This window comes from Lactiplantibacillus xiangfangensis, assembly GCF_001438845.1.
GTDB lineage: Bacteria > Bacillota > Bacilli > Lactobacillales > Lactobacillaceae > Lactiplantibacillus > Lactiplantibacillus xiangfangensis.
Map to the genome: position 1 here is coordinate 1 of NZ_JQCL01000006.1, position 57154 is coordinate 57154.

Annotated in this window: 48 protein-coding genes, 1 tRNA gene and 1 pseudogene; 14 read left to right on the forward strand and 36 right to left on the reverse strand. The window is 46.0% G+C overall.

The genetic code is table 11. From position 1 onward, the window contains the following. Positions 1-400 precede the first annotated feature (400 nt). The 3 genes from IV64_RS13990 to IV64_RS00275 all read right to left on the reverse strand — a co-directional run bounded on the left by IV64_RS13990 (position 401) and on the right by IV64_RS00275 (position 3510). Positions 401-1375 (reverse strand): beta-1,6-N-acetylglucosaminyltransferase, encoded by a 975-nt coding sequence (locus IV64_RS13990; protein ID WP_338033729.1) that lies wholly within the window; start codon positions 1373-1375, stop codon positions 401-403. A 306-nt stretch (positions 1376-1681) separates the two neighbouring features. Continuing rightward, entirely contained in the window at positions 1682-2395 is a 714-nt protein-coding gene (gene larD, locus IV64_RS00270) for a D/L-lactic acid transporter LarD (protein ID WP_057705161.1), read from the reverse strand. Positions 2396-2595: 200 nt separating this feature from the next. Next, the gene (locus tag IV64_RS00275) at positions 2596-3510 is read right to left on the reverse strand and encodes a YihY/virulence factor BrkB family protein (RefSeq protein ID WP_057705162.1); all 915 of its coding nucleotides are present in this window, start codon (positions 3508-3510) and stop codon (positions 2596-2598) included. 152 nt (positions 3511-3662) lie between these two features. Between IV64_RS00275 and IV64_RS00280 the strand changes: the two genes are divergently transcribed. Continuing rightward, entirely contained in the window at positions 3663-4604 is a 942-nt protein-coding gene (locus tag IV64_RS00280) for a glycosyltransferase family 2 protein (protein ID WP_057705163.1), read from the forward strand. A gap of 128 nt (positions 4605-4732) precedes the next feature. On the opposite strand, the gene wecB is transcribed toward IV64_RS00280, so the two are convergent. From wecB to IV64_RS00295, 3 genes are all read right to left on the reverse strand, one after another. Continuing rightward, positions 4733-5854 carry a non-hydrolyzing UDP-N-acetylglucosamine 2-epimerase gene (gene wecB, locus IV64_RS00285; RefSeq protein ID WP_057705164.1) on the reverse strand — a complete coding sequence of 374 codons (1122 nt, stop codon included), beginning with the start codon at positions 5852-5854 and terminating at the stop codon, positions 4733-4735. Between the two features lie 214 nt (positions 5855-6068). Next, the gene (locus IV64_RS00290) at positions 6069-7889 is read right to left on the reverse strand and encodes a glycoside hydrolase family 53 protein (protein ID WP_057705165.1); all 1821 of its coding nucleotides are present in this window, start codon (positions 7887-7889) and stop codon (positions 6069-6071) included. A gap of 135 nt (positions 7890-8024) precedes the next feature. After that, positions 8025-9200 carry a serine hydrolase domain-containing protein gene (locus IV64_RS00295; RefSeq protein WP_057705166.1) on the reverse strand — a complete coding sequence of 392 codons (1176 nt, stop codon included), beginning with the start codon at positions 9198-9200 and terminating at the stop codon, positions 8025-8027. Positions 9201-9419: 219 nt separating this feature from the next. Between IV64_RS00295 and gdhA the strand changes: the two genes are divergently transcribed. Continuing rightward, positions 9420-10766, forward strand: coding sequence for an NADP-specific glutamate dehydrogenase (gdhA, locus tag IV64_RS00300; protein WP_057705167.1), 1347 nt, complete (start codon positions 9420-9422; stop codon positions 10764-10766). Positions 10767-10825: 59 nt separating this feature from the next. Here the strand turns inward: gdhA and IV64_RS00305 are convergent, their stop codons facing one another. Together IV64_RS00305 and IV64_RS00310 are read right to left on the reverse strand one after the other, a co-directional pair. Beyond that, on the reverse strand, positions 10826-11389 hold the full coding sequence (locus tag IV64_RS00305; RefSeq protein WP_057705168.1) for a hypothetical protein: 564 nt from the start codon (positions 11387-11389) through the stop codon (positions 10826-10828). A gap of 408 nt (positions 11390-11797) precedes the next feature. Then, complete coding sequence (locus IV64_RS00310; RefSeq protein WP_057705169.1) at positions 11798-12250, reverse strand: hypothetical protein; 453 nt, start codon at positions 12248-12250, stop codon at positions 11798-11800. 194 nt (positions 12251-12444) lie between these two features. Between IV64_RS00310 and IV64_RS00315 the strand changes: the two genes are divergently transcribed. Further along, a complete protein-coding gene (locus IV64_RS00315; RefSeq protein ID WP_057705170.1) occupies positions 12445-12645 on the forward strand; it encodes a hypothetical protein in 201 nt (66 codons plus the stop codon). Between the two features lie 159 nt (positions 12646-12804). Here IV64_RS00315 and IV64_RS00320 read toward each other — a convergent pair whose 3' ends face one another. After that, positions 12805-13668, reverse strand: a complete 864-nt coding sequence (locus tag IV64_RS00320; protein ID WP_057705171.1) for an alpha/beta hydrolase — start codon at positions 13666-13668, stop codon at positions 12805-12807. Further along, a pseudogene (locus IV64_RS00325) lies at positions 13658-14971 on the reverse strand (PTS transporter subunit EIIC). The gene IV64_RS00320 and the pseudogene IV64_RS00325 overlap by 11 nt, the downstream one beginning before the upstream one ends. Before the next feature lie 137 nt (positions 14972-15108). Here IV64_RS00325 and IV64_RS00330 point away from each other — a divergent pair. Next, positions 15109-15549: a universal stress protein gene (locus IV64_RS00330; protein WP_057705172.1), complete on the forward strand. Its 441-nt coding sequence runs from the start codon at positions 15109-15111 to the stop codon at positions 15547-15549. A 202-nt stretch (positions 15550-15751) separates the two neighbouring features. Further along, positions 15752-16279: a hypothetical protein gene (locus tag IV64_RS00335; protein ID WP_057705173.1), complete on the forward strand. Its 528-nt coding sequence runs from the start codon at positions 15752-15754 to the stop codon at positions 16277-16279. 130 nt (positions 16280-16409) lie between these two features. Here IV64_RS00335 and IV64_RS00340 read toward each other — a convergent pair. From IV64_RS00340 to IV64_RS00355, 4 genes are all read right to left on the reverse strand, one after another. Further along, positions 16410-16482, reverse strand: a tRNA-Arg gene (locus tag IV64_RS00340). 51 nt (positions 16483-16533) lie between these two features. Then, positions 16534-17883 (reverse strand): DEAD/DEAH box helicase, encoded by a 1350-nt coding sequence (locus tag IV64_RS00345; RefSeq protein ID WP_057705174.1) that lies wholly within the window; start codon positions 17881-17883, stop codon positions 16534-16536. Between the two features lie 12 nt (positions 17884-17895). Further along, positions 17896-18906, reverse strand: coding sequence for a Gfo/Idh/MocA family protein (locus IV64_RS00350; protein WP_057705175.1), 1011 nt, complete (start codon positions 18904-18906; stop codon positions 17896-17898). Between the two features lie 164 nt (positions 18907-19070). Beyond that, a complete protein-coding gene (locus tag IV64_RS00355) occupies positions 19071-19274 on the reverse strand; it encodes a cold-shock protein (protein WP_057705176.1) in 204 nt (67 codons plus the stop codon). A gap of 341 nt (positions 19275-19615) precedes the next feature. Here IV64_RS00355 and IV64_RS00360 point away from each other — a divergent pair, with 341 nt between their 5' ends. Then, the gene (locus tag IV64_RS00360; protein ID WP_057705177.1) at positions 19616-19999 is read left to right on the forward strand and encodes a DUF4828 domain-containing protein; all 384 of its coding nucleotides are present in this window, start codon (positions 19616-19618) and stop codon (positions 19997-19999) included. Between the two features lie 203 nt (positions 20000-20202). On the opposite strand, the gene IV64_RS00365 is transcribed toward IV64_RS00360, so the two are convergent. Beyond that, positions 20203-20979 carry a GH25 family lysozyme gene (locus IV64_RS00365; RefSeq protein ID WP_057705178.1) on the reverse strand — a complete coding sequence of 259 codons (777 nt, stop codon included), beginning with the start codon at positions 20977-20979 and terminating at the stop codon, positions 20203-20205. A gap of 22 nt (positions 20980-21001) precedes the next feature. Next, positions 21002-21880, reverse strand: a complete 879-nt coding sequence (locus tag IV64_RS00370; protein WP_057705179.1) for a MurR/RpiR family transcriptional regulator — start codon at positions 21878-21880, stop codon at positions 21002-21004. A gap of 119 nt (positions 21881-21999) precedes the next feature. Here IV64_RS00370 and IV64_RS00375 point away from each other — a divergent pair, with 119 nt between their 5' ends. Further along, positions 22000-23490 carry a gluconokinase gene (locus IV64_RS00375; RefSeq protein WP_057705180.1) on the forward strand — a complete coding sequence of 497 codons (1491 nt, stop codon included), beginning with the start codon at positions 22000-22002 and terminating at the stop codon, positions 23488-23490. 90 nt (positions 23491-23580) lie between these two features. On the opposite strand, the gene IV64_RS00380 is transcribed toward IV64_RS00375, so the two are convergent. From IV64_RS00380 to IV64_RS00405, 6 genes are all read right to left on the reverse strand, one after another. Beyond that, positions 23581-24471, reverse strand: a complete 891-nt coding sequence (locus IV64_RS00380; RefSeq protein WP_057705181.1) for an alpha/beta hydrolase — start codon at positions 24469-24471, stop codon at positions 23581-23583. After that, complete coding sequence (locus IV64_RS00385; RefSeq protein WP_057705182.1) at positions 24455-25786, reverse strand: PTS transporter subunit EIIC; 1332 nt, start codon at positions 25784-25786, stop codon at positions 24455-24457. The genes IV64_RS00380 and IV64_RS00385 overlap by 17 nt, the downstream gene beginning before the upstream one ends. 680 nt (positions 25787-26466) lie before the next feature. Beyond that, complete coding sequence (locus IV64_RS00390) at positions 26467-27834, reverse strand: DUF4097 family beta strand repeat-containing protein (RefSeq protein WP_057705183.1); 1368 nt, start codon at positions 27832-27834, stop codon at positions 26467-26469. After that, a complete protein-coding gene (locus tag IV64_RS00395; RefSeq protein WP_057705184.1) occupies positions 27818-28177 on the reverse strand; it encodes a PadR family transcriptional regulator in 360 nt (119 codons plus the stop codon). The genes IV64_RS00390 and IV64_RS00395 overlap by 17 nt, the downstream gene beginning before the upstream one ends. Positions 28178-28345: 168 nt before the next feature. After that, the gene (locus tag IV64_RS00400) at positions 28346-30685 is read right to left on the reverse strand and encodes a cation-translocating P-type ATPase (protein ID WP_057705185.1); all 2340 of its coding nucleotides are present in this window, start codon (positions 30683-30685) and stop codon (positions 28346-28348) included. Between the two features lie 290 nt (positions 30686-30975). Continuing rightward, entirely contained in the window at positions 30976-31542 is a 567-nt protein-coding gene (locus IV64_RS00405) for a TetR/AcrR family transcriptional regulator (RefSeq protein ID WP_057705186.1), read from the reverse strand. Between the two features lie 169 nt (positions 31543-31711). On the opposite strand from IV64_RS00405, the gene IV64_RS00410 reads away from it, so the two are divergent. The 3 genes from IV64_RS00410 (at position 31712) to IV64_RS00420 (ending at position 34714) form a co-directional block, all read left to right on the forward strand. Beyond that, positions 31712-33157 carry a DHA2 family efflux MFS transporter permease subunit gene (locus IV64_RS00410; RefSeq protein ID WP_057705187.1) on the forward strand — a complete coding sequence of 482 codons (1446 nt, stop codon included), beginning with the start codon at positions 31712-31714 and terminating at the stop codon, positions 33155-33157. Then, positions 33154-33906: a DUF4811 domain-containing protein gene (locus tag IV64_RS00415; RefSeq protein ID WP_057705188.1), complete on the forward strand. Its 753-nt coding sequence runs from the start codon at positions 33154-33156 to the stop codon at positions 33904-33906. The genes IV64_RS00410 and IV64_RS00415 overlap by 4 nt, the downstream gene beginning before the upstream one ends. Positions 33907-34051: 145 nt before the next feature. Further along, positions 34052-34714, forward strand: coding sequence for an MmcQ/YjbR family DNA-binding protein (locus IV64_RS00420; RefSeq protein ID WP_057705189.1), 663 nt, complete (start codon positions 34052-34054; stop codon positions 34712-34714). 77 nt (positions 34715-34791) lie between these two features. Here the strand turns inward: IV64_RS00420 and IV64_RS00425 are convergent, their stop codons facing one another. Further along, on the reverse strand, positions 34792-35604 hold the full coding sequence (locus IV64_RS00425; protein WP_057705190.1) for a MerR family transcriptional regulator: 813 nt from the start codon (positions 35602-35604) through the stop codon (positions 34792-34794). 92 nt (positions 35605-35696) lie between these two features. Here IV64_RS00425 and IV64_RS00430 point away from each other — a divergent pair, with 92 nt between their 5' ends. Both IV64_RS00430 and IV64_RS00435 read left to right on the forward strand, forming a co-directional pair. Continuing rightward, the gene (locus IV64_RS00430) at positions 35697-36641 is read left to right on the forward strand and encodes a zinc-binding dehydrogenase (RefSeq protein ID WP_057705191.1); all 945 of its coding nucleotides are present in this window, start codon (positions 35697-35699) and stop codon (positions 36639-36641) included. Then, the gene (locus tag IV64_RS00435; RefSeq protein ID WP_057705192.1) at positions 36634-36975 is read left to right on the forward strand and encodes an MmcQ/YjbR family DNA-binding protein; all 342 of its coding nucleotides are present in this window, start codon (positions 36634-36636) and stop codon (positions 36973-36975) included. The genes IV64_RS00430 and IV64_RS00435 overlap by 8 nt, the downstream gene beginning before the upstream one ends. Positions 36976-37623: 648 nt before the next feature. Here the strand turns inward: IV64_RS00435 and rlmD are convergent. From rlmD to IV64_RS00495, 12 genes are all read right to left on the reverse strand, one after another. Beyond that, a complete protein-coding gene (gene rlmD, locus IV64_RS00440) occupies positions 37624-38994 on the reverse strand; it encodes a 23S rRNA (uracil(1939)-C(5))-methyltransferase RlmD (RefSeq protein ID WP_057705193.1) in 1371 nt (456 codons plus the stop codon). 141 nt (positions 38995-39135) lie between these two features. Continuing rightward, the gene (locus IV64_RS00445; RefSeq protein WP_057705194.1) at positions 39136-40152 is read right to left on the reverse strand and encodes a diacylglycerol kinase; all 1017 of its coding nucleotides are present in this window, start codon (positions 40150-40152) and stop codon (positions 39136-39138) included. A 160-nt stretch (positions 40153-40312) separates the two neighbouring features. After that, positions 40313-41737, reverse strand: coding sequence for an Asp-tRNA(Asn)/Glu-tRNA(Gln) amidotransferase subunit GatB (gatB, locus tag IV64_RS00450; protein WP_057705195.1), 1425 nt, complete (start codon positions 41735-41737; stop codon positions 40313-40315). Continuing rightward, a complete protein-coding gene (gene gatA / locus IV64_RS00455; protein WP_057705196.1) occupies positions 41737-43200 on the reverse strand; it encodes an Asp-tRNA(Asn)/Glu-tRNA(Gln) amidotransferase subunit GatA in 1464 nt (487 codons plus the stop codon). Before gatA ends, gatB begins: the two co-directional genes overlap by 1 nt. After that, the gene (gene gatC, locus IV64_RS00460) at positions 43200-43529 is read right to left on the reverse strand and encodes an Asp-tRNA(Asn)/Glu-tRNA(Gln) amidotransferase subunit GatC (RefSeq protein ID WP_057705197.1); all 330 of its coding nucleotides are present in this window, start codon (positions 43527-43529) and stop codon (positions 43200-43202) included. Before gatC ends, gatA begins: the two co-directional genes overlap by 1 nt. A 31-nt stretch (positions 43530-43560) precedes the next feature. Then, positions 43561-44736 (reverse strand): CamS family sex pheromone protein, encoded by a 1176-nt coding sequence (locus tag IV64_RS00465; protein ID WP_057705198.1) that lies wholly within the window; start codon positions 44734-44736, stop codon positions 43561-43563. After that, entirely contained in the window at positions 44733-46775 is a 2043-nt protein-coding gene (gene ligA / locus IV64_RS00470; RefSeq protein WP_057705199.1) for an NAD-dependent DNA ligase LigA, read from the reverse strand. The genes IV64_RS00465 and ligA overlap by 4 nt, the downstream gene beginning before the upstream one ends. A 20-nt stretch (positions 46776-46795) precedes the next feature. Then, complete coding sequence (gene pcrA, locus IV64_RS00475; RefSeq protein WP_057705200.1) at positions 46796-49063, reverse strand: DNA helicase PcrA; 2268 nt, start codon at positions 49061-49063, stop codon at positions 46796-46798. Between the two features lie 635 nt (positions 49064-49698). Beyond that, positions 49699-50871: a 5-(carboxyamino)imidazole ribonucleotide synthase gene (locus IV64_RS00480; RefSeq protein WP_057705207.1), complete on the reverse strand. Its 1173-nt coding sequence runs from the start codon at positions 50869-50871 to the stop codon at positions 49699-49701. A 257-nt stretch (positions 50872-51128) separates the two neighbouring features. Then, positions 51129-51674: a DUF2179 domain-containing protein gene (locus tag IV64_RS00485; RefSeq protein WP_057705201.1), complete on the reverse strand. Its 546-nt coding sequence runs from the start codon at positions 51672-51674 to the stop codon at positions 51129-51131. 21 nt (positions 51675-51695) lie between these two features. Continuing rightward, on the reverse strand, positions 51696-52280 hold the full coding sequence (locus tag IV64_RS00490) for a xanthine phosphoribosyltransferase (protein WP_057705202.1): 585 nt from the start codon (positions 52278-52280) through the stop codon (positions 51696-51698). Between the two features lie 44 nt (positions 52281-52324). Further along, a complete protein-coding gene (locus IV64_RS00495) occupies positions 52325-52972 on the reverse strand; it encodes a glycoside hydrolase family 73 protein (protein ID WP_057705203.1) in 648 nt (215 codons plus the stop codon). A gap of 152 nt (positions 52973-53124) precedes the next feature. Between IV64_RS00495 and IV64_RS00500 the strand changes: the two genes are divergently transcribed. After that, positions 53125-54102, forward strand: coding sequence for a Gfo/Idh/MocA family protein (locus IV64_RS00500; RefSeq protein WP_057705204.1), 978 nt, complete (start codon positions 53125-53127; stop codon positions 54100-54102). A 516-nt stretch (positions 54103-54618) separates the two neighbouring features. On the opposite strand, the gene IV64_RS00505 is transcribed toward IV64_RS00500, so the two are convergent. Then, positions 54619-55533: a prenyltransferase gene (locus IV64_RS00505; RefSeq protein ID WP_057705205.1), complete on the reverse strand. Its 915-nt coding sequence runs from the start codon at positions 55531-55533 to the stop codon at positions 54619-54621. Between the two features lie 142 nt (positions 55534-55675). On the opposite strand from IV64_RS00505, the gene IV64_RS00510 reads away from it, so the two are divergent. Beyond that, positions 55676-56653 (forward strand): polyprenyl synthetase family protein, encoded by a 978-nt coding sequence (locus tag IV64_RS00510; RefSeq protein WP_057705206.1) that lies wholly within the window; start codon positions 55676-55678, stop codon positions 56651-56653. Positions 56654-57154: the final 501 nt, after the last annotated feature.

Below are 57154 nucleotides of genomic sequence, written 5' to 3' on the forward strand. Positions count from 1 at the left end.
AGAGACAGATTTAACTTTATAATATTTCATCTGTCAACTTGACAGGGACTAGTGCAAAAAGACATTTTTAATATATACAATTTTAATGTTAACATAGATTTCATTAATAAAATTGCTAAAAAAATGCCCGCCCATATTCAAAAGAATTTGGTTCTCTTCATAAAGTGTTCAAATAATATTCGTTTCATATTTCAATTTTTAATTCATCTATAAGAAAAACAATAACCCGGCAAGAATCAAACAAATTTGGATTGCAGTTACAATCCAGAAAAAGAAGAGTCTGGGACAGACAGCACATGACTGTCTGTCCCAGACTCTCGTAAAATCTTTAATCAACTGCCATTTGACAAAAAACCATTATTTTTCTGTTTGCTTTTTATATGCGATAACCGAACCCTAATCAGAAGTTTGCAGTTTGCTTTAGTTTGATATTTGATTTCATAGTATTTTCGTTAATTAACTCTTTAATCACCAAATCTATTATTGTTGCATCTACCGTTTCATCAAATTTTCGTGAAAAAAAATGTCCTGCCTGTTTAGCTTTTTCTAGTTCATGAAAATTTTTCGAAGTCCAAATTAACGGACTTCCATCCCACCAGTTGATATATCTTAGATTTCCCTGAAATTCGTCTTCGATATCATGGACTGGATCTTGATGATATACTGTGTTTTGCATTTTAAATTTTTTTAACTCATAGGGTATGAATAATTCGTCCACTAAATAACCATGAGAAAACTGATGATAAACATCCACTATATTTTCCTTTTTAACTATTTTTTGGACAAATTCATCACTAAGTGTAACCCAATTTGAACCAAATCTAATGTCATCCAGTTGATGCGTAGTTTTTTCTAAATACTTTGTTTCAATTTTTCTAATACCTTTAAAAAGCAGATATAACGGATTCTTACGAGAAATTCTAAATGATTTTTGAAATATATGTTTCCGTTTACGCATTGATAATGAAAGCTTATCTGACATACACGAATAAGATACAAATTGACAATTTGAATGTTTGTCAAAGAAGTGATGAATATTGTTTTGAGACGTTAGGGGTAAATCGAGCCCCGATAATAGGTGATAATAAGTGTACTGTTTTAAAGCAGCATTGCTGAATAGTAATAATTCGGCTTTAATCTGCGAATAGCTTCCCCAATATATTGGAATCTCTTTTAAAATAAAGAGACCTGATTTTTTACTAGTTAAATGCGTACGAGCTTCCTTCGATGTCTTATCAATAAGAATATAGATGTCATTTCGAGAATCATCAAGTAGAGAAATTAATCTTTGTAATTGATGGAAGTTTCTATTGGCTATAATTAAATATGCGTGTTTTTTATTCGTTGTTATCAGACTCCTGAATACGTTTTTGATTGTTTACCGCTTTAACTGTTCATTGTATGTTGAATATTTCTACTCTTTGGTTATTAATCAACTGTTTATAGTAGAATAAAGAAGAGGTCTGTTGTACCTCTTAATTTCAGAGAAAGAAAATAAGGAAAACTAACAAACCACTACGAATAAAGTAACGTAAAACTGAATTTAAATCAAGTTATTAATTACTATAAATAAGAAAATTTATATCACTGGATTAAAAAAAGGAAAACAATTTAAACATGAATTGTTTTCCTTTTTAAATTTTTCATCAATAACCGTTTGTCAACCAGCTACTCAACTTAGTTAGATTCCGAAAAATCCACGCATAAACAATGCCGCACAAGCTGCCCCAACAAATGGTGCAATCCCAGGAACAATCACACCGTATTGCCAGTCACTATCAGCCTTGTTCTTAATTGGTAAAATAGCATGTGCAATTCGTGGTCCCATGTCCCGTGCAAGGTTCATGGCGAATCCGGTTGGACCACCAAGCCCCATACCAATGGCCCAAACTAACAAACCAACACCAATCGGAACAATCCCCGGCGTCTTCACTTGAGAAATAGCTAAAATGCCAGAAATAAAAATGAACGTATCAAAAAATTCGACGAAGAAATTCCGTGGTAAGTTCCGAACTGCTGGTGCGGTAGAGAAAATGTTACGAATCGTAATTGGAGAAATTTCATCAGCAGAAGCAGCAAAGTGATCAGCATACATGATCCAAACAATCACGGCACCAACAACCCCACCTAAAACTTCTGCAACTGAATACGGAATAAAGTAAGCCCATTTAATATTACCTAAAATACATTGAGCCAAAACCATGGCCGGGTTAATTGATACGTTACCAAAGATAAATAGCGCAATGGTAATCCCAAAACCCCAAGTTGTAATTGCAAAAATGTGACCTGAACCGCGGTACTTAGTTCCCTTTAAAACCTCACTACAATGTACACCAACACCAAAAATAATCATCAAAGCGGTTCCCATGAACTCTGCCAGAAGCTGATGAATCAAAATATTTCTCCTCCTGTGGCGCTCGTGACGCCGTTTTATTTTTAAGTAGGTTCGTTAAACTAACTTTTCAGAAAGTAACAACCTTTTTTTCACGAAGACCATTATACACAAAAAAAGAACCGCATAGGGTTCTAATTATAAAATTATTCAGTTTTACGCCAATTACCAGTCTTTTCAAATCAATTGCCCACCTAAAAGCGTTACTTGCGGAAATACTTGATTCGCCTTCGTAACCGCCGCATAACCCGGGGTGATTTCGGCTCAATATTCTTTTCAAACCATTCTTGAACCGTCGCATTGACTACCCCACCAAACATCAACAAGATGCCTGAAAAGTTCAACCAAAACATTAATACGATCAAGCTTCCAATTGTTTGATACGAGGTCACTCGCCGTGCAAATAACTCGACGTAGATTCGGAATCCTTGGGAAATAACAATCCACCCAATCGTCGTTACTAGCGCACCTGGCCAAACATATCTCAACTTAACTTTTGCATTAGGTACAAAATAATACAGTAGCATGGCCACCGTAAACATCCCGACAAATGTGATTAAGTTTTTATTAGCCAATAATTGGCTCCACCAACTCGGAATAAATGCTTCCGAAGTATGGGTCATCTGTAAAATGGCGTCCATAATCACTTGACTCAGGGTAAAGAACACCGATAGCCCAACGATTAGGACCAACAAACCTAATGTGAGGACAAACGCCATCAAACGGGTCACAATCGCACCCTGAGCATTTTTTACCCCGTAAGCTTCATTCAAGCTTCGACGAATGGCTGCAATAATCTGAGAAGCTGACCAAATTGTCACAACGATCCCGATTGAAAGACTTCCACTACCTCCACTCGACAGAAAGGAAACCAAGATGGGTTTAAACGTTTGATAAATGTTACTGGGAATAAACTCCTGAGCGTACGCTAAAATCTGGCCCGTTTTCAAATTAAAACGGGCCACAATGTTACCAGCAATTAATATGATGGGTGCAATCGACATCAGAGCATAGTAAGCCAGAATAATTGCATTGTTCGTTACATTAGCCTGTTTAAAACGTCTGATGATGATTTCCAACCACCTCATTGTTTTCGGAAAACGCGTTTTTAAGTTCATTTATTAATCTCCAGAGACTACCTTAATGCTTAACATTATACCTTTAATTTAAAATCTAAACATCTTTACATTCGTACCTTAAATAGCAGCTATAATCAAAACTAGTGTGGTAAGCTAACAGTATAAACCGGATACTAGGAGATTATTAATTAATGAAAATGATGAGTCTAATTGTTCCCTGCTATAATGAGGAACCTACTGTACCGATTTTTTTTGATGCCGTCGAGAAAGTCTTTGCCAATAACCCGGATACCTTCAAAGATGTTCGCCATGAATATCTTTTTATTAACGATGGCTCAAGCGATGCAACCTTGACAGAGTTTCGCAAATTACATACTGCTCATCCCGAGCTAGTTCATTACCTGTCATTTTCACGTAATTTTGGAAAAGAGGCCGGCTTAGCTGCTGGACTACAACATGCTAACGGCGATTATGTCGCCGTCATGGACGTCGATCTTCAAGACCCCCCCGAGTTATTACCCCAAATGCTTTCACTACTTGAGAGTGGTAATTACGATTGTGTCGGTACCATGCGAGAAGATCGTAAAAGTGAACCAGCTATCCGTTCATTCCTCTCAAGATCATTTTATACGGTCATTAATAAGGTCTCGAAAGTCCAAATCATCCCTAATGCACGTGACTATCGTCTGATGACCCGCCAAATGGTTGATGCTATCTTAGAGTTGCCAGAGTACAATCGCTTTTCAAAAGGAATCTTCAACTGGGTTGGTTTTCGAACGACTTACTTGAAGTTTAAAAATGCCCCCCGGGCTGCCGGAGAAACTCACTGGTCATTCTGGCAATTATTTAACTACTCGATTGAAGCCATCGTTGATTTCTCTGACGTTCCTTTAAAAATCGCCACATTTACCGGTGGATTATTCGCTTTTCTCTCAATCATTGGCATGATTATCGTAATTGCCAGAAAGCTACTACTTGGTAACAGTGTTAGTGGTTGGGCTTCAGTTGTCACGATTATGTTATTCATAGGTGGAATTCAACTGTTTTGCCTAGGAATTATCGGTAACTACATTGGTAAAATCTACTTAGAAACAAAGCATCGTCCTCAGTATATTATTCAAGAAAAAAAGTAAAAGCAACACCTGATAGCCAGCCGTTATTGGCTATCAGGTGTTGCTTTTATCATTTCGCATTAGTTACAAAACAATTATCACTATGCCGTACACAATGATACATCCGTTTAACATTAATGTAAATTGATTTAATTGTTTCCATTAATCTTATTATAAATATCTTCAAGAATATATTCCGCCGCATGCCCATCCCCATACGGATTCTTCGCATCAGCCATCCGTTGATACTCTTTTTTGTCATCCAGTAACTGATTCATGGCATCTGTAACCTTTTGACCATCCGTCCCCACTAGCTTCAGCGTACCCACAGCGACGCCCTCAGGCCGCTCCGTCGTCTCACGTAAGACTAGTACCGGCTTATTCAGTGATGGTGCCTCTTCTTGAACCCCACCAGAATCCGTCATAATGAAGTAGCTCCGCGCCGCCATGTTATGGAAGTCCACAACATCCAACGGGTCAATTAAGTGGATTCGCTCTGTATTGCCTAGGACCCGCTTAGCCACCGTCTGAACTGCCGGACTTAAATGTACCGGATAAACCACTTCAACATCAAGGTGCTGCTTAACAACCGCTTTAACAGCATTAAAAACCGTCTCCATCGGTGCGCCTTGATTTTCCCGCCGATGCATCGTCAATAAAATCATCCGATGGCCCGGCTGAATCAGCTTCAACGCATCATGCTGATAGTCCTTTGAGACCGTCTGATTGAGCGCATCGATTGCTGTATTCCCCGTTACACTGATATTTTTGTCAGCATGGTGTTCTTTAAGCAGATTCTGACGGCTTAGTTCCGTCGGTGCAAAGTACATATCGGCTAAGACATCGGTCAACTGGCGGTTCATTTCTTCCGGATACGGTGAATACTTATCCCATGTCCGTAGCCCCGCTTCAACGTGTCCCACCGGAATCTGGTGATAAAAAGCACTGACACTGGCTGCAAACGTGGTCGTCGTGTCCCCATGTACCAAAACAATATCAGGCTTGACCTCATCCATAATAGCATCTAGCTTAGTCAGCACCCGACTGGTAATTCCTGCCAACGTCTGATTTGGCTTCATAATATTCAAATCGTAATCCGGTGCGATGTGAAAAATATCAAGCACTTGATCCAACATTTCGCGATGTTGGGCTGTAACCACCGTTACCGGAATGAACCGTTCCTGTTGTTGCAACTGTAAGACAATCGGGGCCATCTTAATGGCTTCGGGACGGGTCCCAAAAATTGTCATCACCTTAATTCGTTTTGACATTATTATTCACCTGATTTTCACTAGTCTTTATCCTTTATAATAACGTTTAACAAGCTAATCGGCTACCCACACTGCTTAATTGCTAATCTTCCTTTATTAATTAATATTATAAGGAGGTATAGATTGCAGTAAAAAAATTACTAACGCTAGCTATTTTTGAGCCAAAAAAAGTGTTCGAAAACCGTCCAGTTTTCAAACACTTTTGATTAATTACTTATTTTAAATACTTGTGCCAAACATAACCTTTAACTTTATTGTTTGATGAATGAACGTAGTAGTAAAGGTACTTCTTACCGTTGTACTTGGTAATATGAGCTTTCTTCGTTGCAATCAAACGTGTCTTAGCATAGTTTTTCAAGTTATGTTTCTTAACGAACTGGAAGTTCTTAGAAGAACCTTTGAGCTGGTAAACGGCACCCTTAGACTTTTTCCCGTTAACAACCCTGTAATTTTTAGCCTTCATCGTCGTTTTCTTGGTGATCTTGTTATCCAAACGTGTCACATACTTGTGCCATACCCAGCCTTCGTTTTTACCTGATTTAATGTGGTAGTACAAGTATGTTTTACCATTGGTCCGAGCAACATAAGCACGTTTATCAACCTTGAGATACTTAGACTTAACATCTTTCAGATTAAACGCAGTCTTAAAGGTAAAGTTACTCTTGGAACCATTGAGATCATAAGCTTTGGCGCTTACACTTGCCTTTTTGACCTTATAATAGTTCGCTACTTTACCTTTTTCTTTGGTAATGCTCTTACCCATCATTTGCTTGAAAGTCAACAAGGATTGTAATGGGTTCCCATTAGGATCAAAGAGCGCTTGGTTATCATAGGAAGAAGCACCCCAGTAAGCATCAACATTAGCTTTTTGACCAGCATAACCGGCATCACCGTAATAATCAGCAGCGTACTTAGTTGCCCAGCCAGTCCCATACTTTTCATCCATATCGCGGTTGTATTGGTAGTTATTCCAACCAGCTTTGACTGGAATCCAAGCAGGTTCCCAGTAGAACGCACCAAGGGCCTTGCCATTCCCATTTTGCATCACTGTCTTCCAAACATCACTGATACTATCAGATTGTCCTTGGACAGAAATCTTGAATGGCGGGTTTTTAATATCTCCAACAATGTTCGGCTGACCATCCATATCATCAGTGGTGTATGGGTAACTCATTTCCATTACGGCAAACTTCTTACCATACTTTTTAGTGATGACATTTTCCGCACCAATTAGCTTATTATCAGGACCATTCCAATGTGGATAGAAGGTTGCACCCATCACATCATAATCAACTTTATTAGCTTTTAACTCACCGGCAATCTTGTCAAAAGAAGCGGCGGTTGGTGATTCATAGTGCACTGCGGCCAATGCATTAGGGGCGTACTTATGAACTGCGTTAACCCCTTCAGCTAAATATTGCATATACTTAGCCGGGTCAGACTCCTGCATCATGCCCTTAGTCGTTTCGTTGCCGACCTGAACCATGCCAACGTTCACATCAGCATCCGCCATTGCAAGCATGACTTTCTTAGTATAATCATGCACAGCCTGCTTCTTTTGTTCGAAGGTGTAGTTCTTCCAAGCTTTTGGCAAGGCTTGCTTACCAGGATCAGCCCAAAAATCAGAATATTGTAAATCAATCAAAACTTTCATATGATGCTTAGTCGCATCTTTCCCAGTCTTAATTGCGTTAGCTAGTGTTGAATCACCCGCACCATAAGAATGACCATCCTTATCGTAAGGATCGTTGAGAATTCTTAACCGTACGTAGTTAACACCAGCATCCTCCAACGTCTGCATGATATCTTGTTGCTCACCTTTGTAGTTGTAATACTTTACACCAGCATTCAACTCAGCTTGCAAACTAGAAATATCGACCCCACGAATCGTATTTTTCGTGACCCCTTTGACGGGCGCAACCTTAACCTTGTCATTCTTGACATTGGTTGTCCCATCGGCATTGGCCTGCGCATTGAGTCCAACTGAACTCAAGCCCAATAAAACGGCCGCAACCAGTAATCCTTTGTGTTTCATAACTAATTTTCCCCGCTTTCTACAAACTACACTAATCATACGTCATTTATAATCTCACAAATATAGTTATATTAAAATACATTTCACCAAAAAAACGCAGTTATTTAGTCAACAACTGCGTTTTCTCCTGATTACTTAAAACTTCACCGTTTGCATTAAGATATCCTGAATTTCGTAGGCCACCTGGTTATCCGTCGAAAAAACGCCTTGATTTTCGAACAACACGAGGGCAACTTTACCATCCCGGGTTCCCATATAATACGTGTGGAATTCATTATCGTTTCCCCCAACCCGAATGTGCCCATTAGGCTGATAATAGACGCCTCCCGAATACTGGAACGCAAAATTATTCGTTAACTCCGCCAACCCGGCTTGACCAAGCAACTCGCCACTCTGCAGTTGATACATGAACTTATAGTAGTCACCCACACTCATATACAAACTCCCACAACCTAACTCACTAGACTGCAGTGGCTTGGATAAGATGGTTCCCTGTGAAAGTCCATTCGTTAAGCGGTAGGCCAACGGATTAACAATATTACCAGGAATCTCGTCATAACCAAACGTATGCTTCAGTCCCAGTGGCCGAATGACCACGTTCTGCAACATCGTCATGTAAGATTTATGTGACACCTTCCGAATCACACCCGCTAATATCGTGAAGTTCGCGTTCGTATAAAAATACGCGTGATTGCCCGTTGAGAGCACGTGTTTCAACGTAAAATCAATCTGCGCCTTTTCAGTTGGTAAAATCGATTTGGGTGTCGTTTCTTTCATCCGGATTCCCGAACGGTGGTCTAACAATTCACGAATCGTGATCTGATTTGCGTACGGTACCTGCGGATAAAATTTACTCAACGGTGTCGTCATACTGAGTTGCCCTTTATTGATTAAATGCTGCACAACGGTTGCTGTGACTGCTTTTTGTAACGACGCTAACGGATAAACTTCCGTCGCCGTATTCCGCGTATTTTTAGACAGGTCAGCGTACCCGTACGTTTTCGTTTTTACCCCGGCCGGACCGTTCGTCGTCACCAGTAACGTGCCCATAATGTTATGACTTTTAATTAAAGCATCAATCTTGCTCATCGCCTGTGCTTCGGTCAGTTGCCCTGGAAGGGGCTTTTGTACTGGTTGCTTTTTAGGCGCAGGCTTCTTTTTCTTCGGAACTACCCGGGTACTATTAATGCGCGCCATTTTAGGGGCACGTTGGGTTTGGCGATTAAATTGCTGACTCCCCCACAGGCCCAATCCAATTATCAGTAACAATCCTGGTATTCCAAGCACAACTAACCACGACTTTTTCTTCATCCCAAAGCCCCCCAATCTTGTATCCATAGCGTACGACGCACCCGAAAAAAAAGCACGCAGAACAACGTTAATGTTAGTCGACCAAACCAAGATTCAGGGTAAAGTTGAATATAATAACTAAAAAAAGACTAAATTTTAGTGATTTTAACTCGTGCAATTACCGAACAAAACCATTAAACTTAGTTCCATAGTTAACTTATAACATGGAAGGATGATTATATGAGTCAAGCAACTAACTACCTACAACACGTTTATGAGGTCATCGAACACCGTGATCCCAATCAAGCTGAATTTTTAGAAGCCGTCCACGACTTCTTACAGACCATGACGCCCGTTTTTGAACAACATCCCGAATATATCGAATCTAATATTTTGGAACGTTTAACGGAACCCGAACGCGTCATTCAATTCCGCGTTCCATGGTTAGACGATGCTGGTCATGCTCAGGTCAGCCGGGGCTTCCGAGTTCAATTCAACTCAGCCATTGGTCCGTATAAAGGTGGGTTGCGTTTACACCCTTCCGTGAATTTAAGTATCGTTAAATTTCTCGGCTTTGAACAAATTTTCAAAAACGCTTTAACCGGACTCCCTATCGGTGGCGGTAAGGGTGGTTCTGACTTTGATCCTAAGGGAAAGTCAGATAACGAAATCATGCGTTTCTGCCAAAGCTTCATGACTGAACTCAGCAAGTACATCGGTCTTGATACCGACGTTCCCGCTGGTGATATTGGTGTCGGTGGCCGTGAAATCGGCTACTTATACGGTCAGTACAAACGTCTACGCGGCGCAGACCGGGGCGTTTTGACTGGTAAGGGCCTCAGCTACGGTGGTTCCCTCGCACGTCCCGAAGCGACCGGGTACGGTTTGGCTTACTACACTAACGAAATGCTAAAAGCCAACGACTCGTCATTTACGGGCAAACGCGTTGCCATTTCAGGCGCGGGTAACGTCGCCATCTACGCCATTCAAAAGGTTGAAGCGCTTGGTGGCAAAGTGATCACCTGTTCAGACTCTGACGGCTACGTTATCGACGAAAATGGCATCGACTTCAAATTAGTTAAACAAATTAAAGAAGTTGAACGTGGACGGATCAAGGCATACGCCGACCGCATCACAACCGCAACGTACGTAAAAGGCAGTGTTTGGAACGCCGACTTAGCCTACGACATCGCCTTGCCATGTGCCACTCAAAACGAAATTGACGGCGCTAAGGCCCAAACGATTATTGCTAACGGTGCCAAGGCCGTTGCTGAAGGGGCCAACATGCCAAGTAGCCCCGAAGCCATTGCCGCCTACCAAAAAGCTGGCGTGCTATACGGCCCAGCTAAGGCCGCCAATGCGGGTGGCGTTGCCGTCTCAGCCCTTGAAATGAGTCAGAACAGCATGCGGCTCAGCTGGTCATTCGAAGAAGTTGACGGTCGCTTACAGACCATCATGCAAACCATCTTTGCAAACTCGGTAGCAGCTGCCGACAAGTACGGTGTTAGCGGCGACTACCTTAGTGGGGCCAACATCGCTGGCTTCACCAAGGTTGCCGACGCAATGCTCGCACAAGGCTTAGTCTAAGCTTGCAACTTAAAAAAACGCAGTTCAGAAATCTAAAATTTCTGAACTGCGTTTTTTTGTTAAACTTTATCATCTGGATAACCCGTGTGGGCCACTAGCTGTGAATACGTCTCGTGTAAAGTCAGTGCTGCGACCTTCCAACCAAGCTTTAATAGTGGAATCAATCGCAACGGATCTTCAACCGGAATACCGTGTTCGTGTGCAAATTTAAAAATAGCAGGTAAAACTTCCATATCAGAATTAGCAAAATAATAATTACCGGTATCCGTTAGAACAAAGATCGTGGCCCGAAAAGCGTGCCGGGGATCAAGCCCCTGACTAACGTGCCAACGAATCGCCCCGATTTGGATCCGTTGCACCGCACTCAACGGCATCTCGCCAAGGTTGCGTCCCTCTGGCGACCACAAAACGACTTGCCGTGGTGTCAGCTCCACAATGGCATATTTTTCACTCCGGGTGCCGGATAACCGCCGAAGCCAGTTACGTTCAGGCTCTGGTTTGGGGTACTCCTGCCCCTGAATTTCAAAGTGAAACGGGACAATACACTTCTGAGCACGGTCAATCGCCCGGTAATGGCCAGCAATCTGATGATTAGCAAAAACAGACGTCATTGGTTTAAACATAACGGTCACTCCCCTCACCGTCAGTATACGCTTTCATCACTAAAATAACAGCCTTTAAATAGGTCAAAAACGGGATCAAATTACGATTGTAATTCGACCCCGTTTTAGCTTGCCACTTAGTTCTCATTTATGTGCTTGAATAATATCTTATGACAAATATGTGCGCTGACAATTTAAATTAATTAACTTGCCATCCCCGATTCAGATAGCTAAGCGCAAGCTTCACTCACGAAATCAGCGATCCGCTGACTTCAACTACACCCTTTGACACCATATTCACAACTTTTAAGTTGTTTGACCTAATCAGGTCAATGCTTATTATAGCATCATTGTGAGCGCTTACACAATTATGGCCGATAAATTTAGGGATAATAAAAAAAGCTTACCAACTAGGCAAGCTTCTCTTTATTAGTCGTTAGTTTGACCGTCTTGGTTCGCTTCACTATCGTCAAAGTCAGCGGGCATAATCGCAAAATTGCTTGCTTCAGTTGAAAGTAATGCGGCGTAAGCACGAACTTTAGCAGATAAAGCAGGAATAATTGCACCGTTAAGGTTATTCAACATGTCCTGTTCATCATCTTCAACACCCTTGTCGTCTGCTTGACGTTCAATGATACCGACCATTTCACCACTCAACCGTACGATTGCAAAAACCGTTGCGGATAAGTCATACATGTCTTCTTTATAAGTGACGTTTAATTGTGCTTGGACCACGTCGTCACCAAAAGTCTTCTTAACGTCGGGATTAGCTGGTGTGTAGCTGAATTGGCCTTGGCCAGGTTCGTCTTTGGATTCATCACGATCATAAACGATTTGGAAATGTAAATCTTGGATAGCTGAGTTTAAAATTTCAATATTCATAGATGGAAACTCCCTTTTATATAATACCTTCACCATAAAGGAAATAGGTCAAAAATACAATCAAATTTCCGTGCTTTTCGTGAATAATTCATCAAGATTTGATTAACTTGCCGTAAAGATCATTAATCTGAGATTGATTGACGAACTTCGTTATAACCCTTAAACTAATCAATGAGTTTGATTAGGGAGGAATTATGATTAAGAAGAGCAAACTGATGACCGCCATTATTATTTTGAGTTTGGGCACTGGCTTACTTGCAACCCCCGGTGTCACCGCACAGGCGATGCGTGTCCGCGCACCCCGAACCTTCTTACGCTGGCGCTTTAAACGAAATATTTCAAAGCGTCACCACGTTAAACAGAATCACCATAAGAGATATTCGCACCGACGTTAAACAAAATTAAATTACGCGATGCCTAAAGCTAGCGGTTCAGAAACGTGCGCTAAAAGGCAATTTGCTCCGCTTAACCCGGTATCAGGGCCCATTCCAAACCCGGGAATAATCCCTGATACCACGTTAATGCTCACAAATTAGTCGCCTTTTATCTCACTCTTACTGCCGGGGTTGTTGCTGATTCTGACGCCGAATCCGATCAGGAACCTTTTCAACCAAGAGGTATTGCCGAATCAATGCTACAATCTGCTTATTTTGCGGTAAATCCGAATGGGCCGTATTCGCCCCGGTCACCGTTATTTCAGTAAAGTGCTTGACCTGGTGCTGATAGATGTACTTGCCGTAATTCACACTATTGGCTGGTACCGTCCCATCACTAGAATAGTTCTCGGTTCCCGCAATCGAGTACACGGTGAGCGATTCTGGCAACCCACTGCGGTACTTGTATAGTTCTTTAAACATACTCGTCTTAGCCGTCGTACTCGTGGACTCCATGTTATACGGCGAGGCAATCGTCATTAACCGATCAACGTGGACTTTCGGACTTTGTTTTAAATACCGCTCTAAAAACAATGTCCAAATCAAGCCACCATTAGAGTGTCCTAATGCCGAGAAGTGATTAAATTTATAAGTCTTAATTAATTCCTTTAGCGCGGTATTCAACCAAACGGCTTGCTTATCGATGTTGGCCTTACCGTCCTTATTATTGGCAAAGCCAATCACAATAAACGGTTCCTTATCCCGATTATCAATGCTTCCACTATACTTAATCGAACCATCCGTTTGAACCGTTAGCTTTAAAACGCTGTGCTTCTTCGGCGTTTCCTTCCCTAACTCAGTAATCAAACTATCGAAACGGTTCTGAGTCGCACTCGACCCGGGAATCATAATAACTGGGGCCATCTGACTTCGGCCCGCATTTTTTAACGTTTTAATGTTAGCCTGCGACCACGTATAAGCTGGCCAACAAACGCCAACTAAGATAACCAAGCCAAGAACCCATTTCCACCAATTACGCTTCATCTTTGACCACCGTCCCCTCAGTTTGGTTAGCGAGTAGGACAAATGGCAAATAAATGGCCGTCGCTACTAAAAGGTTAATTAGACTGACAACTAACGCACGCCAGTCGCCACCGGTCCCTAACCAACCAATTAGGACTCCCGGCGTCGTGCGGTCGACCGGATAAACGACTGGGGGCATCAGTTGCAGTTTTAGCGCCGCCCAACTGATCACCATGTTAACCACCGGTGCCAAGACAAACGGGATCGCTAAAATCGGACTGTACGCAATCGGTAAGCCGACTAATAAAGGTTGATTAAAGTTAAAAATCGCTGGTAACCAACTCGCTTTAGTCACGGCGCGGTAGCTTTGATTATGGGAACGCCACAAAATGGCAATAACTAACGCTAACGTCATCCCGGGACCCCCAACGTTCGCAAAACTGTCAAAAACGGTGTGCAGTGTGATTGGGTTCGGCGCTCCCCAAGCCGAGCCGTGCTGTAAAGCGTACTGTAAGTTTTGAACCGTGCTGATGGCACTATTGCCGCTGTAATCAACGGGGCCAATAATCCCAATCAACCAAAATAAATTGCTTAAGACCGTCGTCCCCAGCATCGTGCTCAACATGGCACCGGGATTAATAAACGGCAACGTAAAAACTTTGTAAAATAGGCCGTTTAAGCCGTACTTGCTAACGAAGCTAACCCCGTAACCCACGCCGCTAAATAAAATCACACCCACGACGAGGGGTAACCAGTTACACCGTGCCCGTAACAACAAATGTTACTGCGTCTCAATGGCCTGGTGGGTATGTGGTCGACGGACTAGGTGCGTAAATAGCCATCCCGTCACCAGCCCTACTAGTAAGGCTAAAAAGATGCCTTGCGTCCCCAAGTTATCTTCTAAAACCCGAGGAACGTTTGCATCACGCCGGTTAAAGACGGCGTAGTTAAAGTTCAGCATCATAAAACTAATGGCCGCGCTAATCCCAGCCAATAAGTTGTCACGTTGGGCGGAACGCGCCACAAAATTGGCGGCCGCAAACGCCACGATAACTGCAATAATTCCGTTAATACTTTGGCTTAGCATCGTCGTATAAGTCGTTAACTGCGAAAAACCAGGCACCCAGTGACTCAGTCCGTAAATATGATTTAAAAAGCCGTTTTTTTGAAAGATTGCTTGGTTAACTAAACTAATATAAGTGCCGATCAGCACAAATGGAAAAAGCAACGTCAAGGAATCTCGCAACGCGCGCCAATACCGTTTGCGCTCAACGACCCGTTCAAAATTTAACAATCCGCGTTGTAGCTTTTTAATGGTACCCATCCCCCAAAACTTAATTGTCTTAAATATACGCTTATCCGCTAGCTCTGCCTACCGCAGCCACTTATAAAGTGCGTTTGATTTCGTCTTCGTCTTGATATCATTTATAATTATAATAAATATAAATGGAGGTGGTTTCTATGCCTAGTCGTTACACGCACATCTTAGTTCCTGTCGACAGTTCCGAAGCTGCACAAGCGGCCTTTACCGAAGCAGTCAACATCGCCCAGCGGCATGCGGCCCAACTGACCGCACTGTACGTTGTCGACGATAGTGCCTACCATGCGCCAGCGCTTGATCCGGTCCTTTCCGAATTACTCGACGCCGAAGCCGCGCACGCTCAAGACGCGATGCAGCAGCGACAGCAATTCGTAACCACTACCACGATTTCTGATTTCAAAACCGAAGTCACGTACGGGATTCCTAAACGGGCCATCGAGGACTACGCTAAGCAACACCCTGAAATTGATTTGATTGTACTCGGTGCCACTGGTAAAGATTCGCCCCACCGGGTGGCTGTGGGTTCAACAACTAGTTACGTGGTCGACCACGCCCCTTGCAACGTGATGGTCATTCGCTAAAAATGAAGCGCATAAAAATGAGGATTCAGAAAAGTTGGCTATTTTCTGAATCCTCATTTTTGTTTTATCGACATTCAAATGACCGCCAAATTCTCACCGAAGTTTTAAGTTCAACAATGCGCAGCCGTAGTATCATTAAGTAGCCAACTGATTCCTGTGTCAAACAATTATTACAGTGCTTAAATCTTTGGGGGAAATTAGCATGCGACATAAACAACCACGTTATTTGGGGAGCCTGATTGCAATCATCGGTCTAGCAATTCTAGGCCTATCTTTTTTATTCATTGGTTATGATAACTCCGACGCCAGTGTCGGGGATCAGCGCCTATTTCAAACTCGGCTAACACGGATCACGGCCACTGACAACGGTGAATGGCGCGTCACGGGGACGACTAACGCACCGTCTGGGGCTAAGATTATCGCCCTAGGCACGACGGACGTTTCCTCAGTCGCCAGCTCACTAGCCAGCACCACTGCCTGGTCTCGCGTTAATCACGGTCAATTCACAGCGACCATCAATGCTTATAACGCCGCAACTAGCCATCAATACCGTACTGGGCAACTTGTCCCGGTCACGGTAGTTGCGGTGACCGATTATCAGCAGCGTCAGTATAACTTACTGCCCGCCGCCCTGCGTGACCAGTTACAACAGTTTGCACCGCACCAACTTAAACTGACTGAGCAACTCGCACACTTTTGTCAGGAATCGTACCATCAATATAATCTATAAAACACTAGGCGACTGGAATTGGCATAATCAATTTCAGTCGCCTAATGTTTTATTACTGTTTTTTTCAAAATAAAAACCGCTTCATATCAACCGTAATCGCTGATATGAAGCAGTTTAAAACTGAATTTATTGATCCCACCCGGACTCGAACCGGGATCAACCGCTTAGGAGGCGGGTGCCCTATCCAGTTGTGCTATGAGACCATAACCAATCCGTAAAATATCATCTCACGGATTGCGTCATTTGGCAATTACCTATTTACCGAAGCGGTCGCGGTTCTTTTTCCGCATCCCCTTCTTCTTGGAATGCTTATTGTGCCCCTTATGCTTCTTTGGCATGGCTTTTTCTGCCTTGGCCGGCTTCACTAATTGATCATTAGTCTCAGCGACACGCTTAACCTTGTCAGGATGCCCAGCATCACCGACCCGGTGGCGACCATTCGCCGCCTCCCCAGCCTTTTCTGGATGGTCAAACGTCAACGGCGGTACTACCCGATCAGGCTTGTTATCCACGATTTGATAACCAACTAAGTAACCGGGCTTAATTTCGTAATTCGTCTCCGCCATCAGCTTCTTGAAGTCACGAATATCGTGATCATCGCCCATAGTCAAGACTAACCCTTCGGCGCCCATCCGGCCGGTCCGACCACTACGGTGAATATAAGTCGTCACGTCTTTTGGCAACTGGTAATTAATAACCGCTGGTAATTCGGGAACGTCTAATCCCCGGGCAGCCAAATCAGTCGTCAATAACAGTTCAACCTTACCCTGGCGAAACAGCCGCAACGCCTTTTCACGTTCAACCTGACGCTGATTACTCGTTAACGCCACGTAATTAACGTGTTGGTGCCGCAATTCAACGGCCACGTGTTGTAACTCCTGCATCTTGTTAAAGAACACTAGCGCCCGTAGACGGTCCACGCGGCTAATCCGTTTTAGCAAGTTGACCCGTTGCCGGTTGCCGACTTCCATCGTACGGTGGCGCACGACACCCTGCGTCTGGTCGATGGCCCGTACGTCAATTTTTTCAACCGTTTGGCCAAACCAACGAGGAAGTTCATCCAAAATCTTCGTTTCGGTTGCTGAAAAGAAGCCCAATTGTAACGTTTCGGCAAAGGTTGCGTCTAAAATCTCTCGAATCTGATCAAGCGTTTCATCCGTCAGCAATTCGTCCGCTTCGTCAACGATCATGAGCTTTAAATGCCCAAGCTTCAACTTACCATCCGCAATCAGGTTAGTGACCCGTCCCGGCGTCCCAACGACGACTTCTGGATGTTTCTTAAGCTTTTCAGTCTGGCGCTTCACGTTGGCCCCACCAGTAATGGCTAAGACCTTTGCGTCGACTAACTGTGCCCAATCACGGACAACGTTGGTCGTTTGCATCGCTAACTCTTGTGATGGTGCTAAAATCAAGGCTTGTACCCCTTCACCAGGGCGCACCATTTCTAACATTGGCCAAGTAAAGGCCAGGGTCTTCCCCGAACCAGTCGGGGCCAGTCCTAAGACTGATTTGCCCGCAGCCATGGGTTCCGCTACCGCCGTTTGAATGGGTGACGGTTCCGTAAAGCCCTGCGCTGCAAACTTTGTTTTAAATACGTCTAACATAGTGCCTCATTTCTATTTATCGGCTAAATCACGTTCGTCATCGGAAAAGTAGATGTGTCCGGACTGCCGTAAATTAAATAATAGTTTATTAACATTGCGACTTAACTGCCGCCATGCTTGATATTCTTTTTGATGACCGGCTGGATCATTGATTACCATTGCAAAGTCGCGGGCTTCCGCGAGCATTGGGTTAGCGTCCGGCTGAACACCGATGTTATGGGCCTTGCCGTCCACGTCGTGATAAGTGACTTTGCCCAGCTCAGCCGCGTTATCCATCACAATGGCATCTTGCAAGCCGTTAATTTCAGATGGCAAAAACGAATTACTGGTTTTACCCACGTTCAGTGTCACCGTAAAGGCTGGGTAACGCAAAACTGCCAAGCCCTTCCCGTCGACCTTCGTTGACAACAAGGTTGGGTAATAGGCCACCTCATCCGGCATACCGAACCAACCAACCGCATCATAGGCCAAGTAAACACCGAGGTCTTGCAAAGCCCCACCGGCGAACTTCAGTGAGAAAATGTTAGGTTCTTCGCCTGCCCGCACGGCGTCAAACCGTGAGGAGTACTTCATGTACGTTAAAGTAGCGCCTTGGACCTGTTCAAGCTGGTCGATTTGATCCTTGACCCGTTTAAAGTTAACTTCATGGATCTGACGTGCGGCTTCAAATAGCAATACGTCTGGATGAGTAGCTAAGCATTCGTCTAACTGTTCAAATTCAGCCTGATTAGCCACAGCGGGTTTTTCAACAATGACGTGCTTGCCGTGTTTGATAGCGAGCTTCGCTTGGGCAAAATGCAAACTATTTGGCGATGCAATGTAGACGGCATCAAAGTCACCTTGACTGAAAAAGCGCTCTAAATCCGTAAAGATTGCCCCGGCGTGATTTTTGTCCGCAAATGCTTGGGCCGTCTCACTGTGCCGTGAATAAACCGTCGTCAGCTGCCATTCACCCGACTCATTCGCCGCGTCAATAAATTGTTGCGTGATCCAGTTGGTTCCAATGATTCCTAATTTTAACATGCTAATACCCCTCTCGTTAACGGCAACCGCTGTGACTGGTTGCGCTTACTGATACTTTCATTCTACCAGTTTTACGAACGAAATAGGGCCTTGGAACTTTGAAATTTATGGCCTGTTTAATGGCAAAAAAAAAGTTGCCCGCGGGCAACTTTTTAAAAGTTTGATTATTGTTGAGGAACAACGTTAGTAGCTTGTGGGCCACGATCGCTTTGTTCTTCGTCAAAAGTAACTTTTTGGCCTTCTTCTAAGGTCTTGAAACCGTCAACTTGGATAGCTGAGAAGTGAACGAATACATCGTTGCCATCTTCACCAGTAATAAAACCAAAACCTTTATCAGCATTAAACCATTTTACAGTACCATTTTTCATAAATACAAATCCTCCTAGGATTATCAAATCTAAAGTAACGAAACTATGTTATCAACACCTAAAAGAATTTGCAAGGTAGCAAACTAATGATACTTCTGAACTCCTGTTAAATGCCAATTACATATTATAGATTAACACACTCACCCACCCGATGACAAGTGATGCCGATTTTTATTCTGATTTTTCGTGGAATATCTCATTAAAATTAACAAACGGTTACGTACATTACCTGCGGGTAACAACCATCTAAAAGCTTTACTAAGAACGGGTTATTTCGTGACGGGTCGGTCCCGTTAGTGGTATATTCTAAGTATAAATGTTAACGAAAGAAGGTTGATCCGGTGAAGCGACGTGGCGCCATTTTATTTGGCCTATCATTACTAGCAGGACTTTCAAGTACATTGGTACGTAAGCAGCACCCCAGCAAACTTGCCAGCGGCGATTTAGCCGTCTTTTATGCGGGCACTTGGACCTATCGTGACGAAGAACATCACCGGGATCACAAACTTGAGATCAACCCCAGTATGCTTATTCGCATTGATGGCCATTCCATGCCAGCAACCGTGGAATCAATTTCTCCAAGCAAACTCGTTTTACTGGACAAATACGGCTTTCACTTAGAAATCAAAGCCAATGAGCAACGGCCCGTTGCTTTGTTTGACGAAGCGGATAATCACAGTTACGTGATCTTATCCCCACAGCAGTTAGACCAAGCGACCAATTAACATGGAATTGAGGGACCACGACACTCGCCGTGATCCCTCCTGCTATTTTTTAGCCATTATAATTATTTTAATATTAAAGTCTAGGACAGCACTCAAAAATCCTTCAGAAGTATCAAATATTTCTGAAGGATTTTTTCTATTACTATGGTCGAAACGTGGGCCAAAAGGCAATTTGTTCCGCCTTTTGGCCCACTCTTTGTCCCTTACTCGAGGTCAAACGCAATCAAATTATCGAACTGTTTGACGCTTCCGTTATAAATGAGGCCGGTAAATTCTTGGCGCGTGCCGTTTTGCCGGTAAACTGCACGGTCAGAGTAATGCATGAAGAGGACCCGTTTTGAGCGGTGGTGCGTTGAAGTTGTGTCGTACCACAAGGGCGTCTTTTTAATCACTGGTTTAACTAAACTCGTGGCCACTCCCGGCGTTGACCACACCACGCACTGGCGGTCGTAATGCGCCGTTAACTTTAAAACTAACGCCCGTAACTTAGCCTGGGCCTGCTTGACCTTGACCGTTTTAGCCGAATAATTGCCGTAATATTGAACTTGAATCGCAATTGGTAAGTTACCGATATTACTGCCGACCGTTTTTTCAAAGTACGCCGCCTGGGCACTGGCAGAACTGGAGAAACTAAAAACGTGCACGACCCCAACGCCCAGGTCAGTCCCCACGATCCGCTGGTAGTTACTGGAAAAGTTGTCATCCGAGTAACTTGCCCCCTGCGTTGCGTGTAGGTAGATAAATTTTAGTCCATTATTTTTTAGCGCGGCAAAATCCAGGTACCCATCATTTTGGGAGACCGCTACCCCGCGGACATTAAACCCATCCACGACTTCAGCACGTTGCCATTGAATCAATGCCAAGACGCCCCAGACGCTACTAATCACGATCAGCAAGACCAACAGCCACGTCAGTCGACGCCGCCACCGCGCGCCCCTGGTTTGCGCATATACTGGTCTTAAGCGCTGCTGTTTTGCCATTCCTCATCCATCCTTACCAACTTTATAATTCCGTCCGCGTCTCACTAATCGCTTCACGTACTCGGCCCAAACTGGCCGCCATCTTAATGTTACCGTGAACCGCCGTCATCAAGAACAAACTATCAATAATGCTCATCTGAGCAATTAACGACGTCAGGCCCTCCGAACGGTAATTAATTTCCTCGGCCACCGAAATAAACGCCACCGTACTGGCCTTAGCCAGTGGTGAATTGCCAAAACTCGTTAAGGCAATGACCGGTACTTTTTGCCCGGTCAAGGTTTTTAAAATTTGTAAAGTCTGCTGATTACGTCCCGTGTGCGAAATCACCACGGCGACGTCATTTGATGTCATTTGAGCCGCTTGCATCAGTTGCATATCATAGTCGCTATTATGCGCGCAGGGAATCCCCGTCCGCACAAACTTATGGTAACCATCCAGTGAAGCAACAGCTGACCCACCAAGGCCGTAAAAGCCAATCGTTTTAGCGTGTAGTAATAAGTGGACCGCCCGTTTCAAATCAGCTTCAGTCATTACCTGACTCGTCTGGTCCAAGGAACTGCGAATACTATTAAACGTGGACGTCGCGATGCCCTTGAAGGTCGTTTGTTTTTCAACGTCTTGAAAGGCCTCGGCCGTTGTCCGTTCAACTGGTTCTGCCGCGGTCAATTCACGTGAAAAGTCCCGAAAACTATTAAAACTAATCCGTTTGACGAAGCGTGAAACCGTGGCCGTCGAAACACCGACCGCTGCCGCCAAATCCGAAATTGATTGGGCCGCCGTTTTTACGGGGTCCTTTATAATATAATCCGCAATCTTGCGGTCCGTTACGCTTAAATTCGGGTAATACGACCGAATAAGTGTCAAAACCCGATTACGATGTTTGGGTGCTTGTGTGGACACATCGGCCACCTCCATGACCAAATTTTACCACAGTTTACAAAAACGCCCTAGGTTTGTCATTGCAACCGTTATCAAAGATGTTTACACTATTACTATTGAATTCGAGAAAGGACACCGCTATGACACAAATTCTTACCGTCGACATTGGCACCACTAGTACCAAAGTTGTTTTATACGATCAAACTGGACAAGTGGTTGCTAGCGCCAACCATGGTTACCCCCTGTACCAAGACCAACCGGGTATGGCTGAAGAAGACCCCGCCGATATTTATCAGGCCGTTATCGCCGGCATTCAAGAAGTCGCACAATTCCAAGACTCGATTGCCGGCATCAGCTTTTCAGCTGCCATGCACAGCTTAATTTTACTGGATGATCAGTATCACCCCCTCAGCCGGATGTACACTTGGGCCGATAATCGGGCGAGTCGCGCCGCTGATGACTTACGGGCCCGCCCTGATGCGCACGCTTTATACTCGCGGACCGGGACCCCACTACATCCCATGACCCCCTTGTCAAAACTACGCTGGCTCGCACACGACCAACCGGCTTTACACCACGCCGCACGGTGGTTTGTCGACATTAAAGCCTACATTTTATACCGGTTAACCGGTCAACTAGTGACCGACTATTCCATTGCCAACGCTTCGGGCCTCTTTAACCTACACACGTTTAAGTGGGACGACCAAGCCTTAAAATTAGCCCACGTCAAAACAAACCAGTTGCCCCAATTAGTCGACACGACTACTCAAATCAGTGGGATGACGGCTGCGACCGCTACGATGCTTGGTTTGACAGCCAGCGTCCCACTAATTGTCGGTGCCAGCGATGGTTGCCTTTCTAACCTCGGGCTAAACGCCATTCGTCCCGGGCAAGCCGCCCTGACCATCGGCACATCCGGTGCGATCCGCGTCGTCAATGACCAACCACAGCTCGACCCTCAAGGCCGGCTCTTTTGTTACTACTTAGCGCCTAACGCCTGGGTCATCGGCGGCCCCGCCAATAACGGGGGCAACGTTTTGGCCTGGGTTCACGATACCCTGTTCAAAAACGTCCAACCACCAGTCACCTTAGCACAACTCAGCGCCGCGGTTGCTCAAGTCCCCGCTGGGAGCCATGGTCTGCTGATGCACCCTTACCTCAACGGCGAACGCGCACCGCTCTGGGATGCCAATGCTCGCGGCGCTTTCTTCGGGCTCACCGCACAACATACCCGCGTAGATATGACCCGCGCAGCGCTTGAAGGAATCACCTTCAACCTCGCCCACATCGCCCAAATGGTACAGGCTTTGACCGGTCAGTTCACCAGCTTACAAGCCGCCGGTGGCTTTGCTAAATCACCCGTTTGGCAACAAATTGTGGCCGATATCTTTAACACACCCGTCACAATTCCCAAAAACGTGGAAAGTTCCTGTTTCGGTGCCGCCATCCTTGGCATGGTCAGCTTGGGCTTGTTACCAAACTTAGAAGCTGTCAGTGACCTTGTTAATAACGACGCGCCTCGGCTGCCAGTCGCCGCCAACGTGACCGTCTACCAACGGCTTTACCCGCTATATGAACAGTTAGCCCAAACTTATCAACCACTATTTAAACAACTGGCTGATTTCAAATAATGACAGTTAATTCCCTTTAAAAGAAGCCAAGCGCTAACCCATCAGGTTGGCGCTTGGCTTTTTGCTACCTCAATTTCACTTTTAAACTCATTATTCCGAATTAGTCGTCGTGTTATTAATTAACGTCCGGCTACGCTTCGGCTTTTTGTCCAACACGTATTGCCGAATCAAGGTCACAATTTGCTGATTTTGTGGCAGGCTTGAATGTTGCGCATTATTGCCCGTCACGGTAATTTCAGTGTAGTGCTTAACTTGTCCCTGATAGACGTACTTACCCGCTTCGACGCTGCGCGCAGGAACCAGCCCATCCGTATCGTAATTCTCCGTTCCAGCGACCGAATAGACCGTTGCGTTTTTGGGTAGCTTATCGCGGTACTTAATAAAATCGGCTAGCATTTGGGTTTTATGATCAAGATTGGCTTCCGAAAAGTTGTACGGCGACCCAATCGTCATAATTCGTTTGACCTTAATGTCTGTCCGATTAAAGTAATGCTCAAAGAAATACGTATAGATCAGACCACCATTAGAATGACCAATTGCCTTAAAATTATTGAACTGGTACTTACTCGTTAACTGCTTAAAGGCCAGTGAAAACCAGCGCGCTTGCTTTTTAATATTATCGTAACCGTCCTTGTTATTTTCAAACCCTACCACGATAACTGGTTCGTTATCCCGCGGGCGCAACGTTCCCGTCATCGTAACGCGATCATTCTTTTTGACCGTCAGTTTAATGAGACTGTGTTTACGTTTATCCGCCTTATTCAACTGAGTGACCAGCGTATCAAACCGATTTTGACTCGCGCTACTCCCCGGAATCATGATGATGGGCGACATTGGCGAATCGTGTCGACCAGTCATCGACGTCACGTTGGCGCGCGTCCACCGATAGGAAGGTCCGATTAACAGGCCTAAAAAGAGAATTCCCAATGCTAAGACGATTAAGCTCCGCAGTCGGCGTGACCCACTAGGATTCTTTAGCATGGTCGTTCCCCCCTTTCCGGGCAACTTCCACTTGGGCCGCATTAACGATGGCTTCCGCTAAGTGCATGAACGGCAAATAAATGGCCGTCGAAATGATTAAGCACACGACTCCAAGTAGCAGGGCCACCACGTTCCCGTTGGTTCCAATAAAAGCAATCAACGGGCCCGGCGTCCCAATCGGCACCGGATAGACGACTGGTGGCATCCAGTGAAATGCAATCGCCATGGCAGCGATGCCCATGTTGACCACCGGCGCTAAAATGAACGGAATCAAATAGATGGGATTATATAAAACTGGTAGCCCAGTTAGGATTGGCCCATTACTATTAAACAGCGCTGGTAGTAATCCCCACCGTGCCACGACGTGATAATTATGATTATTACTACTAATAAAAATTGCAATGACTAACGCTAAAAGCATCCCGGTACCGCCAAAAGTTCCAAACGCGTGGTACAAGGTATCAGCCGTAAACGGGTATGGCACATTATAAGCTGAATGGTGAGCTAGGGCGTAATTTAAATTCGTGTTCATTGCGGGAGTATTGGACGTTAATTGTTGATACGGCCCAAACAACCCAAAAATTTCCAAGAATAACGTCAGGATGGCTATTCCAAACGTCAGCCAAACGCTATGGCTGGTTGTTGCAAATTTCTGGAACGCTTCCCAAGTTTCTTCAGAGTAACTCGCGACCATCAGCCAGTGCATCCCTAAACTAGCCACAACGGCGAGTAAAAACACAATCAGCATTGGTAGTAACGAGCCAAACGTGCGTTGCAAAATCTGCGTCGTGTGCGGGGCCTGGGGTTCATCGCCAGGTTTACCGAACCACTTAAAACATAGTCCGGTCACACCGCCCGTAATCAGTGCCCCCGTAAGGCCGTTGGTTCCTAACATTAGAGCGTTAAATATCCCTAGCTGCGCCTGATTCGTATACTGATACGCCATAATGAGTAAGGCAACGGCGCCCGTCAATCCAGCCAGTTGTTCATCGCGATTATGTAGTTTGGCCAAGTACTTCGCTGCCCCGTACGCCGCAATAACGGCAACACTGTTCAGTGTCAGGTTAGTCAAATTGTCGAACGGATAGTGTAGGTATTTATAATACGGGACCCACTTGGATAAGTGAAAAACACTCGCAAAGAATCCTTGCTTCGTTAGAACCGTCGACTGAATGATCTGACTAAACGTCCCAATCAAAATAAACGGGAACGTCAGCATCAACGTCCGCTGAATCACCCGGTAAAAGTTCGTTTTCCGTAACCTTAATAGTGTCGGCACCATTCTTTGGATCACCCGTTGTTCACTAATCCCCACGCTGTCCATCCCCCTTCAGTGATTGCTTTAGTCTAATTATACGGCTATCTCTAAGTTTAGGGCCACCAAACTAGTCTATAAATTTAGTTGTTCCGAAGCTAACAAGCTAAAGGTTGAAAATCATAAAACCTGATACCAGCAATATACCAACACTAACAAAGTTGGTATATTTGTCGCTTCCGGCCGCCCATGATTTCATCTTCCGCAGCGACCGGACTAAGCCTGAGAAGCGGTCTTAGTCCTCGCTTGCAAGCCGCAACCCCACGTCTTGCAAGACGTCGGTGGCGTAAACCGGAAGTCCACCGGTCATCGCCACTTTCGCGGTAGATTCATCATGTTCGACCTCCAGCTAAGGTGATCTTGCTATGATAATTGATCTAGCTTGTTTTAACCAATCCTAGCGCAGCCGGCAGAACCAGTGGGCAGTGTCGGCGAAGCGCCGAAGATTACAAGTTCTTCGATAAATCTTGCCATGACAATGATTGCGCCTATTTTAATGCTTTCAACCTTGAGTAACAAGCGTTAAATCATTAAAGAGGCCGCTCTGTGAATTCGTCTAGGCATCGATACAACAGCAATTAATGGTCATAGTTAGCTAAAACAGTCCTTTGTATGAAATTTCGCACATACAAAGGACTATTTTTTACATCATTCAATTTTTTTACACTATCCGTCAGTACTTAACTTAACCTAATCGTTCCCGATGTCGTCCGACCCTTGATGGTATAAGTTCCGGTAATGCCAACTTGTCCGGCTTGATACCCGTCCGCAAAGTGCGTAACCGTCCCATTTTTTGGTGCGATGATCCGCCCGCTTTGTGCCTCTAATTCATAGGCATAACTGGCGTCACTTGGCACCCCGACCTTAATAGTACTGCTCTTCGCGTTGAGATTAATATCACCAGCAATTTTAGCAAATGCCAGCTTCAAGCTACCGGACTTCACTGACCAACTGCCACCACCACTCAAGTCTTCACCGGTAACACTTCCACTCGTCGCACTGATCGTAAACTGCCCTGCCGTAACGGTCTGCATTCGAATCCGACCACTTTTAACCAGCATCTCGAGTTGGTTTGTCACTTGGACTCCATTCAGGTCACAACTCCCAGAAGCTACATCGGCGCTAAACGCTTGACTACCAACTTCAGTGACCCGGGCACTACCACTGAGAACTTGTAAGTTGACCGTATCCAAATGTGATAAGCCGGCAACTAAAACATTCCCAGAACGGCTGGCGACCATAACGTTACCTGTATAGTTGATTGGAATATGGATTTGAACATGGACACGTAGGGGAATTAAAAACGGTACCTTTCCTTGAGTCACATTCAATTCTTTTGCATTCTGACTGACTTGCGCCTGATAAGTCGTATTATTATGATTCATGTACTCCCGCACAATTATTTCATCGGTATCTGCTTGAGTCGGTAAAATCTTGACCCGCGCCGATTTATAGTTGAGCGCTAACGTCGTGACCGTCTTGGCGTCAAAACGCTGTTCGTTCACAAGTGGTAAATTGTCGATATATTCACCAGCTAAATTTAACGGCATCCTAGGCATTTTAAAATCAGTTTGGGACTGGGCGTCACCATTCAAGTTAATACCATCTTCGTTAAAGGTCCAACTCCCCAGTTTCAAACCGTGGCTATCCGCCTTAATGGCCCCATCATTGATGGAGACCCCTTCAGAGTCAGCCTTGAATGCCCGGCCGCCCTTCACGTACACACCGTCATTATTAATCTTGAGCGTCTCACCATCATCGACCCTAATCCCGTCATCGTCCATAACAACGTGGTGACCGTGAATCGTTTTGGTCGTCCCATTTTCGGCGTTGATCTGCCGAATCAATTCATTAAGATCGCCAAAATCACTAAACGCTTCCGCGACGGCTTCTTCAGGCGCTAATCCGGCCTGCTGCTTATCCGCGGCCGCCTCATTCAAATCACTAGTCAATTCCGCCTTGAGCTCAACCAATGCTGGTGTTTGTTGCTGATCTTTAAAATAACTATTTAGTCGCATTGCGACCAGTTGTTCAGTTTTTGCTGACATGCGCGTCAATCCTTCCTAAAATCAATTCATCAATAACTTGCTTTGCAAAATTCCATTCAGCCACGTTTTGGGTCAACGTAGCACGTCCCTGGTCGGTGATTTGATAATACTTTCGCCGGCCACCCTGGGTCTCGTTTCCCCAGTAACTGGTGATATCGCCATTCTTTTCTAATCGCCGAAACACGGTGTAGAGCGTCGCTTCATTAATGTCATAAGCTTCCTGACTCAACCTTTTAATCGTCTTCGCAATCTCATAACCATAACTATCTCCCTGGCTTAAAATATTCAGCACGATCGTGGTCGTGTGCCCGCGAATCGTATCTTTGGAAATTTCGGGTTTCATAGTCAACTTCCTTTCAACACTACTTTGTGTCACATAGTAATTCGATGAGAATAATATATCATCAATTACTGTGCGTGTCAAAGTAATTGTTTTAAAAAAGTCGGCAACAAAAAAACGCCCAAGGCTTCATCCCTTGAGCGCACAACACAGCTTATTTTTTAGTAGTGGTTATCGCCACCGAATTTTGCTCAAAACCCGTTTGCCTAACCCATTTTGGAGTAGGACAAAGACCGGGTAAGCACTTATCACGAGTGGAAGGTATATCCATGCCAATGACCAATTCCAGAGACTTACTAGGGAAAAGACATACCCACCAAATAGAAAGACGAGTAAGAACAAACTTGCTATTAAGACCACCAGTCCAATTTTAAACCGGTTCAGCGGCCGAGCCGCAATCAGTAGCGCGTTTAAACTAATAATTCCCGTCATCAGGACACTCAACGTCGACGTGGTCGCAAAGTTCAGCTGGAATTTACTTCCAAGCAACATGATCGTCAGTATATAACCTACCACACAAATCGCGGATGGTACCGCAATTTCCATGACTTGCTTCATAAAGCGTCCCGTAATTCGCGTGTAATCCGGTGCCAGCGCCAAGAAGAACGTTGGGATACCGACCATTAACGTTGAGATGGGGGTTAACTGGATGGGCTCAAACGGATAGCTGTGACTCATAAAGATAAAAATCAGCGTTAACGCCGCCGAATACATCGTTTTGATCAAGTACAGCGCGGCGACCCGTTCAATGTTATTAATCACCCGCCGACCTTCATTTAGGACCTGCACCATGGCGTCAAAGTTCGAGTCAATCAAAACAAAGTCCGCTAAACTCTTCGTCGCTTCACTTCCAGTCGCCATGGCGATACTGCAGTCAGCTTGCTTTAAGGCCAACAAGTCGTTGACCCCGTCACCAGTCATCGCAACCGTGTGACCAGCCGCCTGGTAAGCTTTGATCAAGGATTCCTTTTGTTGCGGCGTCACCCGACCAAAGACGTTGTAATCCGCCACAAGCTGATCAAAGTCTGGCGTCGTGCCAACTTGGCTCATGTCGATTAATTGGTCCGCACCCGCAATTCCAGCGCGTTTAGCAATACTAGCGACCGTGACCGGGTTATCACCCGAAATCACCTTTAACGCAACGTCCTGATTCGCAAAGAAGCCAAACGTCTCTTTTGCCCGGGGACGTAACTCATCCGTGATTAAAATTAACCCGACTGCTTGGGGCTCACTTGGTTTAGGCGTCGTTAATGCCTTTACATGGGCAAACAGTAACACCCGGTACCCTTGTTTAGCCAGGGTTTGAATATGCGTTTGTAAGTCTACCGGTACCGTTTCATAAATGAACTCCGGTGCCCCCATGACGTAGGACTGACCGTTAAACTGCGCTCCACTCCACTTACGAGCGGACGAAAACGGTAATACCGCCTCTGCTTGTACAGTGGGGGTTCCAAACGCTTCTTTGATGGCTTGCGCCGTTTCATTATCATCATCGATCGCCGTAACCAATTCCGCTAACCGGGTTTCAGCGACTTGGGCGGGAACTTGGCCCCATGGCTCTAACCGGTCAAACTTTAATTGACCACTAGTAATGGTCCCCGTTTTATCTAGGCATAGCGTATCAACCCGCGCCAACGCTTCAATGGCTGGCAGTTCACGAACTAGTACCTGGTGCCGCCCTAAGGTGAACGCACCGGCCGCTAACGCCACGGATGTCAACAAGACCAGTCCTTCCGGAATCATCCCCACCATTGCGGCAACCGTTCCTAAAATGGCTCGGTTTTGTGACTCACCCCGCAACAGCGTGGAAATAAACAAACCTGCGCCCAACGGAATAATCGTAATCGTCAAAATTTTAATAATCCGGTTAATAATTGTGAGGAGTTGGCTCGGCGTCCGGTGCTTCTGCTTAGCCGCCTTCGCCATTTGCTTAATGAAACTTCCGTGGCCAACTTCAGTTGCTTGCACGACGCCGTGACCACCGATAATCACACTCCCAGATATCATTGCGTCACCCGGTCCCTTAATGACCGGGTCCGCTTCACCCGTAATCTGGGATTCGTCGACTTCGAGGCCCTCGGTTGTCCGGACGACCCCGTCTACCGGTAGCTGGTCGCCACGCGTGACCATAATAAGGTCGTCTTGAACCACTGCGTCCTGCGCGTAATCATCCACTTGACCATCCCGGCAAATATGAATTTTTGCCGCTGACAGGAGCGATAACTTATCGACTTGCCGTTTTGCCCGAATTTCTTGGAAAATCCCAATGGCCGTGTTCATAATCACGACAAATAGGAACAGGATGTTCTTATAACTCCCCGTCAACAAAACCAGTCCAGCTAACACGACGTTGATCAAATTAAAGAGCGTCAGGAGGTTATCGCGGAAAATCTGTTTAACAGAGCGCGTTAACGGTGGTAACGGCTCATTTTTAAGGCCCGCTGCCACCCGTTGATGAACTTCATCGGTGGTTAAACCCAATTTAATTGGTGGTACATAACGGTCTGACATGTGGCAACCCCCTCGGTATTAATCTATTTTTTATTGTAAACGATTTTAACGGAAAATTACCGGAATTTCACTTAAATTCGTTCAGTTTTAGTAAAAACTAAGTAATTCTATTAGTACATTCCAATTGCTTAAGAACTGATTGGTCAAAAAAGACAAGTCTGGGATAGTACGAAAAAAACCGTTCAGAAATCATCCTGAACGGTTTTACCTATTACTATGGTCGAAACGTGGTCCAAAAGGCAGTTTGTTCCACTTAACGTGAACTAACCGTCTTTTGGACCACTCTTTGCTTATTTTTCTGCTGGCAAATGCGTTTGGTCAATGGCCAATTGCATCGTCTTCGTAAACCGGCTATCTAATTCAGCCTTGGACATTGTAAAGAAGCCCCCGATTTCTTGAATGATAAAACCAAACAAGGTCGACCGGTACAACGTGTTTTCAACCCGCGCCGCGTCATTCAGCTGTAAAGGCGTGAACATGGCCTGGTACAAGTTAACCATTGCCGCCCGCGTCCGCGGAATCTTTAAATTATCATTTAAGTCCAGCAAAACTGGCGCCAGTCCCCGATGGTTCAGACAAGCTGAACGAAATTCTTGTGCAAAGGCCATTAAGGCATCATCCCCGGTGACGTCCGCAATTTTTTCGGTCAACTGATCCTTTACCGTTTGGACAAATTGGAGCCCCACCTGATCTAATAAGTCACTCAAACTATCAACATAATTATAAATGGATTGTGGTCGCACATCTAAAACAAGTGCTAAATCACGGATCGTTAACCCGGTAATTCCCTTAGTCTCAATTAGCTGATTTGCTGTGGCAAGAACTTTAGCTTGCGTTAGCGTTCTTCTCTTTACCATATTTGCTCCCCCGATTTAAAGTTTATACGATTATTATTATAACTCAAAAACAAACCTTATTTTTTAGAAAACGACATGAAACAGTTTAAATAAAATATAAAAAGGCTTATAATTCCCACTAAGCTGATTGAATCAGTTTAATTTTAACTTATATTGGAGTGCTATTCAAATGGTTGATACCAACGGCAAGCACTACAGTCAACTTGCACTGACGCTCACCCTCGTTTTAGGGACGTTTTGTACTGCGCTAACGACGAACATGCTCGTTACCGCTTACCCAACGTTGATGAAGACTTTTTCCATTTCGAGCGCCACCGTTCAGTGGTTAACCACCGGATCATTGCTCGTGATGGGAATCATGATTCCCGTCAGTGCCTGGCTGCTCAATAACTTTAGCCTGCGTTTGATTTATATTGCTGCTTTAAGCTGTTTTCTGATTGGATTACTCGTCAGTTATACCGCGCCCAACTTCCAACTTATTTTAGCTGGCCGGCTAATTCAAGCCGTCGGGATTGGGATCACCTTTCCGACGATTCAAACCGTCCTGCTTGTGATTTATCCGCCCGAAAAACGGGGAACGATGATGGGCCTTGGCGGCATTGTGATTGGCCTCGCTCCGGCACTTGGCCCCACCGTTTCGGGTTGGATCTTAGACAATGCCAACTGGCGTGACCTATTTGGCATGATGTTGCCACCAGTCGCAATCGTCTTATTAATCGCCCTTTTCACGGTGAAACCCGTCATTCCGCTGAAAAAATCACCCATTGACGCCTGGGCAATCGTCCTTTCAACAACGGGTTTTGGGAGCTTACTGTACGGCTTTTCATCGGTCGGCGAACACGGCTGGTCCTCGCCACTGGTCATTATTAGTTTAATTATCGGTCTCGTGTTTATTGCCGGTTTCGTTTGGCGCGAATGGCCACAATCACAGCCACTGTTAAACATTCGGTTACTTAAGATTCCATCCTTTACCATCGCATCCATGATTACGGCCCTTGCCAACACGGCAATGATCGGGATCCAAGTGGTCTTACCAATGTACTTACAAAACGTTCGCGGACTCACGCCCCTCCAATCCGGGCTCATGATCTTACCAGGTGCGCTGCTCTACGGTGTCATCAGTCTCATTAGCGGTCGCGCTTACGATTCAATTGGTGGGCGCCGGTTAGCCCTCATGGGGACTTTCCTACTGACGTTAGGAACGTTACCGTTCGCCATGTTAACTCGGCAGACACCGTATCCGACTATCATCATGGAATATGTCGTGCTCATGAGTGGGGTTGCGCTCGTTGCAATGCCACTGACCGCTGCAAGTTCAATTGATCTGCGGGGCATTCAACTCAGTCACGGGACGGCAATCAACAGTACGATGCGTCAGATCATGACTTCTATGGGGACGGCCGTTCTCGGTAGCGTTTTGACGAACGTTGCTAGCAGCGCGCAGCCCGCAAAACACCTACTGACGACCGCACCGCTGGCTTACCAAAACGCAGCTTACAATGCGGCCATGCACGGTTTCCACGCCGCTTTCCTAGTCGCAACGGTCTTGGGGGTCGTTGCAATGGTGTTCGCAGTATTCGTTAAGCGCACACCCAAGGGAGGTCAAAAAGTATGATCTTAATTATTTTGGGATTGAGTTTAATTGGTTTTATCGTCGGCTTTCTAGCGATGCCAAGTCACCGATTGCAATGGCTGGTTGGGGGACTTAGCCTAATTGTGATGGTGACGGCCGCTACCCTAATGATTGGTAACGATACGTGGCACTGGGGCATGCGTCAACGCACAACGACTCAGACGATTACGTTACAATCCAGTGCCGCTAACCCGTACGCGTCACTGTTGTTATACACCCCGGTGCGTCACGCTAAGACTGAAAAAGTCTACGTGTACCGCGCTCAGGGACAGGCTAAGCTTCACCACGCAGCGGCCCGCTTAACCACAACTAACCGGGTGACCCGAACAACTAGTCCAACGGCAAAGCTGGTCAGCCAGCAACGGCGTTGGACCTATCAGAATCAATTTTGGCGCTGGCTATTTAGCTGGACAGGACATCACAACCAGTTGGTCAAGGAGACAAACACGTACGCGTTACCCTCGTCCTGGCAAATTCTCAGCGTCACGCAAGCCAAATGGTTAGCCAAGCGCGCCAAACAGCTTGAGGCTGAGAGTAAAACTGCCACAGCTAAAGCCGTTACCAGCCAAGTCAAAGCAGCCAAAATGGCGAACCCACAAATGACTAAGGCCGCAACGACTACCCTAGTTAAAAAGGTTGAAGCCACGGCCAAAAAGCAAGCGGCTAAGCAGGCACAAACGGCTTTACCAAAACTATTGAAACAGGCTCAGCAACAATCGATTTACGATTAGTTCAAAAAAACGTTTAGAACGGCACCCGCTTGATTGGGCGGTCGTTCTAAACGTTTTTTAGGCGCTATCATTATTTTTATTAAGATATCAGTCCTTAGCGGGCGTATGATAAAAGTAATCAATCTGAGTTACGGAGGAAATTACTTTGGCAGAATTAACCTTTAAAGATAAAAAAATTGATTTCAACCGGCTAGTCACATTCGGTTTTCAAGCTTCAGGAACTAGCTACACTTATCAAGCCCCAATTGTTGATGACCAGTTCTTACTCACCATTACAGCGACCAAGCCCAACCAGCTCACAACTCACGTGACCGACATGAACACCAACGAAGAGTACGTGTTGCACCTGACACCCCAAGCTCACGGAAAATTCGTGGGTAAAGTGGCGACCGCCTACCAGCAAGTCCTTGATCAAATTGAAGCGAATTGCATGGTTAGCAATGTCTTTCAAGCAGCCCAGGTCCAAGCAGTCATGACCCACGTTGAACAGACCTATGGCGATCAATTGGAATTTTTATGGAAAAAGTTTCCCAAAAATGCCGTTTGGCGCCGAGCCGACACCCATAAGTGGTATGCCGCTTTACTGACCGTTCAGCGTCAAAAGCTGGGGTTAGATGGTGCTAAAGAAGTTACAGTGCTCGACATGCGGGCACAGCCCGAAGTCGTCGAACAGCTGGTTGACAACGTCACTTATTTCCCGGGTTACCATATGAATAAACGCAACTGGCTCACCATTATTTTAGACGGCTCAGTCCCGATGCCCACCATCGTCGCCCGACTCCAAGCTAGCTATCAATTAGCTAAATAGTGGGCGTGACAATCAAACAAGCAGCGCCGCATTTTTGATCCACAAAGATGCGGCGCTGCTTGTTTGATTAGCTATATTTAGACCGTTTGGAGCTGATATTGTAGCCGGACTAAATCAGAAGCCCCCTTGCTGGTGAACTGTTCATCCAAGTTCATCTGCCAGAGCTGGTCATTAATCTTTAGTTGCTTTTTTTGAATATATTCAGCTAATATCTGTAAGGAAATACAAATATTTTTCATGTCATTAGTCGTGTCGATTGACACGTATTTTCCGGCTGGTTTTTGTAATAGTGGCAAGTCGCCGGTATCCGTACGGGCATCGACCGCTTTTAAAATACAAAAAGACGCCGTGGGATAGTCGTTTGCCTCGCTCTGCGGTAGCTGCGTCAAAAAGCCGGAATCCTGCTGATTAACTAATTTGAGTTTTCCTAGTTGCGCATAAAAATCGGCATAAATTTCAGCGACTTCCACTTCGGTGCAGGCAACGGACTGCCGGGAACGGCAAAACTGAGTGGCTGGAACGTTTGTCACGAACGGTTGATTTTTAGTAACGGTTCCGGTCGGTGTCACCTGATCAAAACGGGTCTGTAACGTCGTTTTAAGCAGACTTAAATTATCGATTTGATCATCGATTTTTGCTAAGACGGTCTTTAAATCCGCATCCAGTGAGGCCGTCTGCCCGTCGTTGTTCAACTGTTGGATGGCAGCAATGGATAGCCCTAACCGCCGCAATTCCAAAATAAAGGTTAATTCATAAAGCTGGTCGTAATCGTAATAACGATAACCATTTTCGGCCACGTGCTTGGGCTGAAACAATCCCTTTTGGTCGTAGAAGATCAAGGTTCGCCGCGTCGTCCCCGCCAATTTTGCAAATTTTTGAATCGTTAACATCCAAACACCTCAACTTAAAACTTGACTGTAACGTTACGTCACACTCTATACTTAGTTTATTGAAAAGGCAAAATAAATGGAGGATGATTTTTATGCGAGCAGTTGTTATTGATACACCAGGAGACCCAGACGTGATGCACTTAGTTGAACGCCCAATCCCAGAAGCCACAGCTGACCAATCCGTCATGCGGATTCACGCGTTTGGGGTCCACCGTTACGAAGCGTTGACCCGGGCCGGTGGTTCGCCATCAGTCAAGTTTCCACGGGTCATTGGCGTCGAAGCCGTTGGTGAAATTTATCAACCATCTACCAACAGCACGTTAAAGGTTGGTCAGAAAGTCATGACGATGATGGGCGGTTTCGGTCGTGAAGTCGATGGCAGTTACCAAGACTACGCTTTAGTCGCTGACACCAATTTATATCCGGTTGATTTTGATGGCGACTGGGTCACCTTAGCACAATATCCAGAAAACTTTTACACGGCGATGGGCGCCATTGATTCCCTGAAATTAAAATCAGGGCAATCCTTATTAGTTCGTGGCGGTACCAGTGCCGTTGGGTTAGCAGCGATTAAACTTGCCAAGGCCATGGGCTTCACGGTCACCGCAACGACCCGCCGGCAAAATCAATTGGACGCCCTAATCGCTAACGGTGCGGATCAATCGGTATTGGATACTGACAACCAGTTAGATACGGACGCGCAATTCGATGGCATCATTGACTTAGTTGGGACGGTCACGTTAACGAACTCGATTGCGCACCTCAATCCGGGTGGTGGCGTTTCCCTAATTGGCTTATTGGCCGGGGAATGGATCGTTAAGAACTTCAATCCGTTCACTTTAGCGGGTAAATTTTTGACCGTCTTTGATTCAACGGACGTCAAACAATCCTTAATCGATGAGATGTTTAAGTTAATCAATCAAAATCACTTATCCATTCCAATTGCCAAGGTCTTTAAACTTGAAGACATCGTGGCGTCACACAAGTACGTGATGGCTAGCCGCGAATTAGGACAAGTCATTGTCGACAATGACTGAAAAGGAACTGATTCAATTAGTTCTCGACCAAACGGATGGCGAACTGAGCTTTCCCTTTAATCGCCCCGGTCAAAAATCGACCGTCATTTTTTCCGTCATCAAGCACCGTAGTAATCATAAAATCATTGCCATGGTGTATACCCAAAAAGGTCAAGTCCTGATTGACGTAAAATTGACGCCGGCTCAAAATGACGAGCTCCGCCTCTCAGCGGGGGTCGAACCCGGCTACCATATGAATAACCGGTACTGGACCACGATTAAAGTAAATGACACCGTCGTCTCACACACGGAACTAACCAATATCATTCTGGAAAGTGCCCGGTTAACGCGTTAAAGCCGCTCTACTATTAACTCAAGGTTGAAAGCATTAAATTAGCCACAATCGTTGCATATCAAAGGTTAACGATAAAAAATTAGGATTCTTCATCGCTCCGCCGGACTAGGTATTAACTATTTAATTTTTTGGTCTAAGTATCAACACAACAGGTTACCCAACTTCGCTCAAAATTGATTTACGGTTACCACCAGATAATCAGCGTCAACCGTAAATCATAATATATTGTTTTTAAATTAAAGATTAAAAGCTGAAATTTAGATTCGAATACCGTTGTAGCAACACTCGAGCTAATAAAAAATAGTTGTTTATGACCTAATCCAGTTATTATTGATGATTCACTGAATTTTGAAATCGTAACAATAATACTAGCGAAGTCAGGCAGAGTTGGGTGCTGTGTCGGCAAGATTAGCGAACGGGTTTTACGCAAATCTTGCGGGGCAATTTAAAGACGTGGTTTATCGGCTTTAAATTGAGACTTCAGACCGCACTATGGCTGAAGCCGTCCCCCACAGCACCCAACTCTGCCTGACGAAGCGACCAATTTAGGATTAACAATTGCTACTATTACGGCATTAGCGATAATTCAAACCAAAAATCAGCTCAAACTTGCAAAACAAGTCTGAGCTGATTTTTTAGTGTTTTAAATTACTTACGCGTCAAGACCGTTACACATTCAATGTGTGGGGTTTGTGGAAATTGGTCGACGGGTTGGACCGGCGCACTAATTTCGTAGCCGTATTCGCCAAACCGTTGCACGTCGCGAACCAAAGTCGATGGGTTACAGCTAATGTAAACCACCTTCTTAGGCGCCATTTCACCAGTACTCTTGATGAATTCAGCGTCTAAACCTTTACGTGGCGGATCAACAACGACGACGTCCGGTTTGATACCTTCTTCTTCCCATTTAGCCATAACGTCTTCGGCACTCCCGAGCACAAACTTCGCGTTCGTAATACCGTTTTTGTTGGCATTTTGCTTGGCATTTTCAATGGCGGCCGGCACAATTTCAACACCGTAAACTTGCTTAGCGTGTTGCGCCATCGTTAATGAAATCGTCCCAATCCCAGAATAGGCATCGATCACGGTTTCGTTACCCGTAAGCCCAGCTTGGTCAATGGCTAATTGATAAAGCTTTTCCGTTTGTTGGGGGTTCACTTGGTAGAACGACTGTGCCGAAATGGCAAACGTTAAGCCGAGTAATTGATCATCAATGGTTGACTTACCGGCCAACACGTTGTTATCAGGCCCTAGGATGACGTTAGTCTTCTTTTGGTTGATGTTTTGAATCACACTAACGACTTCAGGTAATGCCGCCTGAATCTCTTGTACGACCACGTCAGCCATTGGTAAATGCTTCGTCCGTGTCACGATGACAACCATCATTTCGTGGCTGTAGTAACCGCGACGGACCATAATTGTCCGAATCGTCCCGCTATGGTGGAATTCATCGTAGGCTGCTTCGTGATACTTCCGTAAAATATCACGGATGACCACGATGGCCTTGTCGATTTCAGGATCTTGAATGTAATAGTCTTCAATTGGCATCAATTGGTGACTGTTCTTCTTGTAGAAACCAGTCGTCAATTTACCTTGAACTTGGCGGACAGGAACTTGCGCCTTGTTCCGGTATTGCGTTGGATTTTCCATCCCAATGGTTGGCAAAACTTCCACGTCATCCATGTGAACTTTCGCAAATAATTCAGCGACTTGGTGTTGCTTGAACTTTAATTGTTCGCTGTATTCTAAATGTTGTAATGGTGCAATCCCAGTCTGACGATAAACCCGTCCCTTGGGGTTAACCCGGTGCGGACTAACTTGGTTGATCTTGACCACGTCACCGAACGCAAAGTTCTTGGTTGTTTTCGTGACTTTGACCGTGATTTTTTCTTCGGGCAAGGCGTTTTCGATGAAGATTGGGTAGTTATCTACCTTGGCAACCCCCATGCCTTGATACGTTAAATCAATGATGGTGACATCGAGTTCTTCACCATTGTGTACGGGTAAATTAGTTTTCATTGGTTCCCTCATTTTTCTTTCTTTTGGCTAATGGTTTTTATCCACTAGGTTAAATTTGTCATCCAGTGCGGTTATGTCCGCACCCGTTTGTTAAAAAAATTACCGTTCCCCATTCTAAAGGTAAACGGTAATTTAAGCAAGTTATTCAGATTTTGATTCGGTTTCAGCGTCCGTTTTCGGCAACTGATCGACCGCCGACACAAAATGACGTTCCGCATCTTCAATCTCAGGATCCGTAATGGCATCGTCTGGAATCCGATCGGTATCCGCAAACATTTCAATATGTTGCTTCAAGTTTCTAAACGTCATCGGTGCGTCGCCACCATATTCCCCGTCAATGTTGATCATCAACCGGTCCTTAGGCGACTTGGCCACCACTTTATGCGTCTTAACGTAAATAATACTTGGGTCATTGATGTGCTTTCCACCATTCAGCACTAAGGTCATCAGGTGGAGCATCTTTGCCAAATTCCCGGTCTTCACGATAATCATCGTAAACTTACCGTCATCCAGCGAAGCGTCTGGCACTAATTTTTCAAAGCCACCCACTGAATTCGTTAGCGCTAGGAAAAACATCGACGCTTTGCCCGTAAAGTGGCCGCCATCATACTTCAAGTCCATTTCAACGGGTTTCACCCGTGGCAACAACTCGGCCCCCTTGGCCAAGTACGCCGCGTAACCAAAAATCGACTTTAACTGTGATGGCACGTCGTAAGTCAATTCAGTCAACAAACCACCGGCCGCAATGTTAATAAAATATTGTTCACCGGCTTGGCCGATGTCCATTTTGACCGTCTGATTTTTCAAGACTACTTTGGCCGCCGCAACTGGATCTTCACGGGGAATCCGTAAGGCCCGCGCATAGTCATTGGTCGTCCCCGCCGGAATGATGGCCATCTTAGGTCGCCGCTTTAACCCGGCTAAGCCGTTGACAACTTGATTGATGGTCCCATCACCGCCAGCTGCAATGATCAATTCAAACCCATCCTTAGCACACCGACGCGCTTCGTCAGCTGCCGAGTTCGGTGTCGCTGTTGTTGCGAACGCACTGGTCTCATAGCCAGCTTGTTCAAAAATGCCAAGAATTTCCACCAGGTCGTGCGCTAATGCTTCGCGTCCTGACGTTGGGTTATAGATAAGTCGTGCCCGTTTACGCATGTTTCTTTCCTCCGAATACACAGTGTTTGCCGTCCATGCCGATTATTTTCAGCGGCTTGTGACAAACACGACCCTGTTCAGCACCAAACCGGCCCCATGCTAAAAGCCCGCATGCGACCGGTTCACTTAATCGTCAGTGTCGTGCACCCAATGATAGGTGTTACCGTGCTTTTAATGATGTCATCAACAACTGGTTGACCACTTTCGGATTAGCTTGGCCGTGCGTCTGCTTCATGATCTGACCGACCAAGAAACCGACTGCCCGGTCTTTCCCATTCTTAAAGTCATCAATTGATTGTTGGTTGTTTTCTAATACGCCGTCAATGATTGGTTGTAACTTAGCGGGGTCTGATAATTGAACCAAGCCCTTGTCATTGACCCACTTGACTGGTTCGCTACCAGCCATGATTGCTTTAAAGACTTTCTTCGCGATTTTGCTTGAAATCGTTTCATCAGAAATCATCTTAATCATGCCTGCCAAGTGTTCTGGTGTCAAGTCAGTTTGTAACAAACCAACCTTCTTATCGTTCAAGTAGGCGTTAACGTCCCCTTGCAAGTAGTTGGAAGTGAGCTTAGGATCAGCACCCTGTGCAACCGTTGCGTCGAAAAAGTCGGACATTTCCTTGGTCTGCGTCAAAACGCCCGCATCGTAAGGAGTCAACCCAAATTCATTGATGTAACGTTCCCGGCGTGAGCCTGGCATTTCTGGAATCGTTGCTTGAACTTCCTTGATCCAGTCATCTTCAATGTTTAAGGCAGGAATATCTGGTTCTGGGAAGTAACGGTAATCATCGCTACCTTCCTTGACCCGCATTAAGATGGTCTTCCCAGTGGTTTCGTCAAAACGACGCGTTTCTTGTTGCACTTGGCCACCAGACATTAAGACCCGTTGTTGCCGTTGTTCTTCGTATTCCAATGATTTACGGACGTAGTTGAAGGAGTTCAAGTTCTTCATTTCGGTCTTAACACCGTACTTGTCTGAACCAGCTGGCCGGATTGAAATGTTAACGTCGACCCGCATGGAACCTTCTTCCATCTTAACGTCGGAAACCCCGGTAAATTGAATCCGTTGCCGCAATGCTTCACAGTAAGCGTAAGCTTCTTCTGGTGAGGCGATTTCAGGCTTCGAAACAATTTCAATCAGTGGCGTGCCTTGCCGGTTTAAATCGACATAGGAATAGTCACTTTCATGGGTGTTCTTCCCGGCATCTTCTTCAATATGCATTTCTTCGATACCGATTTTTTTCTTCTTACCGTCAACTTCAATTTCAATCCAACCATCGTGCGCAATTGGCTTGTCATGTTGCGTAATTTGGTAAGCTTTCGGGTTATCTGGGTAGAAGTAGTTCTTCCGGTCAAAGTAAGTGTGGTGTTCAATGTCCGCGTGCAAAGCAGTGGCTGCTTTGATGCCGGCTTCAACAACACCCTTATTTGGCGTCGGTAATACCCCAGGATAACCCCAATCGATCACGTTCGTGTTGGCGTTTGGTTCGGAACCAAACTGCACGGGTGACGGACTAAAAATTTTGGAATTCGTCTTTAATTCAACGTGGACTTCCAGACCAATCGTAGTTACAAAATTCATTAGTTAGCACCTCCGACTTTAGGGGTTTGCTTATGAACGTCAGTGGCTTGTTCAAAAGCGTAACCTGCTTTATAGAGCGTACTTTCGTCAAACGCCTTCCCAATCAATTGTAAGCCGACTGGTAGACCATCCGCAAAGCCCGCTGGAACCGACATCCCTGGTAACCCAGCTAAGTTAACTGGAATCGTCAAGACATCGTTCATGTACATCGTAATTGGATCGGAGATTTCATCGCCAATTTTGAAAGCTGGCGTTGGGGCAACTGGTCCCATAATCATGTCATAGTCTTCAAAGACCTTATTGAAATCGTTAATGATCATTGTCCGGACTTGGCCAGCCTTGTGGAAGTAAGCGTCGTAGTAACCCGCGGACAACGAGAACGTCCCCAGCATGATTCGACGCTTAACTTCGTCGCCAAAACCTTCAGAACGGCTACGAACATAGACGTCTTCCAAGTTCTTAACGTCGTCTGCGCGGAAGCCATAACGAATCCCGTCAAACCGTTGTAAGTTTGATGACGCTTCTGAACTAGCAATGATGTAGTAAGCAGAAACACCGTAACGGCTATTTGGTAAGGAAACTTCCTCCACCGTTGCGCCTAATTCTTCAAACTTCTTAACGGCGTTGTTGATTACTTCACGGACTTTAGGATCAATCCCTTCGTCCATGTATTCTTTAGGCAACCCAATCTTCATACCCTTGATATTACCGTCTAATCCGGCCGTAAAATCAGGAACTTCGCGCTTAGAAGACGTGCCATCGTGCTGGTCGTAACCCGCGATCATGTTCAAAGCAGCGGCGTTATCCTTCACCGTCCGCGTCATTGGACCGATTTGGTCTAGTGATGACGCAAAGGCAATTAAGCCCCAACGTGAAACCCGACCGTACGTTGGCTTCATCCCGACAACCCCGTTGAAAGAAGAAGGTTGGCGAATTGAGCCACCGGTATCGGAACCAAAGGCAACCGGGACTTGGCCAGAAGCCACCGCAACAGCTGAACCACCGGATGAGCCACCAGGAACGCGACTAACATCCCAAGGGTTCCGTGTAACTTTAAACGCGGAGTTTTCCGTTGAACCACCCATGGCAAATTCATCCATGTTGTTCTTACCAATGATGACAGCGTCGTTTGCGGCCATCTTTTCAACAACCGTTGCGTCGTAAACTGGGACAAAGTGTTCTAGCATTTTAGATGCTGCGGTCGTCGTTAAGCCCTTGGTCACAATGTTATCTTTAACTGCAACCGGAATTCCGGCCATGATGTTATCAGGGTTGATCCCCTTAGCATCAATTTCAGCAGCCCGCTTTAAAGCAGCTTCTTCGTTTAAGTTCAAGAAGGCCCCAAGTTTTGGGTCAATTTCCCGTAAGTTTTCAAAAGTGGCTTTAGCGAGCGCTACCGCACTGATTTTTTTTGCGACTAAATCAGCATGTAAGCTGGTCAAATCTTGGTCGAAATAATTCATTATTCGCCGTCCCCACTTTCATCAATAATTGTTGGCACCTTAATTAAGCCGTTGGCCGTTTCTGGTGCGTTGTTTAGCAACGCGCGGCGAAGTTGGTCGTCACTCTTTACGGCTTTATCTTCACGTAACGTTGCTTCACGTAACGTGTCATCGCTCAACCGCATCGTTGCGGGAACGTCCGTCGTATCAACTTTGCTTAATTCTTCAAACATTCCAATAATTTTTTCAAGTTGACCCGTAAAAGTCTCAAGTTCATTGGGGGTAAATTCAAGCTTGGCTAACCCCGCAACGTGTTGAACTTGGTCGGCATTAATACGTTCTTCAGCCATCAAATTTCCTTCTTTCTCAGATCTTACTTAATTAGTTATTCCCTTGATCACTAAATACGTGGGTGTAATAGGAACTCCCCGAAGCGGTTCGAGCCAAGAAGCTTTGGACATCGCCATTGGCACTCTTAACCGTAATCTCAACTGGAACGCCCGATGGTAAGTAGCGTTTGGCCGCCGTTGCCAGGTACTGCGTAAAGCTGATAATTTCGGTCTCACTATAGAACTTCGTCGTGATGTTAACGCTGAGCTTACTCAAAGACTTGTCTTTGTAGTGCGCGTTAGCCGTTACACCTGACAAGTTCGGGAAGAAGTTCTGAACGTGCGACTTGAATGAACTGAAATCAGATTCATCGTTGTTATTCGCACCCGCATTCTTCGATTCCGAAGTTGCTGGGAAGACGTAATTATTCCAGTTCAAGGATTTCCATTTGGCAACTGACGTTGAGCCACTCTTAGAAACCCCGTAGGCAATCATGTTCCCACCTACTAGACTATCATTTGACGATTGCTTGTAAAGCGCTAAGACGATTGGCACGTCTTTCAATGCTGACTTATGCCGTAAGCGTTGCAACACAGTGTTGGCGTACTGCTTCCCCTTAGTCGTGAGTTCAGTCGTCGAAATGTTGGTTTCGTAAGTTGCGCCGTATTGAACCTTGGTGTAGTAGTCCACGGAATTCATCCCTAGTCCGATAGTGACCCCACCGAGACTCAGTTTGCTTCCGTTTTGAATCATGTAATCTTGTTCTTCAAGTTGTTGTAGGTAGATTGGGTTCCGCGTGTTGGGATCCTTTTTACCGTTATTTTTAGGGTTTAGACCATCCTTATTATTCTTAGAATAACGACCTAGCCAATTTTCAACCGTTGACGAACTAATATATTGTCCTTCTTGGAAGACGTATTTATTCGTTGGGAATTGTTTCTTTGAAACGTCCAATAAGCCCATTTCAAAACTCTTCAGGTTCATCACGTTATCATTTTGCGACACGTTAACGCCCCGTGACTTACTCGTCCGGTACTGCCCATTTTTAATGACCCCTTGATAAAAGTCACTGCCGGTCGAGCCCGTCGTCGTGGTCGTTTTCGAACCCGTCGTCGTTGTATTGTTGCTATTTGACCCAAAAGATGAGTTCTTTAAATTACCGCAGGCGGCTAGTGCGATGGCAACAACTGCCACCAAACCGATCGTGCGTATGCGTTTTACATTCACGCTTGCTGATCCTCCCTCATTGTCTCGTCGAACCTAGCTTCATCCCAGACGGGCACGTCAAGCTGTTGCGCTTTTTGCAACTTACTTCCCGCGTCCGTCCCGGCAATGACTAAGTCCGTCTTCTTTGAAACGCTCCCCGTCACCGTTGCACCGTGAGCTTGTAGCCAAGCAGTCGCGTCGCCCCTAGTAAAGCTTTGCAGCTTACCAGTTAACACGACCCGCTTGTTGGCAAACCAACTGTCACTGTCTTCGGCAACCGTGGCACTCGGACCTTGATACGTTGTGTTTACATTCACAGCTTGTAATTCCGCAATCAGTGTATGCACATCGTCGCTCTCAAAATACTGAACGACCGCGTTTGCAATGATATCGCCCATTGAATCAATCGCGGCGATTTCTGCTTGTCCCGCGGCCATCAAGGCTTCGATGGTCACAAAATGCTGCGCAATCAAGCGGGCGACTTTCGCACCCACGTGTCGGATACCGAGGCCGAACAATAAACGTTCAAGTGAATTATTGCGACTACGGTCAATCGCTGTCAAGAGATTTTCTGCAGATTTATCTTTTATTTTATCTAAAGTGAGTAACTGATCCTTTGTTAAACGATATAACCCGGCAACATCGGTCACAAGGTGATTTTGGTAAAGTTGCGCAATGATCCGTGGCCCCAAGCCATCAATGTTCATTGCGTTTCTCGACGCAAAGTGGACTAAACCTTCCTGGACTTGTGCTGGGCACTTCGGGTTGATACACCGCAACGCCACTTCATCTTCTAAATGGACTAGCGGTGCGCCACAAGACGGACAATTCGTCGGGATGGCTAATGGTTCGGCATCCTTGGGCCGTTGCTTTAAATCGACCGCCGAAATTTCCGGGATGATGTCCCCCGCTTTATGCAGGAGCACCGTATCTCCGATTCGAACGTCCTTAGCGGCCACGTAATCAGGATTGTGTAATGACGCCCGTGAGACCGTGGTACCAGCCAATTGAACCGGATCCATCACGGCAGTTGGCGTGACAACGCCAGTCCGGCCAACCGTCCATTCAACGTCCTTGAGCAACGTTGGCTGTTCGTCCGGCGGAAACTTAAAGGCAATGGCCCAGCGCGGCACTTTAACGGTCGCACCTAATTGCCGTTGCAATGGCAACGGATTGGCCTTAATAACGATCCCGTCAATCCCGTACGCCAAATCTGGCCGTTCATTTTGATAATGGTCGATGTATTGGAAAACGTCGTCCATGGAGTGCGCAACCTTAAACGCCGGGTTGATCGTAAAGCCAAGGTCGGCAAATTCGGTCAGCATATCACTCTGAGTACGGGCCGTGATGGGCTCATAGTCAGCGATGTTATACATAAACGTGCTGAGTTGACGTTCAGCCGTCACCTTGGTATCTAACTGGCGCAGTGATCCCGCCGCCGCGTTACGCGGGTTGGCAAAGACACTTTCACCAGCGGCTTCACGACGTTCATTTAACGCGGCAAACGCCGCTTTAGGCATGTAACACTCACCCCGAACGTCGATCGTCAGCGGTTTAGTCAGCTGATGCGGAATGGACTCGATCGTCATGATATTTTTAGTGATATCTTCGCCGACCGTTCCGTTTCCCCGCGTCGAGCCTTGAACCAGCACACCGTTTTCGTACCGTAAAGATAAGGCTAACCCGTCGATCTTCAACTCACAGTTGTAATCAACCGGTTCCCCAACGTTTTGGACGAGCCGATCATTAAACTCTTGCAGTTCGGCTTGGGAAAAGACATCCCCCAAGGACAACATTGGAATTTCATGCTGCACCTTTGTAAAGCCGGCTTTGACCGTTCCACCAACTAACTGCGTCGGTGAATCCGGTGTAATCAACTGTGGAAAGGCTTGTTCTAACGCAACTAACCGCGCGTAATTCCGGTCATAAATGTCGTCTTCTACGTTGGGCGCATCGTTATCGTAATAATCTTTGCGCCACTGGTTCAATTGGACCCGTAAACCCGCTGCTTCAGTTTCCGCCGTGGATACATCCATTGCAGTGATTGGTTGTTCTGCCATCAGCCTTGCCCTCCTAGTACTTAATCTTTAACTTTTTCAATCGGTGCAAACGCCGCTAATAATCGTTTAATTCCTTCTGACTTGAAGGCAATGTCTAGTTCGGCATCTTCACCAGCACCAGTCACTTTAACGACCGTGCCAGTACCCCACTTGCGGTGCTTGACCTTGTCGCCAATGCGCCAACTATTCTTATCCGCACCGGTTCCAGCAGCCTTTTTAGCCGTTGGTCGAGTCCCGACTGGGTTCTTTTTGTACGTTGGCGTAAAGGCCCGCCGTTCGCGACTGTCACCAAATGGGACGGCCGGTCCGGTACTACTGCTACCATCCAACGTATTTTCATTTTTAATCAAGCTCTGATCAATTTCTTCAATAAACCGTGAAGCCGGGTTATTTTGCCGCCGACCATAGAGCATCCGTGAATAGGCGTTCGTTAAGTAGAGCTTCTTTTCAGCCCGCGTGATTCCCACGTAAGCCAGACGCCGTTCTTCTTCCAACTCGTCTTCGTCCATCATAGAACGTGATAGTGGGAAAATTCCGTCTTCCATCCCAATCATGAAAACGACTGGAAATTCCAGCCCCTTAGCGGCATGTAACGTCATCAACGTGACCGCCTGAGGTTCTTCTTCAACGTTATCCACGTCGGAAACCAAGGCTAAGTCAGCTAAGAAGTCCACGAATTTATCGCTGTCTTCTTCTTCTGGTTGATAGCTATCATCAAATTGTTTTGTTACGGATAAGAATTCTTCGATGTTTTCAATCCGCGTTTGGGCTTCTAACGACTTGGAAGCAGCTTGGTCCTTTAAGGCTTTCATGTAGCCGGTGCGGTCCAAAACTTCGTTCGTTAAATCAGTCACTGACAAGTATTCACGCATCGCGCGTAACTCGTTCATCGTCGTCGCAAATTTTGTAAGTGAGCCCTTAGCGCGGGTCGAAATCCCGTTTGCCATGTCCACGTTGCTAGCGGCTTCTAACATTGAGTAGCCGGCTTCGTCCGCAAATAGCCGTAATTTTTCGACACTAGTTTGTCCGATTCCACGCTTAGGTTCGTTGACGACCCGTTCAAAGTTCATTGAATCCTGGTCATTAACAACTAAGGTCAGATAGGCTAAAATATCCCGAATTTCTTTACGATCGTAGAACTTGTTCCCACCGACCATGGTGTAAGGAATGTTGGCCTTAACCAACGACTCTTCCATCACACGGGATTGCGCGTTGGTCCGGTACAAAATGGCAAAATCACCGTAATTGAACTTCTTTTCCTGCATGTTTTCTTGAATCTTAGAAATGACAAAGTGGGTTTCGTCACTTTCACTCTGCCCACGATAATACGAGATCAAATCACCCGTCGTGTTTTCCGTCCATAATTTCTTCGGACGGCGCGTCGTGTTGTTGTTGATCACTTGGTTAGCGGCGGTCAAGATATTTTTCGTTGACCGGTAATTTTGTTCCAGCATCACCGTGTCAGCCTGTGGATAATCTTTTTCAAAGTCTAAGATATTTTCCATGTTGGCACCCCGCCAACCGTAAATGGATTGGTCAGCATCCCCAACAACACACAAGTTCTTGTACTTGTCAGCCAACATGTTGACCAGCGTGTACTGCGCGTTATTCGTATCTTGATATTCATCAACGTGGATGTAATGGAACTTATTTTGATACCATTCCAACGTTTCTTTGTGTTGTTTGAACAACTGAATCGTCAGCATGATCAAGTCATCAAAATCGACGGCCTGGTCCGCAGCTAATTCTCGTTGGTATTGTAAATAGACGTCAGCCACGACGCTTTCAAACGGACTAGCTGCCGATTCTTTATACATCTCCGGCGTCTGCAAATCGTTTTTAGCGTTTGAGATTGCTGACAAAATCGACCTGGGATCAAATTTTTTCGAATCAATATTTTGTTCCGTTAAAATTCGTTTGACCAGCGTCCGTTGTTCACTCGTCCCGGCAATCGTAAATGCCCGGTTATACCCAATTTGCTCAATATCACGACGTAAAATCCGGACACAGAGCGCATGGAACGTTGAAACCCACACATCTCGTGCAGATTCTCCCAGTAGTTTACCGACCCGTTCACGCATTTCGCGTGCGGCCTTGTTGGTAAACGTAATCGCTAAGACGTTCCAGGGATTGACCCCTTGTTCTTCAATTAAATATGCTACCCGGTGTGTCAGAACTCGGGTCTTCCCCGAGCCGGCACCGGCCATAATTAGTAGCGGTCCTTCAGTGTCTAAAACGGCTTCCTGTTGCTTGTCATTCATTCCTGCCAATAGGCTTTCTTTCGACACGCTGTTCGCCACCCTTTCTAAAAATCAGTCAACAAATATTATAGCAAATTTTCGGCGTGATTGCTGGTTTTTAAGGCGCTATCACGCACATTAATCCCACTTATTTTTGAAACCGTGTTCGTATTTGTTCGGTTAATCAAATTGGCCCCATTACTAGCCATTAACTATTAAGTTGCCGCTCCGTCGGGTAGAATTGGGTGCTATGGGGGACGGTCCCAGCCACAGGACGGTCTGGAACCTCAATTCAAAGCCGATAACCCACGTCTTTGAATTGCCCCGCAAGATTGGTGTAAAGACCACCCGCCAATCTTCCCGACACAGCACACCAATCCTATCCGCCTCCGCTGAAAATAACATTACTAGCGCTATTATTGTTGGATAATCAGAGGCTGGCACTGATGACATCAGTCGTGACGGCGGCGTTGGGGCGACGTTTTTTGTCACCCTTACACCGCGGACGGCCCGGGACAATTGTGAATTTTGCAATCGTTCCGGGCGAGAGGCTAGACCGCTCCTCAGGCTAGCCTCGGTCCCACGACTGCATGTCATCAGTGACAACCGGAATAAATTACAAGTAGCTAACTTATATCAGTCAGTAATAAAAAAGCCGTCAGTACGCTACTGACGACAATTTTTTATTCAGTTGGTTTTTCATCCGAATTTTCCGCACTGGGTGCGTTAAAGTTCCAGATGTTCGTATCATCGATTTGTTCTAAGGCTTCCTTGACACTGGGCGCTTCCACTAGTACGTGGCCCGCAACCGGCGTCTTGTCAGCTTGCAATAAAGTCCGGTGGTAAAAGTTAAAGAACCAGTTCGTCTTAAGTTGCCACTGGGTCCGAATACCACTTTCCTGAGCAGGTGTGAAGTAGACCGCAACGACCGGCATGAGTTGCTTGACCGGCATCAAAGGCAAGCCCGCAATGGCCCGCAAATGTTGTTCAGCCATGCTGATGTTCGTCGCACGTTCAAAGACGTACCCCGCCTGGTGCATTGCGGGTACGATCCGTTTAACGTAGAGGTTACCGCTCTTAGTCAGGAAGAAGGCAACTTCAAAGATCCCCGTGTAGCTGAGGTTATCACTAATTTCTTTTGTGATTCGCATCATTTCATCGTTGACGGCCTGATCAATTTGGGCGGGAACGATCGTGGCCAAGAGTTCGTGGTCACGGTACCGATTTTCCACACTTGGGAAAAATTCCGTACTCGTTGCACTCTTGGCGACAAAGACGGAGAGTTCCTTATCATAAGGAATCAATGATTCCAACAGGTACGTTCCCCAATCTAAGAGGTCCGCGGCCTTCACGATGTCCGACTGCGTTTTAATCACTAACTGGCGATTTTGACCAAGTCCCTTTTGAATTGGTTTCAAAATACTAGGGTACCCAATTGAACCAATAGCTTGATACACGTCATCCAAACTAACGATCGTTGCGGACGGCGCCACGTTTAAATTCAACTGACTAAAGAAGGCGCGTTCAAGTGAACGGTCCTGCATAATTTCCAGCGCGTCGCCACCTTGAGGGACCCGGGTATGCGCTGATAAAAAGTTGATGACCGACGCATCGACGCTTTCAGACTCGTAAGTCACAATGTCACAACGTTCAGCAAAATTTTGTAATTGTTGCTGATCATTGCGCGCTCCGACAACGCGAAAGTCTGCCAATTCCATGGTCTCGGTATTTTCATTGTCCCCGTACACGCCGACATTAATACCAGCATTGCGCGCGGCAATCACCAAACCAACACCATTAGTACTACTCCCAATGATGCCTAGCGTACCACCTGGGTTTAAAATCGAGTTGTCCACTTCAGTCCCTACTTTCTTAATCCATTTAACGATTACCACCGAGTGCTAAAACCCGTTTAACACTCGATTTTGATACCATGTGCCATGACCGGGCAAACACCCAGCCGTTTTTTAATTTCAAAAATTTCTAATTTTTATCATGAGCCTAATTCACTAATTGCAACCCGCAAACAGTTACTAAGTTTAGTGACACTTTAGCCCACGCTGGTTCCGTTAGTTAATAATACTTGGTGCACGGAATGCATGCAAGCCCTAGCCTACATTTTTCGCCGGGCATTTCGATGACGGACCCGCTTGACCCAAAAGCCCCCAGAAATATAGCGTGGCTCGTAGGCAATGACGAACGCACTGGGCTCTTGTTCCTTAATCAAACCATATAACCGCCGTTCATTCTTACGTGGCGCTAAGATGTCGAGTTGGAGCCGTTCACCTTCTAGGCCGTAAGCGATATGCTGGGTGACCCCAAAACCATTTTCGCGTAACACTCCCGGTAACGTGGATTTCGGATCAGGTAAGATAACCGAAATCATGGTATACCCAAGTGCCAACTTATCTTCAATCACCATGCCGACGTAGACTCCGACACCATATCCGAGGGCGTAAACCACCAAGTTGATTGGATTATCGAGCCGATTTAAAACCAGTGACAGTCCTAAAACGTAAATTGTGATCTCAATCACACTGGTAAAAGCTGCGAAATACCGATACCCGCGCATGACAAGTAAAAATCGCAACGTATTTAACGTAATGTAAACAAAGTTAATCACAAATATGAGGCCTAACATTCCAATATCAATCCGCATGGTTACCCCCGCTTTCTTGATCTAGTCCGTTTGCTCCGATGCAAAGTGTACCCGATCATCATCGAACGATGTGATCTGGGCCAATGATTCTAAACGAACGCCCCGGTCTTTGACCAATTGATGTCCCGTCTGGAAGACCTTTTCAATGACGATTCCAACGCCCATGACGTCAGCTTTAGCTTGGTCACAAATTTCAAAGAGCCCTTGAACGGCTTGACCGTTCGCTAAAAAGTCATCAATTAGTAATACCTTATCACCAGCGTCTAAAAACTTCTTGGCAATTGAAATATGGTTAGACGTTTTCTTCGTATATGAATAAACTTCTGCGGTAAACAAGTCGTCAATTAGCGTCACAGACTTGTGTTTGCGGGCAAAAACAACTGGAACGTGGAGTGCTAACCCGGTCATCACTGCGGGCGCAATCCCAGATGATTCAACCGTAAGAATCTTGGTCACACCGGCATCGCGAAACAAGTGGGCAAACTCAGTCCCGATACTGAACATCAAATCAGGATCGACCTGATGATTCAAAAAGTTGTCAACCTTCAACACTTCGCCAGGTAAGACCCGGCCATCCTTTAAAATGCGTTCTTCAAGTTCTCGCATGCAAAGTAACCTCCTAATAATAACAAGTACGTCTAATTCAACTATTACTCTCTATCATACCTTTGTAAGTCGTATTTTTGAATAATATTAATTATTTTTTGTGCGTAACTGGGATCCGTGGCGTATCCGGCCGTTTGTAGCGCCTTAGCGGCCGTTTGATAGTCCTTAGCGTGAATGACCGCTGAATAGTGCTGCGCATCCCAGGGCGTCCCGTTAGCGAGCTTCTTTGCGTGAGCCACGAGGGAATCGTGCCAGCTATCGTAAACGGCAAACCGCCGTTTAACGGTGTGATACGCCCCGTCATAATACTCCTGCGTCGTCATCAACCGGCCCGCCTGAGTTGCGTAAGCTTTGACGCCAAACAAGTTATTGTTTTCAGTGGCATTCGTGCTACGTCCCCAATCAGATTCGAGGATGGCTTGGCTCAAGCTGATACTAGCCAACACGTGATACCGTTTCTGGATAACTTGGGCAGGCGGTGCTAACTTTTGGATAAAACCGCTATGGGTCGTGACCGCCACTGGTGTCGGGGTCGGCGGTTGCGCGTCAAAGCTGCGTTTGGCAATCCCACTGAGAAGCACAACGGCGCCCAAGACGAGCAATAGGTTCAGCCATTGAATGCGTCCGTTCTTCACAAATGGACTCCGCCGTTTTTTTGAACGCCGTCGCGGACGTCTGCGTTTGGTTGCCATGGCTTGCCCCCTTCTATGTAAATGGACCACTAGTGGATCATACTCTATTTTACCGATTTTCATTCGAAAATTAAACGGAATGCGTCCCATAACGCCTTACTTTTTTGCTAAAATGTAAGTGTTCTCAAATGATTCTTAGGAGGAATTTTTTTATGGCAAAAACTTACCGGTGGGCCATTGTTGGTTTAGGCAACATTGCCCACAGTTTCGTGAAATATTTTGACCAACCCGACGGCGAGATCTACGCAGTCTGCTCACGCTCACAAGCCAAAGCGGACGCGTTCGCCAAGGATCACCAAATCCCCAAGGCGTATGGGAACCTCGACGATTTATTAAAAGACGACAAGGTGGACATCGTTTACGTGGCAACGCCCCATAACTACCACATCGACACCATTTTACCAGCGCTGAGAGCAGGTAAACACGTCTTCAGTGAAAAAGCCATCACCATGTCCAGTGACCAGCTAAACATCGCTAAGGAAGTCGCCGCTAGCAACCACCTGATTTTAGCGGAAGCCATGACCCTCTACCACATGCCGCTGTACGAAAAACTACACGAATTTGCGGCTGAACGGCACCTAGGCAACCTCAAGATGGTCCAAGCCAGTTTTGGGAGCTTTAAGGAACCGGATCCGACTAACCGCTTCTTCAATCCAGATTTGGCCGGCGGTGCCTTACTCGACATCGGTGTCTACGCCCTCGCTTTCGTAGAAGAATTCTTAACGGCCAAGCCCTACATTACAGGAACGACCATGCACCGCTTCAGTAGCGGCGTCGATGAATCCGAAACGATCACGTTACGTAACGCTAACGACGAACTCGCCACGGTTGCGTTGACTTTCCGGGCGAAAATGCCAAAGCGTGGCATCGTCGCTTACGAAAACGGCTATTTCACGATCGACACTTATCCCCGTGCCGACGAAGCCACGTTTACCGACAACACCGGTCACAGTGAAATCATCAAAGCGGGCGACTCGACTAACGCCATGAATTATGAAATTGCCGACATGCAGAAAATGATTGCCGGCGAGCTTCACAATACTGGGTTAGCCAAGACTACCGACGTCATGGATGTCATGACCGCCGCACGCGCCCAGTGGGATTACCGTTACCCATTTGAAAATAACTAATTTGATCGAATAATCGTAAAAGAAGTTGTTATCTAAAGATTGAAAAGTCTAAATAGCCGCTCCGTCAGACAGCGTTGCGTGCTCTGGGGGACGGTTGCAGCCACAGTGCGGTCTGCAACTTCGATTCAGAGCCGACAACCCACGTCTTTGAATCGCCCCGCAAGATTGGCGCAAAAACCACCCGCCAATCTTGCCGACACAGCACGCAACGCTGTCTGACTCCGCTAAAATAACTTTACTATTTGTTGCTACTGTCTAGTAATCAAATTCAATCAGAATAACTTCAAAACCATGATTTGTATTAATCCAACAGCACTTAATTTCCAAGTTACCTTTTAACCTTAGTTGTTAAGCTAAAACACCCCAACCTAGTTGAAATTCAGCTGGATTGGGATGTTTTCTTGCCTGAAGACTATCAGGTAGAAATTAGTTATTCTAATTAAAAACCGATATTTATCGAAGCCAGCTAGGAATCACCGTTCCCCCACAGCACACGGATTCTGACTGGCGAAGCGACTAGTTAAAAATGAGCCCGAGTCCCATAAAGACGACGAATGACAAGCAAATAATGGTCGCATTTTTAATGGCTAATATAAATGTCTCCGTCTTGACCTGTTTTTTGAGGAATAACTGCGTGTTTTTTAAGACGGGAACCACGCTGAGTAACGTTAGTAAGCTGAGTTTTGGTAAGACGCCCATCCATACGGCAACCATTAAGCAGACATATCCCACAATATAACTCCACGCGAAGACTTGTAACATTACCGGTTTACCCAGATAATATAGAATGGTGTGGCGGCCTAACGCAATGTCTTCATCCATATCACAAATATTGTTGGCCAGCATGATGTTAGAAATCGCAAAAATAGCTATTCCAGATGCAATTAAGACTTCTAACGTACTGGTCCCCGTTATCGCGACTTTGTCATAGGTATTAATAAAGACAGCAATCCAAAAAATCATAAAGCCCATCGTGAATCCTGAGAAGAACTCCCCGAACGGCCCGGACGAAATCGGCTTGGGTCCCCCGGCGTAAAAGTAACCCACCGCGTAGGAATAGAGGCCCATCCATAAAAGCGGTAGCCCAGTCCGCGTGACCAGCCACAGCCCCAGAATCAACGAAAGTCCACCCAATCCAAAGGTAATGGCTCGCGCCTGACGAATGGAAATTTGGTTAACCCCAACCACGTTAGTTGCTTCCAAAAATTCTTGGTTATCAGCGTTGCGCGGGGCGTGTAAAAAGTCCTGGTAATTATCATTGGCATTAGTCGCCATGTGAAATAACGACGAGGCAATGAAGAACAGGATTAAATAACCGAGGTGCACCTGATGGTAGTTGTACACCGCGTATAGCGTTCCTAAAACGAACGGTAAAACACTGGCGATTAGTGATTTGATCTCGACAAATTCGAGAAAAACTTTCGGTTTCAAAAAAACGCCTCCTTTTGATTGACAACCTTAATAGTTATTTGTACCTTTGAATTAAATTGTATTTTAGAATGTGACTGGCTGCAAGTGTTGGCGTCTTAGCGACTTCGAGCCATTTCTAAGATTAACGGAGGAAGTTTTAAGTATGATGCAAACCATTTGGCAACCTAATAGTGCCGTAGAATCCCAATTGGCGGCGCTTAAACCCTACCTAGCAAAACACGTGCAGATCGACAACGGCCCTATTAATGACCGGGTCCACGCACTCTTAGCCGCTGGTGGGAAATTTTTGCGCCCCGGATTTTTTTACTTATTTAGTCAGTTTGGAACTGACCAGGATCCTGTTCGGCTTCAAGCCGGGGCCGCTGCCATGGAAATGTTGCACGTCGCAACGCTAATCCATGATGACGTCATCGACCAAGCACCCGAACGCCGCAACGTGACCACCATTCATAAAGATTACGGACAACGTAATGCCATCTACGCCGGGGATCTCCTGTTTACCTGCTACTTTGACCAGGTATTAATTGCCGCCAAGCGTGCCGAAGACGTCCGCGTTAACACCGCTGCGATGCGCGCAATTCTTCAAGGCGAACTGGATCAAATGGCGCATAACTTTGACCCACAAACAACGGTTACAGACTATCTCACCGTTGCGCGGGGCAAAACGGCCCGCCTATTCAGCCTGAGCTGTGAACAAGGGGCCCATTTAGCCGCAGCACCTTTGAAAGTCGAACGCCTTGCTAAAAAGATTGGTGAAACAATGGGGTTAGCCTACCAAATGTTAGACGACGTGTTAGATTACGCCGGTGATGAACACTTAACGCAAAAACCAGTTTTAGCTGATTTACGTGACGGCGTCTACTCGCTCCCCTTAATTTACGCACTCAAGCTTCAACCATCAATTGCTGACCAACTACCGGCTCCCGGTGAGTCAATCAGCAACGAGCAGTTGCGCTTAATTCGTGACCAAGTCATCGTCTCTGGCGGTGTCACTAAAGCCCAGATGCTCGCGACCCAGTACACGCAAACCGCGCTGGACCTGATTGACCAGTTGCCAACCGGCGATACGCAGCAGACCTTGCGCCGATTAGTGACCCAGTTACTGGTGCGCAACCACTGATGTGATACTATTTCTTAACGAAACCGCTCCGTCAGTCAGAGCTGGTGTGCTGTGGGGGGCGGCCCCAGCCAAAGGACGGTCTGCGGCCTCAATTCAAAGCCGATAACCCACGTCTTTGAATCGCCCCGCAACGTTAGCCGGCTAAAACCACCGGCCAACGTTGCCGACACTGCACGCCAGCTCTGACTGACTGCACTAAACTCAATTTTCTTGTTATTCAATGATCTAAATTTATTAATTATTCGGAGGTCACCGCTGATAGCATCGGTCGTGATGGTGGCGTTGGGACGGCGGTTTATCGGCCCTACACCACGGACAGGCCGGGATAGTTGCGTTTTTTGCAGCTATCCCGGACGAGGGTCAAGACCGCTCCTCAGGCTTGAACCGGTCCCACGACCGCATGCTATCAGCGGTGACCGGACTAAATAATAAATGGCTAATAAATATGGCTCTTTGTCAACGGCTGTTGATGAGGAACTTTATGAGGAAACCAGTTCATTT

Coding starts and splice junctions, on each gene's coding strand:
- wecB (WP_057705164.1), bottom strand. CDS start 5,854: ATGTCAAAACGAATTAAGGTGATGACAATTTTTGGGACCCGTCCCGAA.
- IV64_RS00390 (WP_057705183.1), bottom strand. CDS start 27,834: ATGTCAGCAAAAACTGAACAACTGGTCGCAATGCGACTAAATAGTTAT.
- IV64_RS00495 (WP_057705203.1), bottom strand. CDS start 52,972: ATGGCAACCAAACGCAGACGTCCGCGACGGCGTTCAAAAAAACGGCGG.
- IV64_RS00445 (WP_057705194.1), bottom strand. CDS start 40,152: ATGCGTAAACGGGCACGACTTATCTATAACCCAACGTCAGGACGCGAA.
- IV64_RS00365 (WP_057705178.1), bottom strand. CDS start 20,979: ATGGCAAAACAGCAGCGCTTAAGACCAGTATATGCGCAAACCAGGGGC.
- IV64_RS00275 (WP_057705162.1), bottom strand. CDS start 3,510: ATGAACTTAAAAACGCGTTTTCCGAAAACAATGAGGTGGTTGGAAATC.
- rlmD (WP_057705193.1), bottom strand. CDS start 38,994: ATGAAAACTAATTTACCCGTACACAATGGTGAAGAACTCGATGTCACC.
- IV64_RS00510 (WP_057705206.1), top strand. CDS start 55,676: ATGATGCAAACCATTTGGCAACCTAATAGTGCCGTAGAATCCCAATTG.
- IV64_RS00395 (WP_057705184.1), bottom strand. CDS start 28,177: ATGAAACCCGAAATTTCCAAAGATACGATTCGCGGGCACACGACCACG.
- IV64_RS00375 (WP_057705180.1), top strand. CDS start 22,000: ATGACACAAATTCTTACCGTCGACATTGGCACCACTAGTACCAAAGTT.
- IV64_RS00295 (WP_057705166.1), bottom strand. CDS start 9,200: ATGAAGAAAAAGTCGTGGTTAGTTGTGCTTGGAATACCAGGATTGTTA.
- IV64_RS00280 (WP_057705163.1), top strand. CDS start 3,663: ATGAAAATGATGAGTCTAATTGTTCCCTGCTATAATGAGGAACCTACT.
- IV64_RS00415 (WP_057705188.1), top strand. CDS start 33,154: ATGATCTTAATTATTTTGGGATTGAGTTTAATTGGTTTTATCGTCGGC.
- gatB (WP_057705195.1), bottom strand. CDS start 41,737: ATGAATTTTGTAACTACGATTGGTCTGGAAGTCCACGTTGAATTAAAG.
- IV64_RS00485 (WP_057705201.1), bottom strand. CDS start 51,674: ATGCGGATTGATATTGGAATGTTAGGCCTCATATTTGTGATTAACTTT.
- IV64_RS00335 (WP_057705173.1), top strand. CDS start 15,752: ATGCGACATAAACAACCACGTTATTTGGGGAGCCTGATTGCAATCATC.
- IV64_RS00315 (WP_057705170.1), top strand. CDS start 12,445: ATGATTAAGAAGAGCAAACTGATGACCGCCATTATTATTTTGAGTTTG.
- IV64_RS00425 (WP_057705190.1), bottom strand. CDS start 35,604: ATGTTAACGATTCAAAAATTTGCAAAATTGGCGGGGACGACGCGGCGA.
- IV64_RS00435 (WP_057705192.1), top strand. CDS start 36,634: ATGACTGAAAAGGAACTGATTCAATTAGTTCTCGACCAAACGGATGGC.
- IV64_RS00410 (WP_057705187.1), top strand. CDS start 31,712: ATGGTTGATACCAACGGCAAGCACTACAGTCAACTTGCACTGACGCTC.
- IV64_RS00320 (WP_057705171.1), bottom strand. CDS start 13,668: ATGAAGCGTAATTGGTGGAAATGGGTTCTTGGCTTGGTTATCTTAGTT.
- IV64_RS00310 (WP_057705169.1), bottom strand. CDS start 12,250: ATGAATATTGAAATTTTAAACTCAGCTATCCAAGATTTACATTTCCAA.
- IV64_RS00500 (WP_057705204.1), top strand. CDS start 53,125: ATGGCAAAAACTTACCGGTGGGCCATTGTTGGTTTAGGCAACATTGCC.
- IV64_RS00380 (WP_057705181.1), bottom strand. CDS start 24,471: ATGCTAAAGAATCCTAGTGGGTCACGCCGACTGCGGAGCTTAATCGTC.
- IV64_RS00290 (WP_057705165.1), bottom strand. CDS start 7,889: ATGAAACACAAAGGATTACTGGTTGCGGCCGTTTTATTGGGCTTGAGT.
- IV64_RS00490 (WP_057705202.1), bottom strand. CDS start 52,280: ATGCGAGAACTTGAAGAACGCATTTTAAAGGATGGCCGGGTCTTACCT.
- gatA (WP_057705196.1), bottom strand. CDS start 43,200: ATGAATTATTTCGACCAAGATTTGACCAGCTTACATGCTGATTTAGTC.
- IV64_RS00400 (WP_057705185.1), bottom strand. CDS start 30,685: ATGTCAGACCGTTATGTACCACCAATTAAATTGGGTTTAACCACCGAT.
- gatC (WP_057705197.1), bottom strand. CDS start 43,529: ATGGCTGAAGAACGTATTAATGCCGACCAAGTTCAACACGTTGCGGGG.
- IV64_RS00305 (WP_057705168.1), bottom strand. CDS start 11,389: ATGTTTAAACCAATGACGTCTGTTTTTGCTAATCATCAGATTGCTGGC.
- IV64_RS00430 (WP_057705191.1), top strand. CDS start 35,697: ATGCGAGCAGTTGTTATTGATACACCAGGAGACCCAGACGTGATGCAC.
- IV64_RS00405 (WP_057705186.1), bottom strand. CDS start 31,542: ATGGTAAAGAGAAGAACGCTAACGCAAGCTAAAGTTCTTGCCACAGCA.
- IV64_RS00330 (WP_057705172.1), top strand. CDS start 15,109: ATGCCTAGTCGTTACACGCACATCTTAGTTCCTGTCGACAGTTCCGAA.
- IV64_RS00350 (WP_057705175.1), bottom strand. CDS start 18,906: ATGTTAAAATTAGGAATCATTGGAACCAACTGGATCACGCAACAATTT.
- IV64_RS00355 (WP_057705176.1), bottom strand. CDS start 19,274: ATGAAAAATGGTACTGTAAAATGGTTTAATGCTGATAAAGGTTTTGGT.
- gdhA (WP_057705167.1), top strand. CDS start 9,420: ATGAGTCAAGCAACTAACTACCTACAACACGTTTATGAGGTCATCGAA.
- ligA (WP_057705199.1), bottom strand. CDS start 46,775: ATGGCAGAACAACCAATCACTGCAATGGATGTATCCACGGCGGAAACT.
- IV64_RS00345 (WP_057705174.1), bottom strand. CDS start 17,883: ATGTTAGACGTATTTAAAACAAAGTTTGCAGCGCAGGGCTTTACGGAA.